The organism is Nocardioides sp. (assembly GCF_030019515.1).
In the GTDB taxonomy this organism is placed as follows: Bacteria; Actinomycetota; Actinomycetes; order Propionibacteriales; family Nocardioidaceae; genus Nocardioides.
Genome location: NZ_JASEEQ010000003.1, coordinates 1 through 57671, shown reverse-complemented (window position 1 = coordinate 57671; position 57671 = coordinate 1). Strand labels below are relative to the sequence as shown.

General features: G+C 73.5%; 51 protein-coding genes and 2 tRNA genes (1 of these 53 running past the window's edge). 42 read left to right on the top strand and 11 right to left on the bottom strand.

The annotated features are described in order from the left end of the window. The 7 genes in view from glmS to QMC84_RS04970 are tightly spaced (at most 33 nt apart) and all read left to right on the top strand, a layout consistent with a single transcriptional unit that may run on beyond the window. Positions 1 to 57, top strand: partial view of a glutamine--fructose-6-phosphate transaminase (isomerizing) gene (glmS, locus tag QMC84_RS05000; protein WP_300372427.1) — the end only. The gene continues 1788 nt to the left of window position 1, outside the view; only the last 57 of its 1845 coding nucleotides appear in the window; its start codon lies beyond the left edge, outside the window; its stop codon occupies positions 55 to 57. A gap of 30 nt (positions 58 to 87) precedes the next feature. After that, on the top strand, positions 88 to 438 hold the full coding sequence (locus QMC84_RS04995) for a holo-ACP synthase (protein ID WP_300372425.1): 351 nt from the start codon (positions 88 to 90) through the stop codon (positions 436 to 438). A 33-nt stretch (positions 439 to 471) separates the two neighbouring features. Further along, entirely contained in the window at positions 472 to 1851 is a 1380-nt protein-coding gene (locus QMC84_RS04990; protein WP_300372423.1) for an NAD(P)H-hydrate dehydratase, read from the top strand. A 16-nt stretch (positions 1852 to 1867) separates the two neighbouring features. Further along, a complete protein-coding gene (alr, locus tag QMC84_RS04985) occupies positions 1868 to 3004 on the top strand; it encodes an alanine racemase (RefSeq protein WP_300372421.1) in 1137 nt (378 codons plus the stop codon). Continuing rightward, positions 3001 to 4092 (top strand): alpha/beta hydrolase, encoded by a 1092-nt coding sequence (locus QMC84_RS04980; RefSeq protein ID WP_300372419.1) that lies wholly within the window; start codon positions 3001 to 3003, stop codon positions 4090 to 4092. Before alr ends, QMC84_RS04980 begins: the two co-directional genes overlap by 4 nt. Continuing rightward, entirely contained in the window at positions 4089 to 5018 is a 930-nt protein-coding gene (gene tsaE, locus QMC84_RS04975) for a tRNA (adenosine(37)-N6)-threonylcarbamoyltransferase complex ATPase subunit type 1 TsaE (RefSeq protein WP_300372417.1), read from the top strand. Before QMC84_RS04980 ends, tsaE begins: the two co-directional genes overlap by 4 nt. 9 nt (positions 5019 to 5027) lie before the next feature. Beyond that, positions 5028 to 6011, top strand: coding sequence for a sulfotransferase family protein (locus QMC84_RS04970; RefSeq protein WP_300372415.1), 984 nt, complete (start codon positions 5028 to 5030; stop codon positions 6009 to 6011). Positions 6012 to 6014: 3 nt separating this feature from the next. Here the strand turns inward: QMC84_RS04970 and QMC84_RS04965 are convergent, their stop codons facing one another. From QMC84_RS04965 to QMC84_RS04950, 4 genes are read right to left on the bottom strand one after another with little or no spacing between them, the layout of a single operon-like run. After that, a complete protein-coding gene (locus tag QMC84_RS04965; RefSeq protein ID WP_300372413.1) occupies positions 6015 to 8681 on the bottom strand; it encodes a stealth conserved region 3 domain-containing protein in 2667 nt (888 codons plus the stop codon). 10 nt (positions 8682 to 8691) lie between these two features. Beyond that, positions 8692 to 9555 carry a hypothetical protein gene (locus tag QMC84_RS04960; protein WP_300372411.1) on the bottom strand — a complete coding sequence of 288 codons (864 nt, stop codon included), beginning with the start codon at positions 9553 to 9555 and terminating at the stop codon, positions 8692 to 8694. A gap of 4 nt (positions 9556 to 9559) precedes the next feature. Beyond that, on the bottom strand, positions 9560 to 10141 hold the full coding sequence (locus QMC84_RS04955) for a hypothetical protein (RefSeq protein WP_300372409.1): 582 nt from the start codon (positions 10139 to 10141) through the stop codon (positions 9560 to 9562). 33 nt (positions 10142 to 10174) lie between these two features. Continuing rightward, positions 10175 to 11290: an ATP-dependent DNA ligase gene (locus QMC84_RS04950; RefSeq protein ID WP_300372407.1), complete on the bottom strand. Its 1116-nt coding sequence runs from the start codon at positions 11288 to 11290 to the stop codon at positions 10175 to 10177. A 171-nt stretch (positions 11291 to 11461) separates the two neighbouring features. Here QMC84_RS04950 and QMC84_RS04945 point away from each other — a divergent pair. The 3 genes from QMC84_RS04945 to QMC84_RS04935 all read left to right on the top strand — a co-directional run bounded on the left by QMC84_RS04945 (position 11462) and on the right by QMC84_RS04935 (position 14039). Continuing rightward, positions 11462 to 11540: transfer RNA gene (locus tag QMC84_RS04945), tRNA-Gln, on the top strand. A gap of 1 nt (position 11541) precedes the next feature. Next, entirely contained in the window at positions 11542 to 13032 is a 1491-nt protein-coding gene (gene glmU / locus QMC84_RS04940) for a bifunctional UDP-N-acetylglucosamine diphosphorylase/glucosamine-1-phosphate N-acetyltransferase GlmU (RefSeq protein ID WP_300372405.1), read from the top strand. Positions 13033 to 13076: 44 nt separating this feature from the next. Continuing rightward, positions 13077 to 14039 carry a ribose-phosphate diphosphokinase gene (locus QMC84_RS04935; RefSeq protein WP_300372403.1) on the top strand — a complete coding sequence of 321 codons (963 nt, stop codon included), beginning with the start codon at positions 13077 to 13079 and terminating at the stop codon, positions 14037 to 14039. Between the two features lie 37 nt (positions 14040 to 14076). Here QMC84_RS04935 and pepN read toward each other — a convergent pair whose 3' ends face one another. Then, positions 14077 to 16500 carry an aminopeptidase N gene (pepN, locus tag QMC84_RS04930; protein ID WP_300372401.1) on the bottom strand — a complete coding sequence of 808 codons (2424 nt, stop codon included), beginning with the start codon at positions 16498 to 16500 and terminating at the stop codon, positions 14077 to 14079. 232 nt (positions 16501 to 16732) lie between these two features. Between pepN and QMC84_RS04925 the strand changes: the two genes are divergently transcribed. From QMC84_RS04925 to QMC84_RS04830, 20 genes are all read left to right on the top strand, one after another. Beyond that, on the top strand, positions 16733 to 17404 hold the full coding sequence (locus tag QMC84_RS04925; protein ID WP_300372399.1) for a 50S ribosomal protein L25/general stress protein Ctc: 672 nt from the start codon (positions 16733 to 16735) through the stop codon (positions 17402 to 17404). 50 nt (positions 17405 to 17454) lie between these two features. After that, positions 17455 to 18054: an aminoacyl-tRNA hydrolase gene (gene pth / locus QMC84_RS04920; RefSeq protein ID WP_300372397.1), complete on the top strand. Its 600-nt coding sequence runs from the start codon at positions 17455 to 17457 to the stop codon at positions 18052 to 18054. A gap of 17 nt (positions 18055 to 18071) precedes the next feature. Then, positions 18072 to 18851: a 3'(2'),5'-bisphosphate nucleotidase CysQ gene (locus QMC84_RS04915; protein ID WP_300372395.1), complete on the top strand. Its 780-nt coding sequence runs from the start codon at positions 18072 to 18074 to the stop codon at positions 18849 to 18851. 54 nt (positions 18852 to 18905) lie between these two features. Then, entirely contained in the window at positions 18906 to 19298 is a 393-nt protein-coding gene (locus QMC84_RS04910; protein ID WP_300372393.1) for a VOC family protein, read from the top strand. Positions 19299 to 19499: 201 nt separating this feature from the next. Continuing rightward, positions 19500 to 23105, top strand: a complete 3606-nt coding sequence (gene mfd / locus QMC84_RS04905) for a transcription-repair coupling factor (protein WP_300372391.1) — start codon at positions 19500 to 19502, stop codon at positions 23103 to 23105. Then, the gene (locus QMC84_RS04900; protein ID WP_300372389.1) at positions 23102 to 23761 is read left to right on the top strand and encodes a hypothetical protein; all 660 of its coding nucleotides are present in this window, start codon (positions 23102 to 23104) and stop codon (positions 23759 to 23761) included. The genes mfd and QMC84_RS04900 overlap by 4 nt, the downstream gene beginning before the upstream one ends. 15 nt (positions 23762 to 23776) lie before the next feature. Then, positions 23777 to 24457: a MazG family protein gene (locus QMC84_RS04895; RefSeq protein WP_300372387.1), complete on the top strand. Its 681-nt coding sequence runs from the start codon at positions 23777 to 23779 to the stop codon at positions 24455 to 24457. Between the two features lie 192 nt (positions 24458 to 24649). Then, positions 24650 to 25927, top strand: a complete 1278-nt coding sequence (gene eno / locus QMC84_RS04890; protein ID WP_300372385.1) for a phosphopyruvate hydratase — start codon at positions 24650 to 24652, stop codon at positions 25925 to 25927. A 93-nt stretch (positions 25928 to 26020) separates the two neighbouring features. Continuing rightward, positions 26021 to 26512, top strand: coding sequence for a septum formation initiator family protein (locus QMC84_RS04885; protein WP_300372383.1), 492 nt, complete (start codon positions 26021 to 26023; stop codon positions 26510 to 26512). A gap of 29 nt (positions 26513 to 26541) precedes the next feature. Continuing rightward, complete coding sequence (locus QMC84_RS04880) at positions 26542 to 27021, top strand: DUF501 domain-containing protein (RefSeq protein ID WP_300372381.1); 480 nt, start codon at positions 26542 to 26544, stop codon at positions 27019 to 27021. After that, positions 27012 to 27953, top strand: a complete 942-nt coding sequence (locus tag QMC84_RS04875; protein ID WP_300372379.1) for a Ppx/GppA phosphatase family protein — start codon at positions 27012 to 27014, stop codon at positions 27951 to 27953. Before QMC84_RS04880 ends, QMC84_RS04875 begins: the two co-directional genes overlap by 10 nt. Before the next feature lie 66 nt (positions 27954 to 28019). Continuing rightward, the gene (locus QMC84_RS04870; protein WP_300372378.1) at positions 28020 to 28421 is read left to right on the top strand and encodes a phage holin family protein; all 402 of its coding nucleotides are present in this window, start codon (positions 28020 to 28022) and stop codon (positions 28419 to 28421) included. Beyond that, on the top strand, positions 28418 to 28666 hold the full coding sequence (locus tag QMC84_RS04865; protein ID WP_300372377.1) for a DUF3618 domain-containing protein: 249 nt from the start codon (positions 28418 to 28420) through the stop codon (positions 28664 to 28666). Before QMC84_RS04870 ends, QMC84_RS04865 begins: the two co-directional genes overlap by 4 nt. 49 nt (positions 28667 to 28715) lie before the next feature. Next, positions 28716 to 28982: a hypothetical protein gene (locus QMC84_RS04860; protein ID WP_300372376.1), complete on the top strand. Its 267-nt coding sequence runs from the start codon at positions 28716 to 28718 to the stop codon at positions 28980 to 28982. Between the two features lie 43 nt (positions 28983 to 29025). Next, positions 29026 to 29880, top strand: coding sequence for a uracil-DNA glycosylase (locus QMC84_RS04855; protein ID WP_300372375.1), 855 nt, complete (start codon positions 29026 to 29028; stop codon positions 29878 to 29880). A gap of 9 nt (positions 29881 to 29889) precedes the next feature. Further along, positions 29890 to 29963 (top strand) — tRNA-Leu (locus QMC84_RS04850). Positions 29964 to 30031: 68 nt separating this feature from the next. Then, positions 30032 to 31405 carry an ATP-binding protein gene (locus tag QMC84_RS04845; RefSeq protein WP_300372374.1) on the top strand — a complete coding sequence of 458 codons (1374 nt, stop codon included), beginning with the start codon at positions 30032 to 30034 and terminating at the stop codon, positions 31403 to 31405. Positions 31406 to 31424: 19 nt separating this feature from the next. Further along, positions 31425 to 32252, top strand: coding sequence for a class I SAM-dependent methyltransferase (locus tag QMC84_RS04840; protein WP_300372373.1), 828 nt, complete (start codon positions 31425 to 31427; stop codon positions 32250 to 32252). 75 nt (positions 32253 to 32327) lie between these two features. Continuing rightward, positions 32328 to 33776, top strand: coding sequence for a cellulase family glycosylhydrolase (locus tag QMC84_RS04835; protein WP_300372372.1), 1449 nt, complete (start codon positions 32328 to 32330; stop codon positions 33774 to 33776). 123 nt (positions 33777 to 33899) lie between these two features. Continuing rightward, positions 33900 to 34787 (top strand): Bax inhibitor-1/YccA family protein, encoded by an 888-nt coding sequence (locus QMC84_RS04830; RefSeq protein WP_300372371.1) that lies wholly within the window; start codon positions 33900 to 33902, stop codon positions 34785 to 34787. A 190-nt stretch (positions 34788 to 34977) separates the two neighbouring features. Here the strand turns inward: QMC84_RS04830 and QMC84_RS04825 are convergent, their stop codons facing one another. After that, a complete protein-coding gene (locus QMC84_RS04825; protein ID WP_300372370.1) occupies positions 34978 to 36036 on the bottom strand; it encodes an SGNH/GDSL hydrolase family protein in 1059 nt (352 codons plus the stop codon). Positions 36037 to 36135: 99 nt separating this feature from the next. Here QMC84_RS04825 and QMC84_RS04820 point away from each other — a divergent pair, with 99 nt between their 5' ends. From QMC84_RS04820 to QMC84_RS04790, 7 genes are all read left to right on the top strand, one after another. Continuing rightward, a complete protein-coding gene (locus QMC84_RS04820) occupies positions 36136 to 37533 on the top strand; it encodes a cystathionine beta-synthase (protein ID WP_300372369.1) in 1398 nt (465 codons plus the stop codon). A 144-nt stretch (positions 37534 to 37677) separates the two neighbouring features. Beyond that, positions 37678 to 38130, top strand: a complete 453-nt coding sequence (locus QMC84_RS04815) for an OB-fold domain-containing protein (protein WP_300372368.1) — start codon at positions 37678 to 37680, stop codon at positions 38128 to 38130. Next, the gene (locus QMC84_RS04810) at positions 38127 to 39323 is read left to right on the top strand and encodes a lipid-transfer protein (RefSeq protein ID WP_300372367.1); all 1197 of its coding nucleotides are present in this window, start codon (positions 38127 to 38129) and stop codon (positions 39321 to 39323) included. Before QMC84_RS04815 ends, QMC84_RS04810 begins: the two co-directional genes overlap by 4 nt. Positions 39324 to 39518: 195 nt before the next feature. After that, positions 39519 to 40973 (top strand): cytochrome ubiquinol oxidase subunit I, encoded by a 1455-nt coding sequence (locus QMC84_RS04805; RefSeq protein ID WP_300372366.1) that lies wholly within the window; start codon positions 39519 to 39521, stop codon positions 40971 to 40973. 15 nt (positions 40974 to 40988) lie between these two features. Then, positions 40989 to 42017: a cytochrome d ubiquinol oxidase subunit II gene (gene cydB, locus QMC84_RS04800; RefSeq protein WP_300372365.1), complete on the top strand. Its 1029-nt coding sequence runs from the start codon at positions 40989 to 40991 to the stop codon at positions 42015 to 42017. 7 nt (positions 42018 to 42024) lie between these two features. After that, positions 42025 to 45270, top strand: coding sequence for a thiol reductant ABC exporter subunit CydD (gene cydD / locus QMC84_RS04795; protein ID WP_300372364.1), 3246 nt, complete (start codon positions 42025 to 42027; stop codon positions 45268 to 45270). Further along, the gene (locus QMC84_RS04790) at positions 45267 to 45917 is read left to right on the top strand and encodes a response regulator transcription factor (protein WP_300372363.1); all 651 of its coding nucleotides are present in this window, start codon (positions 45267 to 45269) and stop codon (positions 45915 to 45917) included. Before cydD ends, QMC84_RS04790 begins: the two co-directional genes overlap by 4 nt. 36 nt (positions 45918 to 45953) lie before the next feature. Here the strand turns inward: QMC84_RS04790 and QMC84_RS04785 are convergent, their stop codons facing one another. Next, positions 45954 to 47528 (bottom strand): GAF domain-containing sensor histidine kinase, encoded by a 1575-nt coding sequence (locus QMC84_RS04785; protein ID WP_300372362.1) that lies wholly within the window; start codon positions 47526 to 47528, stop codon positions 45954 to 45956. A gap of 32 nt (positions 47529 to 47560) precedes the next feature. Then, positions 47561 to 48001, bottom strand: a complete 441-nt coding sequence (locus QMC84_RS04780; protein ID WP_300372361.1) for a pyridoxamine 5'-phosphate oxidase family protein — start codon at positions 47999 to 48001, stop codon at positions 47561 to 47563. Positions 48002 to 48146: 145 nt separating this feature from the next. On the opposite strand from QMC84_RS04780, the gene QMC84_RS04775 reads away from it, so the two are divergent. After that, complete coding sequence (locus QMC84_RS04775) at positions 48147 to 49034, top strand: universal stress protein (RefSeq protein WP_300372360.1); 888 nt, start codon at positions 48147 to 48149, stop codon at positions 49032 to 49034. A gap of 3 nt (positions 49035 to 49037) precedes the next feature. Next, positions 49038 to 49436 (top strand): CBS domain-containing protein, encoded by a 399-nt coding sequence (locus tag QMC84_RS04770; RefSeq protein ID WP_300372358.1) that lies wholly within the window; start codon positions 49038 to 49040, stop codon positions 49434 to 49436. On the opposite strand, the gene QMC84_RS04765 is transcribed toward QMC84_RS04770, so the two are convergent. Beyond that, on the bottom strand, positions 49433 to 49798 hold the full coding sequence (locus QMC84_RS04765) for a YchJ family metal-binding protein (protein WP_300372356.1): 366 nt from the start codon (positions 49796 to 49798) through the stop codon (positions 49433 to 49435). The genes QMC84_RS04770 and QMC84_RS04765 overlap by 4 nt on opposite strands. 151 nt (positions 49799 to 49949) lie before the next feature. On the opposite strand from QMC84_RS04765, the gene QMC84_RS04760 reads away from it, so the two are divergent. The 3 genes from QMC84_RS04760 (at position 49950) to QMC84_RS04750 (ending at position 54523) form a co-directional block, all read left to right on the top strand. Continuing rightward, entirely contained in the window at positions 49950 to 50999 is a 1050-nt protein-coding gene (locus tag QMC84_RS04760) for a universal stress protein (RefSeq protein ID WP_300372354.1), read from the top strand. A 126-nt stretch (positions 51000 to 51125) separates the two neighbouring features. Beyond that, a complete protein-coding gene (locus QMC84_RS04755; RefSeq protein WP_300372352.1) occupies positions 51126 to 52514 on the top strand; it encodes a magnesium chelatase in 1389 nt (462 codons plus the stop codon). Then, the gene (locus QMC84_RS04750; RefSeq protein WP_300372350.1) at positions 52514 to 54523 is read left to right on the top strand and encodes a VWA domain-containing protein; all 2010 of its coding nucleotides are present in this window, start codon (positions 52514 to 52516) and stop codon (positions 54521 to 54523) included. The genes QMC84_RS04755 and QMC84_RS04750 overlap by 1 nt, the downstream gene beginning before the upstream one ends. A 10-nt stretch (positions 54524 to 54533) precedes the next feature. Here the strand turns inward: QMC84_RS04750 and QMC84_RS04745 are convergent, their stop codons facing one another. Together QMC84_RS04745 and QMC84_RS04740 are read right to left on the bottom strand one after the other, a co-directional pair. Beyond that, positions 54534 to 56990 carry a TIM-barrel domain-containing protein gene (locus QMC84_RS04745; RefSeq protein ID WP_300372348.1) on the bottom strand — a complete coding sequence of 819 codons (2457 nt, stop codon included), beginning with the start codon at positions 56988 to 56990 and terminating at the stop codon, positions 54534 to 54536. Positions 56991 to 57042: 52 nt separating this feature from the next. Further along, entirely contained in the window at positions 57043 to 57441 is a 399-nt protein-coding gene (locus QMC84_RS04740; RefSeq protein ID WP_300372346.1) for a DUF2695 domain-containing protein, read from the bottom strand. Between the last annotated feature and the right edge of the window lie 230 nt (positions 57442 to 57671).

Here is a 57671-nt window from a genome sequence, read left to right as displayed (position 1 = left end):
CTCGGCCACGACGTCGACCAGCCGCGCAACCTCGCCAAGTCGGTCACGGTCGAATGACCGGCCCGGTGAGCGCCCGGTGAGCGCCCGGTGATCGTCGGGGTCGGGATCGACGTGGTCGACGTCGAGCGATTCGGCGTCTCGCTCTCGCGCACCCCGAACCTCGCCGACCGGCTCTTCACCCCGGCGGAGGCGGAGCGGCCGGTGGCCTCGCTGGCGGCCCGGTTCGCGGCCAAGGAGGCGCTGGCCAAGGCGCTCGGCGCCCCGGAGGGGATGGCCTGGCACGACGCCGAGATCCGCTCGGAGGAGTCCGGCCGCCCGGTGCTCGAGATGCGCGGCTCGGTCCTGCGCCGGGCCAACGACCTGGGGGTCAGCTCCGTGCACGTCTCGCTCTCCCACGACGCCGGCATCGCCTCCGCAGTGGTCGTCCTCGAGTCGTGACCCGCACCAGCGGGACCCGGATAGCGTGAGGCCATGAGGAGCGCGCACACGGTGGAGCACGTGCGGGCGGCGGAGGCGCGGCTGATGGCCCGGCTGCCCGAGGGGGCGCTGATGCAGCGCGCCGCGGCCGGGCTGGCCTACGCGGTGCTCGACCTCCTGGGCTCGGCGTACGGCCGGCGGGCGCTGCTGCTGGTCGGGTCGGGGGATAACGGCGGCGACGCGCTGTACGCCGGGGCGCTGCTGGCCCGACGCGGCGTGCAGGTGCAGGCGTGGCTGCTCTCGGAGCGGGCGCACCCCGGCGGGGTCGCGGCACTGCGCGCCGCCGGCGGGCACACGATCACGGGCGGGCCGGACCGGCCCGACGTCGTCGTGGACGGGATCGTCGGCATCGGCGGCCGCGGCGGGCTGCGGGCGGACGCGGTCGCCGCGCTCGCGACGGTCCCGGGCGTACCGATCGTCGCCGTCGACACGCCGTCCGGCGTCGGCGTCGACACCGGCGAGCTCGACGGTCCGCACGTGACGGCGACGGTGACGGTCACCTTCGGCACCCACAAGGTCGCCCACCTCGTCGACCCCGCCGCGGCCGCCTGCGGCGTGGTGCACCTGGTCGACATCGGGCTCGACCTGCCGGACGCGCCGGTCGAGTCGCTCCAGCCCGAGGACGTCGCGGCCCTGCTGCCGCGCCCGCACGGGGAGGTCCAGAAGTACCAGCGCGGGGTCGTCGGCGTCCGGGCCGGGTCGGCGCAGTACCCCGGAGCCGCCCTGCTCAGCGTGGCCGGGGCGTCCAGCGGCCTGTGCGGGATGGTGCGGTACGTCGGGGACGCGGCCGTCGCCGACCAGGTCCGGCAGGCGCACCCCGAGGTCGTGGGTCCCGGGCAGGTCCAGGCCTGGGTGGTCGGCTCCGGCGGTGGCGAGCACGCCGGCGACGAGCTGCGCGCGGCCCTGGCCGACGGCGTGCCGACCGTGATCGACGCCGACGCCCTGGGACACGTCGACGGAGCGGTCCCGGCGCCCGCGGTGCTCACCCCGCACGCCGGGGAGCTGGCCCGGATGCTCGGGGCCGAGCGGTCCGAGATCGAGGCCCGGCCGCTCGCACACGCCCGCCACGCGGCCGCGGCGTACGACTGCGTGGTGCTGCTCAAGGGCCGCCACACGCTCGTAGCGAGCCCCGGGGGACGGGTCCGGGCGACGACGACCGGCACCCCCTGGCTGGCGAGCGCCGGGGCCGGCGACGTGCTCGGCGGCCTGGTCGGCGCGCTGCTGGCCGCCGGCCTGACGCCGTACGACGCCGCCTCGGTCGGCTCGTGGCTGCACGGGACCGCCGCCACGCTCGCCGCCCGCCGCGGGCCGCTGGTCGCCGGCGACGTGGCCCGGGCGCTCCCGGCGGCCGTCCGCAGCCTGCCCGGGTGGTGATGGGAGAATCGCAGGCATGAGCCCCCAGCCGGTCGCGCGCGCCGAGATCGTCGTCGATCTCGCGGCGATCCGGAGCAACGTCCGCCGACTGCGCGAGATCACCGGGGTCGCGTCGATGACCGTGGTGAAGGCCGACGGCTACGGGCACGGGATGGTCGAGGCCGCGCGGGCCGCCCGCGAGGCGGGCTCGGACTGGCTCGGGGTGGCCACCCTCGACGAGGCCGCGGGCCTGCGCGCGGCCGGCGACACCGGCCGGGTGCTCACCTGGCTGACCGTGCCCGGGGAGGACTACGCCGCCGCGATCGCCGCGGACGTCGACGTCACCGCCTACAGCCTCGCCGAGCTGGACGAGATCGCCGCCGGCGCACGGGCCGTCGGGCGGCCCGCCCGGGTCCAGCTCAAGGTCGACACCGGCCTGTCCCGCGGCGGTGCCTCCGCCGACCAGTGGCCCGGCCTGGTCGCCGCCGCCCGCGCGGGCGAGGAGGACGGCCGTTGGCGGGTCACCGGCATCTGGTCCCACTTCGCGTGCAGCGACGAGCCCGACCACCCCGCGAACGATGCCCAGGAGACGGCCTTCCGGCACGCCCTCGAGGTCGCCGACCGCGCCGGCCTGCGCCCGGAGGTGCGGCACCTGGCGAACTCCGCGGCCGGGCTGCTGCGGCCCTCGGCCCGCTTCGACCTGGTGCGGTTCGGATTGGCGTCGTACGGCCTCGACCCCGCGCCCGGCCACCTCGCCGACGCCGGCCTCGGCCTGCTCCCGGCGATGACGGTGCGCGCCGTCCTGGTGATGACCAAGCCGCTCCCCGCCGGCGCGGGCGTCTCCTACGGGCACACCTGGGTCGCGGAGACCCCGACCTCCGTCGGCCTGGTGCCGGTGGGGTACGGCGACGGCATCCCGCGCCACGCCGGCAACCGCGCCCAGGTGCTGGTCGACGGCAAGCGCCGCACGGTGCGCGGCCAGGTGTGCATGGACCAGTTCGTGGTCGACCTGGGCGGCGAGCTGCTGGAGCCGGGTCACGGCGTGGTGCTCTTCGGGCCCGGCAGCGCGGGCGAGCCCACCGTCCAGGACTGGGCCGACGCGGCGGGCACCATCTCCTACGAGATCGTGAGCAGGATCGGCGGCCGGATGACACGGAGGTACGTCGACCCGTGAGGCTCCGCACGCACCTGATCGGTGCCACCGCGACCGCGGCCGGCATCGCCGCGGGCGCCGGCGTCGGGATCGCCCGGCAGCGCCGGGCCATCGCCCGCCGCTCCCCGGGTGACACCCCGGCCTTCGGCTCGCTCCGCTCGGAGCCGGTGACCGTGGTGGCCGACGACGGCACGCCGCTGCACGTCGAGGTCGACGAGCCGGACGCGGACGCGGCGACCCGAGCCCCGCGATCGGGTGGCCGGCTGCGCCGCCGGCGCCCGCCGGTGACGGTCGTCTTCTGCCACGGCTACGCGCTGAACCTGGACTGCTGGCACTTCCAGCGCGAGCACTATCGCGGCCGGGTGCGCACCGTGTTCTACGACCAGCGCTCCCACGGCCGGTCCGGCCGCTCGCCGCTGGGCAACGCGACCATCGAGCAGCTCGGCCGGGACCTGCTGACCGTTCTCGACGCCGTCGCGCCGGAGGGGCCCGTGGTGCTGGTCGGCCACTCGATGGGCGGGATGACGATCGTCGCGCTGGCCGAGGAGCACCCCGAGCTGTTCGGCGACCGGGTCGTCGGCACCGCGCTGATCTCCACCACCGCGGGCGGGCTGGACCCCAGCCGGATCCTGTTCCCGATGGTGCCCACCTGGGCCGGCGCCGGGATGGTCCACCGGGGCGTCTCGACGCTCGCACGCGGGCACCGGGCGGTCGACGGCCTGCGCAAGCTGGGCCGCAACGTCGCGCTGGTCGCGACCGACGAGCTGGCGTTCGGCGACGCCGTGCCGGTCAGCTACGTCGAGTTCGTGGACCGGATGCTGTCGGCGACGCCGTTCGAGGTGGTCGCGGAGTTCTTCCCCGGCTTCGGCACCCTCGACAAGTTCCACGCCGTCGGGGTGCTCTCGAAGGTGCCGACCGCGGTCATCTGCGGCACCGCCGACCGGCTCACCTCGATCGGGCACAGCCGCAAGCTGCACGCCTGGGTCGACGGCTCCACCCTGCTCGAGTGCCACGGCGCCGGGCACCTGGTGATCCTCGAGCGGTACGACGAGGTCAACGGCGAGCTCGACCGGATGCTGGAGGCCAGTGGAGCGGTGGAGCCGCGGTGACGGGCCGCCCGCTGCTGAGCATCCACCGGGTCGGCCCCGAGTCCGCCGCGCAGGTGCTCGAGGTCGTGCTCGCCGCGTTCCAGGCGCGCCCGCCGCTGGACCCGCCCGCTGCTGCGCTGAGCGAGACCGAGGGGTCGATCAAGGACCGGCTGGCCGCGCACGGCGGGCTGCTCGCCTGCCTCGACGACGCGCCGGTGGGCGCGCTCGTGCTCGACCCGGTCGGAAGCACGACGTACCTGCGCCGGTTCGGCGTCGTCCCGGCCGCGCAGGGTCACGGCGTCGCGGCCGCGCTGATCGAGGCCGCGGTGGAGGCCGCCGACGGGTCCGAGGACCTCACCGTGGTCGCCCGCGAGGAGCTGCCGAGGACCATCCGCTTCTGGCAGCGGCAGGGGTTCCGCGAGATCCGGCGCGCCTCGCCCAACGTCGAGCTGCGCCGGCCGTTGCGCACCCACGCCTTCCAGGCGCCGGACGCCGACGCGATGCGCGGCCTGGGCCGGTCGCTGGCCGGCCAGCTCGCCGCCGGCGACCTGATCGTGCTGACCGGCGAGCTCGGTGCGGGCAAGACGACGTTCACGCAGGGTCTGGGTGCCGGGCTCGGCGTGCGCGGCGACGTCACCTCCCCGACGTTCGTGATCGCGCGCGTGCACCCGTCCCTGGTCGGGGGCCCCGACCTCGTGCACGTGGACGCCTACCGGCTCGGCGGCCTCGACGAGCTCGACGACCTCGACCTGGACGCCTCCCTCGACGACGCCGTCACGGTGGTCGAGTGGGGCGAGGGACTCGCCGAGGGCCTGGCGGAGTCGCGCCTCGAGGTCGTGATCGTCCGCGGCGAGGAGGAGGGCGCGGAGGGGCTCGACCCGCGGCGCGTCGAGCTGACCCCGGTCGGGCCGCGGTGGCACGCGCTGTCCTTCCGGGCCCTCGGATAGCCTCCTCGGGTGCCCACCAACGCGAAGCTCGTGATCGTCACCGGCTCCGGGCGCAGCGGCACCAGCAGCGTCGCCGGCACGCTCAAGCGCCTGGGCCTGCACGTCCCGCAGCCGGAGGTCGAGGCCGACGAGTCCAACCCGCGCGGCTACTACGAGCCGCTGTGGGTGACCGAGTTCCACAAGGAGCTGCTCAACCCGATCCCGGTGCGCACCATCGACTCCCGCCCGACCGCGACCGACCGGGCCGCTGAGGCGGTGACGCCGGAGGTCGAGCAGCGGCTGCACGACTGGCTGGCGGGCCAGCTAGACCACCCACAGGTCGTGATCAAGGATCCCCGCGAGTTCTGGGTGCACGACCTGTGGCTGCGGGTGGCCGGGGGGCTGGGCGCCGAGGTCACCACGCTCACCATGCTGCGGCACCCCACCGAGGTGGTGCGCAGCCGCGACACGGCGTACCTCACCGAGCAGACGCCGGCCTTCCGCCGCCAGCGGGAGACCACGAACGTCGCCGCCTGGGTGAACGCCGCCTTCGAGACCGAGCGCGCGACCCGCGGCCACCGCCGGGCGTTCGTCCCGTACGCCGACCTGGTCGGCGACTGGCGCGCGGCGATGGCCCGGGCCGGCGAGCAGCTGGCGATCAGCTACGACGGCGACCTGGCCGCGCCGCACCCGGTCGACGACTTCGTCGACCAGCGGCTGAACCGCTCGCAGGTCACCTGGGACGACCTGGAGGTCGCGCCCCGGTTGCGCGACCTCGCCGAGCGGACCTGGACGGCGATGAACACCCTGGTCACCAGCCCCCACGACGAGGCCGCGGTCGCGGAGCTCCAGGCGCTGCGGGCGACGTACGTCGAGCTCTACGAGTTCGCGGCCGCCCTCGCCCTCGACGAGACCACCGCCCAGGTCGGGCGGGTGCGCCGCAACCTCAACCGCAAGCTGGCCAACCGCGACAAGCGGATCGCTCGGCTCGAGGAGCGGCTCCGGGGCCGTTGACGGCTACTTCTCCCAGGGCGCGGCGACCGGGAAGTACGCCGAGAAGAACGCCGCGAGCTCCCGGTCCAGGCGGGCCGTGACCATCGCGTAGTCGTGGTGGTCGCCGAGGCAGAAGAAGTCCTGCTGGCGCCGCATCAGCTGGTTGAGCTGGTGGGCGAGGTCGCTGTTGCTGAGGTTGACGAACTCGAAGGCGGCGTCGGCGACGTGGGCCGTGCCGGTCGCCAGGCCGTAGTGCTGTGCGAGCGAGCTGAGCATCGACACGTCGGTGTCGGAGCGGAACGGCGCCGCCGCGGTCGCCGCGACCGCCTCGGGGAAGCGCCGCTCGACCTCGTCGAGCACCGAGCGTCGGTGGGGGTGCGGCGTGTGCGCGAGGTTGTTGGTGCTGACGACGCCGAACGCGTCCTGCAGCAGGTGCCGGTTGTTCCAGGCGGCCTTGAGGAACGGCGCGGCGCCGGGCACGTCCTCGAGCCCGACCTGGGTGGTTGACATGAACGCCGCGAACAGCCCGGCGGGGCTGAAGAAGATCTCGGGCCGCACCGGGCGGCCGAGGAAGACGTCGTCGTTGAGGTAGACGAAGTGCTCGGTCAGGTCCGGCACGTGGTGCAGTGCCGTCTCGATCGCGTGGGAGTTGAACGTCGGCAGCGCCGCGGCCGGGAGGATCTCGGCGTGGTCGACGACCCGGATCGACGGGTGCGAGGCGTCCAGCCAGTCGGGCACCTGGCCGGCGGTGACGAGGTGGATGCGACGGACCCACGGCGCGAACAGGTGCACGCTGCGCATCGAGTAGCGCAGCTCGTCGCGGGACACGAAGCGGGCCCGCCCGCTGGACTCGCGGGTCAGGGCGGTGCCGCTGAGCCGGGCCAGCCGGTCCTCGCGCGCCGCGTTCCACACCGGGTCGTTGCCGTCGACCCACGTGTAGACGACGTCGATCGGGAAGCCGCACTCGTTGACGGTGCGCTCGGTCATCAGCGGCAGCGTGCGTACGGCGACGCCGCCGATCTCGGCGTCCACCGTGGGGGTGCCGCGCGGGATCCGTCGGGTGTAGCGGTTCGGCCGCGTCGCGACGAGCTCGTCGTCGATGCTGGCCTCCCAGAACTCCAGCCCGACCCCGCACCCCTGCCCGAGGACGCTCGCGTCGTCGCCGTCGTCCGGCCAGGGCTCGAGGAACACCGACCCGGTCCGGCCGCGGCGCAGCTCGGTCGCCATCCGGGCGACCGGGCCGCTCCGCTCCGGCCAGCCCTGGTCGGCCGGCTCGCGCAGCGAGAGGTACGCCGGCAGCTCGGCCTCGGCGAGCGCGGCGAGCACCGCGTCGCGGGCGGTCATCGGCACCACGACGGCCGGCGCCGCCGTCTCGTGCTCGGGGATCACCAGCCACTCCTCGGTCGCGGACCGGGCCGCGGCGACGGCCGCCGCCAGCGCGGCCTGCCGCGCCTGCGCGGGGGTGACGCCGCTGATGTCCGCCGCCGGCTCCGGCGCGACGGCCCGCCTGCGGGGGGCGCCGATCCGGGCCGCCACCCGGCCGAGCGCGCCGCGACGGGCCCGCGCGTCGGCGAAGATCCCGACCCACTGCTCGGCCAGCGCGCGGGCGTCGTACTGCCGTGAGGAGTGCAGGGCGCCGGCGCCGAGCCGCGCCCGCAGGTCGTCGTCGGTGGCGAGCCGCAGCAGGGCGCTCGCCATCCCGGCCACCGACTCGGGGGCGACGAGCAGGCCGTTGACCTCGTGCTCGATGATCTCGCGCGGCCCGGACGGGCAGTCGAAGCTGGCCACGGGGACGCCGGCGGCCATCGCCTCCTGGAGGACGAGCGGGAAGCCCTCGGCCCGCGAGGTGAGCGCGGCGATGCTCGCCTTCGCCCACTCGCCGGCCATGTCGGTCGTGCTGCCCGGCAGCTCGAGCCGGTCGTAGAGTCCGAGCTTGCGGGCCCGCCGGCGCAGCTCGTTGCGCTGGCCGCCGTCGCCGAGGATCCGCAGCCGCCAGCCGGGCAGCCGGTCGGCGACCTCGCCGAAGGCCAGCACCAGCTTGGTGAACTGCTTCTCGGCCGCCAGCCGGCCGGCCGAGACGATCAGGCGACCGTCGAGCCGCGAGCGCGGGGTGAAGCCGAGCGGCAGCGGGTTGGGCATGACGACGACCTCGGGGGTGAGGTCGCCCAGCTGGTCGCGCAGCCAGTCCGCGGTCGCCCCGGTGAGCATCGCGACGACGTCGGCGCGCGGCGCGAACGCCAGCAGCGGCTCCAGCCCCGAGGTGCGGTCGGAGGAGGAGCGGTGCTCCTGGTGGACCAGGATCGCGCGGTCCGGCACCAGCTGGGTCACCGCGGCCAGCAGTGCGGGCGTCACGGTGACGACCACGTCCGCGTCCAGCCCGGGCAGCGCCGCGCTCATCGCGACGTCGGTGAGCGCGGAGAACTGGCCGTCCCAGCGCGCCGGCACCAGCACCGACTCGCGCTCGCTCAGCGCCCGCGCGGCGTCGTCCTCGGCCAGGGTGTCCTCGCGCACGTCCGCGAGGTAGTCGACGGCGACCCTCGGGTCGATGGCGTAGTGCGGCCGGTCCGCGCTGCGGGTGATGCTCACCAGCCGCACGTCGTGGTCGCCGGCCAGGGCGTTGGCCTGGGTGATGGCGGAGCGGGAGGTGCCGCCCATCCCGTCGAGGTTGAAGACGACGTAGGCGATCCTCATCTGGCGTCCACTACTCCTCGCCCTCGTTGCGGTCCACGATCCGCCCGACCAGGTGGCCCTCGGGCGACCAGCGCAGCCGCAGCCGGGCCAGGTCGGGGTCGTCGCCGAACAGCGCCGGCAGCAGCACCGCCTGGTTCGGGTTGACGAGGTCGTTCGCCCGGCGCCGCAGCGGCAGGTCGCCGACGAGCAGCCGGCCGAGCTGGCCGGTGCCCTCCGGGAGCGCCGCCTCGGTCAGCACCGCCACCCGCCGGTCGCCGTCGCGGGCGATCGGGTACGCGGCGAGCACGGCGTCGTCCTCGACCAGCCGCAGCTCGGCGGGGTCGTCCGCGTGGTCGGCGTCGTCGGGGTCGTCCGGATCGCCCGCCGGGAGCGTGATCCGGATGCCGTCCTCGGTCACGGTCAGGTCGACCACGTCGAGGCCGGGGGCCGGGCGGGACCGCCGGACCCGCAGCATCCCCTCGTCGGTGCGGCCCAGGCCGAGCTGCCAGCGGCCGTCGGGGGACGGCGGCACCCGGGTCGGGCCGGCCTGGAACGGCGCGACCCAGACCAGGCGCGGCGCGCGGCCCCCGGTCGGCACCAGCACCACGTCGTACGCCGTCTCGTCCTCGCCGGGCAGCCCGAGCAGGTCGGCGCGGACGTCACGGTAGGCCGGGTCGTGCTCGGCGAGGTCGCTGGGCAGCGGGTGCACCTCGCCGGCGGCGTCGCGCAGCGCGAGGGTGCCCGGGGCCGCCTCGATCGCGAGCCAGAGGGTGTGGCCGTCGAGGATGCCGGCGTACGCCGCCACGGGCGCGCCCCGCGGTGGGCCGGGCGGCGGCGCGGGGGTGCCGGCCGGCGCCTCGTCGGCGGGGCGCCGGAGCCGGGAGGTGAGCTTCACGCGGTCAGAGCCCCGTGACACCCTCGTCGCCGTACCCCTCGGCCTGCTCGTCGAAGTTCTCGTGCTCGAGGAGGTGCAGGATCGGGACGCCCAGCCGGCGCCGGGCCTTCGACGTCCAGTCGAGGTGGAAGAACTCGGCGACCACGTGCGGCCTGGTCAAGATGATGGCCTCGCGTCCGTCGACCGCGGCGACCTTGGCCGCCAGCGCGTCGATCGGCGGGTCGGTCACGATCTCGCCGACGGCGGTGGCGCCGCTCGCGCGCAGCGCCTCGAGGGTCGACTCGAGCTCGGCGGCCGAGCGCTCCTCGCAGTCCTTGCGCACCGCCTCGAGGTCGACCTCGCCCATCGGCATGGTCGGCGAGGCGAGCATGTCGCCGGCGGTCAGCGAGCCCATCGCGGACTCGATGCGCGCCGCGGCGTCCTCCAGGGGAAGCAGCACGTGGTAGGTCACGGGCTCGTCGAGGTCCTCGTGCAGCGAGTGCACCTGGGCCGCGTCGCGGGTGGTCAGCGCCTGCTCGACGAGGAGGACGACGTCGTAGTCCCCGGACGAGCTCTCGGCTGGGCTCGGTGCGGAGTTCTCGGACATGGGGTGCCTCCTCGGCCGGCCGGGTGAGTCGGATCAGTCGACGGTCAAGATCCTAGCGAGGTCGTAGCCGACCGGCTCCTCCAGTTGGTCGTACCCGCACGACTCCGGGTCGCGGTCGGGCCGCCACCGGCGGAACTGGGCGGTGTGGCGGAACCGCCGGCCCTCCATGTGGTCGTAGGCGACCTCCAGGACCCGCTCGGGGCGCAGCGGCGTGAACGAGAGGTCCTTGCCCTGGCTCCACCGGCTCTGGGTGCCGGGCACCCGGTCGGCCCCGCTTGATTGGCGGGGCGCGGTGAGGAACTCCTGCCAGCGACCCCAGGGGTGGTCCTCGATCGGGACCACGAGCGGTTGGAGCTCCTCGATCAGCTCGGCGCGGCGGGCGGCGGTGAAGCTGGCACTCACGCCGACGTGCTGCAGCTCGCCGTCGCCGTACAGCCCCAGCAGCAGGCTGCCGAGCAGCGGCCGCTCCGGGGTGCTGGTCTTGTGCTCGCGGTAGCCGGCGACCACCACGTCGGCGGTGCGCTCGTGCTTGATCTTGAGCATGGTGCGGGCGTTCTGCTGGTACGCCGCCCCCAGCGGCTTGGCGACCACGCCGTCCAGGCCGGCGCCCTCGAACTGGTGGAACCACTCCTCGGCCTCGGCCGGGTCGGTGGTGGTGCGGGTGAGGAAGCAGGGGCCGCCGAGGTCGCCCAGGGCCCGCTCGAGCGCCGCCCGGCGCTCCGCGAACGGCCGCTCGGCGTACGACTCGTCGTCGAGGGCGAGCAGGTCGAACGCGACGTACGACGCGGGCGTCCTCCCGGCCAGCGTCTCGATCCGGGACTGCGCCGGGTGAATCCGCTCCTGGAGCACCTCGAACTCGAGCCGCTCGCCCCCTTCGTCGTTGGGGAGCGCGACGAAGAGCTCGCCGTCCAGCACGCAGCGGTCAGGGAGCTGCTCGCGCATCGCGGCGACCATCTCGGGGAAGTAGCGGGTCAGCGGCTTGGTGTTGCGGCTGGCCAGCTCGACCTCGTCGCCGTCCTTGAACACGATGCACCGGAAGCCGTCCCACTTGGGCTCGAAGCTCAGCCCGCCGTGCTTGGCGGGGTCGGGGATCCCCTTGACCGACTTCGCGAGCATCGGCTGGACGGGCGGCATCACCGGCAGCTGCATGCCCCGAGGCTAGCCCGCGTCTCGCGCGTCGACTTCGTCGCCGCGCAGGCCGCGGATCGCCCTCGGGGTGGGTCGGCAGACGGTGTGGTTGCGGTCGGCGCGTTGGCTGCGGTGGTCTCAGGGAGCCTCGAGCCCCCGAGCCGGGCGGCCTGCCCTAGCCTGGGGGATCTATCCCCGGTTGGTCTGCCGGCAGGGCCCGCCTGACTTTGAATCAGGATTAGCGACGTAGGTTCGACTCCTACCCGGGGAGCGTGAGCGCAGAACAGCCGACAGGGTTGACGGTCATCGTGCTGGCCGCCGGCGGTGGCACCCGCATGAAGTCCAAGACGATGAAGGTGCTGCACCCGATCGCGGGTCGCACCATGATCGGCCACGTGCTGACGGCGGCGCGGGCGATGGAGCCGGACCGGATCGTCGCGGTGGTGGGCCACCAGCGCGAGCAGGTCTCCGAGCACATCCGCTCGCTCGACCCCGACGTGGTGCTGGCGGTCCAGGAGGAGCAGCTCGGCACCGGGCACGCGGTCCGGGTCGCGATGGCGGCGATCGGCGAGGCGACCGGCACCGTGGTGGTGGCGTACGGCGACACCCCGCTGCTGGAGGGCCGCTCGCTGCGGGCGTTCGCGGCCGAGCACGAGGCCGCGCAGCGGGCCGTGAGCGTGCTGAGCGGCGTGGTGGACAACCCGTTCGGCTACGGCCGGGTGCTGCGCAACGACGAGGGCGACGTCGAGGCGATCGTCGAGGAGAAGGACGCGACCCCTGCGCAGCGCGAGGTGTGCGAGATCAACTCGGGGATCCTGGCCTTCGACGCGGAGTTCCTGCTCGGCGCCCTGCCCCGGATCGGCAACGACAACGCCAAGGGCGAGTACTACCTCACCGACCTGATCGGCATCGCCCGCGAGGACGGCCTCACGGTCGGGGCTCACACCATCGACGACGTCCGGCAGACCGAGGGGGTCAACGACCGCGCCCAGCTCGCCCGGATGGGCGCGGAGCTGAACCGGCGGATCGTGACCCGGTGGATGCACGAGGGCGTCACCGTGATGGACCCGGCGACCACCTGGATCGACGCGGACGTCACGCTCGGCCCGGACGTCACCATCCTCCCGGGCACCCAGCTGCTGGGCGCCACCGTCGTCGGCGAGGACGCCGTGATCGGCCCGGACACCACGCTCAAGGACTGCGAGGTCGGGGCGGGCGCCCGGGTGGTGCGCACCCACGGCGAGCTGGCGGTGATCGGCGGCGAGGCCACCGTGGGCCCGTTCTCCTACCTGCGCCCGGGCACCAACCTGGGCGCGGGCGGCAAGATCGGGGCGTTCGTCGAGACCAAGAACGCCACGATCGGCGACGGCGCGAAGGTGCCGCACCTGTCCTACGTCGGCGATGCGGAGATCGGCGAGGGCACCAACATCGGTGCCGGCACGATCTTCGCGAACTACGACGGGGTCGCGAAGCACCGCACCAAGGTCGGCCGGCACGCCCGCACCGCCTCCAACAACACCTTCGTCGCGCCCATCGAGATCGGCGACGGCGCGGCCACCGGCGCCGGCACCGTCGTACGCCATGACGTCCCGCCGGGCGCCCTCGCCGTGTCGAGCGGCCCCCAGCGCAACATCGAGGGCTGGACCGCGGCCAAGCGGGCCGGGACCGCGCAGGCGCAGGCCGCCCAGCAGGCAGCGGAGCAAGCCGCGGGGGGAGCCCTGGACGCGGGTCGGGACGGTGACCAGGACGTGGCAGAATCCTGACCATCCCCCCTCCGGCGACCGAGGAGCAGCACACCGTGACCGGAATGAAGAGGACCACCGAGAAGAACCTCATGGTCTTCAGCGGCCGGGCCCACCCCGTCCTCGCGGAGGAGGTCGCGACCCTGCTGGGCACCCCGCTGGTGCCCCAGTCGGCGTACGAGTTCGCGAACTCCGAGATCTACGTGCGCTACGAGGAGTCCGTGCGCGGCTGCGACGCGTTCGTGCTCCAGAGCCACACCGCTCCGATCAACGAGTGGATCATGGAGCACCTGATCATGGTCGACGCGCTCAAGCGCGCCTCGGCGAAGCGGATCACCGTGGTGATGCCGTTCTACGGCTACGCCCGCCAGGACAAGAAGCACCGGGGCCGCGAGCCGATCTCGGCGCGGCTGATGGCCGACCTGTTCAAGACCGCCGGCGCCAACCGGCTGATCACCGTCGACCTGCACGCTGACCAGATCCAGGGCTTCTTCGACGGCCCGGTCGACCACCTGATGGCGCTGCCGATCCTCGCCGACCACGTCCGTGACAAGTACGGCCACCTGCCGCTCGCGGTGGTCTCGCCGGACGCCGGCCGGATCAAGGTCGCCGAGCGCTGGTCCGCTCGTCTCGGTGGTGCGCCGCTGGTGTTCATCCACAAGAGTCGGCGCACCGACCGGCCCAACGAGGTCGTCGCCAACCGGGTCGTCGGTGACGTGCGGGGGCGGATGTGCGTGCTGGTCGACGACATGATCGACACCGGCGGCACCATCGTGAAGGCGGCCGAGGCGCTGATGGCCGACGGCGCCGCGGGCGTGATCATCGCCGCCACCCACGCGATCCTCTCCGACCCCGCCGTCGACCGCCTCAAGAACTGCCCGGCCGTCGAGGTCGTGGTCACGAACACGCTGCCGCTCGCGCCCGGGTGCGAGTTCGACAAGCTCACCACGCTCTCGATCGCACCGCTGGTCTCACGTGCGATCCGCGAGGTCTTCGAGGACGGCTCCGTGACCTCGATGTTCGAGTAGCCGGCGGCGTCTCCAGGCTGAGTCCAGGCCCCGACCGCTACCCGAGGTCGTCGCGCCAGTCCGCCCACTGCCGGCGCAGCACGGTCGGCAGGTCACCGGCGAGCGCCCGATCCAGGGCGCTGACCTGGACCGCGTCCAGGGCCAGGGCCGGACGGTGCCGGCCGACCACCTGCGCGAAGGCCTGGCCGCGGCGGGCCCAGCTGGGCGCCTCGCGCAGGTAGCGGTCGACGTACGGCGCCAGCAGGCCGGCCTGCTCGGTCGACCAGAGCCCGGTGAGGAGCGCCCCGAACCGACGGTTGTCCACGCCTGGGTCGGCGGCCGCGGCCCACGCCTCGTCCTTCGCCTCGACGGTGGGCCGGGCCGCGAGCGCCGCGGCCGCGCCGTGCTCCGCCTCCAGGCCGGGCTCGCGCCGGCGCTGCTCCTCGACGAACGCGGCGTCGACCGCACCGGTCTCGGCCAGCCGGCGCACCGCCCGCCACCGCAGGGTGGGCGGGACCGGCAGGTCGCCGACCGCACCGGCCTCGAGCCAGCCGCGCAGCGTCGCGGCCTCGCGGGAGGTCGCCGCGAACCCGGACGCGAAGGCCAGCGCCAGGGCGGGCGTCCGTGCGTGCAGCAGCCCGGTCTCGCACGCGCTGGCGAGGGCGTCGTGGGCGGCAGCGGCCGCGTCCGCCGGGGTGCGCAGCGGCAGCACCCGATCCAGGGTGCGGGACAGCACGGCGCTGACCAGCACCGCGCTGCGCTCCCCGGCCAGGTGCTGCTGGACCAGGTCGACGAACTCGGACGCGGGCACGGCCCGCGCCTGGACCTCGTCGAAGAGCATCGTCCACAGCACCGCCCGGACCAGGTCGTCGTCGATCCGGCACAGGCCGCTCGTCAGCTTGTCCCGGGACCGGCGGTCGAGCACGATCCGCGCGAACGTCTCGCCGTGGCTGTTCGGCACCACGACCCGGCCCGCGAACCTCGGCAGCAGCACCGGCTCGTCGCCGACGTCCACGAGCTCGCTGCCGACCTCGGTCCAGGAGTCGTCGTACGCCGTGACCCGGATCCGGTGCGGCCGGACGCCGAGGCGGCGCACGGCGGGGACCGCGCCGTCGGGGCCGACGTGCTCGACGCGCAGCGTGTCGAACCCGGTGCTGCGCAGCCACAGCCGCACCCAGTCCCGCACGTCGCGGTCGGAGGCCTCGTCGAGGGCGGTCACGAAGTCGTCGAGGGTGGCGTTCGTGAACCGGTGCCGGGTCAGGTAGGTGTTCACCCCGCGCAGGAACGTCTCGTCGCCCAGCCAGGTGACCAGCTGGCGCAGCACGGAGTTGCCCTTGGCGTAGGAGATCGAGTCGAAGATCGTCGCGGCGGCGTCGACGTCCGGCACGTCCTCCGCGTCCGGAGCCACGGGGTGGGTCGAGCGGCGCCGGTCGGCGTCGTACGCCGCCGGCTTGCGCACCGCCTCGTGGCCGAGCAGGGCGCCGTCGAAGCCGGCGCCGTCGGCGGCCACCCGGTAGCCCATGTAGTCCGCGAAGGACTCCTGGAGCCAGGTGTCCTCCCACCAGGTCATCGTCACCAGGTCGCCGAACCACATGTGCGACATCTCGTGCGCGATCACCGCGGCCCGGAACAGCCGCAGGTCCTCCGGCACCGCGCCCCGGGGCAGGTACTCGTCGCGGTAGGTCACGCACCCGGGCATCTCCTGGGCGCCCCAGTTGAGGCCGGGGACGAAGACCTGGTCGAAGGAGTCGAACGGGTAGGGCTCCTCGAAGATCTCCGCGTAGTGGTCGAAGCAGCCCTCGGTGATCGCGCGCAGCTCTGACAGGTCGCGGTCGAGCTCGTCCGCGAGCGAGGCGCGGGCGTGCCATCCGAACGGCAGGCCGGCGTGCTCCCAGCGGCGGGAGACCCAGGGCCCGGCGGCGACCACGAACAGCGCCGGCGGGACGGGCGGCGTCGGGGCGAATGCCCAGGAACCGTCGGCATCGGCCCCGGGTGGAGGACTCAGCGTGCGGCCGTTGGCGAGCACGGTCCAGGCCGGGTCGGCGCGCACGCTCAGCGCGATCGGCGCCTTGAGGTCGTTCTGGTCGAAGCAGCAGAAGACCTTCTGGGCGATGTCCATGCCGAGGTAGGCGCCGACGTAGGTCTCGCCGTCCGCCGGGTCCACCGTCCGGTGCATGCCGTCGCCGTCGGTGACGTAGGGGAGCCGGGCCGCCACCACCACCTCGTGCGGGCCGCCGAGGCCGGAGAGCCACAGCCGGCGGCCGTCGTACGCCGGCTCCGTCGGTGCGCCGTCCACCGTGACGTGGAGGTCGCTGGCCGTGGCCAGCTCGAGGAAGGTCTCGGGGCCCGACGCGGTGAACCGGATGCTGGTGCGGCAGCCGAAGGTCCCCGACCCGGGATCGGTCAGGTCGAGCGCGATCGCGTAGGAGACGTCGCTGACGGCGGCGGCGCGCTCGCGCGCCTCGCGGAGGGTGAGGGCCACGGGATCGACCTTACGGTTTTCGCTCTGGGGGGCCACCGCCGCTAGACTTCTCGGGTTGCCTCGGCGAGGGAGCACCCGGACGGGCGTTCCGTGATCGACAGGGCTGGTGGATCCCTCCGGATGCGCCTGCACGATCTGCGCCGACACCGAGCGCCGTGCCGAGGCCCCGAGACCACGAAGCAGCACGACCCAGCCGGCAGCACCGCCAGCGCCACCGAGGAGAGAGCTCACCATGTCCGAGAAGATCAAGGCCGAGGTCCGCACCGAGTTCGGCAAGGGCGCCGCCCGCCGGATCCGTCGCGCCGACAAGGTCCCGGCCGTCGTGTACGGCCACGGGAACGACCCGATCCACCTGACCCTGCCGGGCCACGAGACGATGATGGCCCTCAAGCACGGCGGCGCGAACGCCCTGCTCGACCTCGAGATCGACGGCAAGACCCAGCTGGCGCTGACCAAGCAGGTCCAGATCGACCCGATCAAGCGACACCTCGAGCACATCGACTTCGTCGCGGTGAAGCGCGGTGAGAAGGTCACCGTCGAGGTGCCGGTGCACCTGGTCGGCGACGCCGCCCGCGAGACCCTGGTCGTCACCGAGACCTCGACGATCCAGCTCGAGGCCGAGGCCACGCACATCCCCGAGCACATCAAGGTGAACATCGAGGGCGCCGAGGCCGGCACCCAGATCCACGCCTCCGACCTCACCCTCCCCTCGGGCAGTACACTGCTGCTCGACCCGGAGACCCTGATCGTCAACGTCACCCAGCAGCAGTCCGCCGAGGCCCTCGAGGCCGAGCTGGGCGAGGCCGAGGCCGAGGCCGGCATCGAGCGCGACGAGACGGACAAGGACGTCGACGAGGTCGGCGCCGAGGAGACCGAGAGCACCGAGGCCGCGACCGAGGAGTGACCCTCCGTCACCTGTTCCGAAGGTCGGTTCGTAGGAAGGGCCGGGATCGCGTGGCCGACTCCGCTGCACCCGTGTGGCTGGTGGTCGGGCTGGGCAATCCCGGCCCGACCTACGCCGGGCACCGTCACAACGTGGGCTACCTCGTCGCCGACGAGCTCGCCTCGCGGCTCGGCGCGCCGTTCCGCGCCCACAAGTCCGGCCGGGCGGACGTGGTCGAGGGCCGCCTCGGCCTGCCCGGGCAGGAAGGGCCGCGGGTCGTGCTGATGCGGGCCCGGTGCTACATGAACGAGACCGGCGGCCCGGTCAAGCAGCTCGCGGGTTTCTACAAGGTCCCGCCGGAGCGGATCGTCGCCGTCCACGACGAGCTCGACATCGCGTTCGACACGATGCGGGTCAAGCTCGGTGGCGGCGACAACGGCCACAACGGGCTGCGCTCGATGCGCGGCTCCCTCGGCACCGGCGACTTCTACCGGGTGCGGGTCGGCATCGGCCGCCCCCCGGGCCGCCAGGACCCGGCCGACTTCGTGCTGTCCAACTACTCCACGGCCGAGCGCAAGATCCTGCCGTTCCAGGTGGACCGGGCCGCAGACGCCGTGGAGTCGCTGGTCACCGAGGGCCTCGAGCGCACCCAGCAGCGCTTCAACTCCTGATCGATAGGGTTCCCCGCATGAGCTTCGACCCCGGTACGCCGCCCGACGCCGCCACCACCGACGACCACGCGCTCGCCGCCTGGCTGGCCACCGTCGCCGGCGAACGGCTCCTCGAGGTCCGGCAGGAAGGCCTGGAGGGGCGCGAGCTCAAGGACGCCGGGGACCGCGCGGCCCACGAGCTGCTGATGGCGCTGCTCGCCGAGCACCGCCCCGGTGACGCGGTGCTGTCCGAGGAGGGCAAGGACGACAAGGTCCGCCTGTCGAGCGACCGGGTGTGGATCGTCGACCCCCTCGACGGCACCCGCGAGTTCTCCGAGGTCCCGCGCGACGACTGGGCCGTGCACGTCGCCCTGTGGGCCAGCGGCGACCTGGTGGCCGGCGCGGTGGCCCAGCCGGCGCTCGGGGAGACGTTCCACACCGGTGCGCCCCCCGTCGTACACCCGAGCTCCGCGCCGCGGCCGCGGATCGCGGTCTCGCGCAGCCGGCCGCCGGCGTTCGTGCACGCGCTCGCCGAGGACCTCGGCGCCGAGCTGGTCGCGATGGGCTCGGCGGGGGTGAAGGTGATCTCGGTGGCGCGCGACCTCACCGACGCGTACGTGCACGCCGGTGGCCAGTACGAGTGGGACTCCGCCGCCCCCGTCGCCGTCGCCCGCGCCGCCGGCCTGTTCACCTCGCGCATCGACGGGACCCCGCTGCTCTACAACCAGGAGGACGTCTACCTCCCGGACCTGATCGTGTGCCGCCCCGAGCTCGCCGAGCGGATCGTCGCGTTCGTCAAGGAGCACGGCTACGAGTGAGCCGGCCCGACAATCCGGTTGAGCCCGGCCGCCGGGTGGCGTGAGAGTGAGGGCATGACCGCCTTCGTCGCGCACACCACGATCGACTGCCGCAACGCCTACGAGCTCTCGGAGTGGTGGAAGCCCGTGCTCGGGTACGTCGACCTCGACGGCGACCCGAACCTGCCGGGGCACGAGGAGTGCCTGATCCACGACCCCGAGACCGGCCACCGGCTGCTGTTCATCGAGGTCCCCGACGACAAGGTGGTCAAGAACCGCCTGCACCTCGACCTGCGACCGCGCGCCGCGACCCGCGACGAGGAGGTCGAGACCGTGCTTGCGCACGGCGCCACCCTCGTCGCCGACCTGCGTGGCAAGTACGGACCCGGCACCGGTTGGGCCGTCCTCGCCGACCCCGAGGGCAACGAGTTCTGCATGCTGCGCTCCGAGGCCGAGCTCGCGACCTGACCAGGACGCCCCCGCGCACCTGACCCATCTGTCGTCGATCCGCCCGATCCGGGGCAGATACGTCAGGTGCGTCGGCGTGCGGGCGGGAGCGATCGCAGTCGGAGGGGCGCCGTAGAATCGGGGCCCACCCCCTGTCAGCTGGTTGACCGGGGGCTCTCGTGCTGTCCCCGTACCGTCCCCACCCGTTGCGAAAGGCCCCCCGTGCACCTCTCCGGCCTCGCCGATGCTGTCATCGCCGACCCGATCCTCACCGACGCGATGGCCGACGCGCACGGGGGCGGGGTGCCCGCTCTGGACCTGACCGGTCCCGAGGCGCTGCGCCCGTTCGTGGTCGCCGGCCTGGTCCGTGCGGGCCGCTCCGTGCTCGCGGTGACCGCGACGGCGCGCGAGGCCGAGGACCTCGTGGAGGCGCTCGGCGACCTGCTCGACCCGGCGCGGGTCGCCTACTACCCGAGCTGGGAGACGCTGCCGCACGAGCGACTGAGCCCGCGCAGCGACACGGTGGGTCGCCGGCTCGCGGTGCTGCGCCGCCTGCGCCACCCGGGGGAGTCGACGGACTCGACGACCGGCACGCCCAACGGGCCGCTGGACGTCGTCGTGGCGCCGGTGCGCTCGGTGCTCCAGCCCCAGGTGAAGGGCCTCGGCGACCTCGAGCCCGTCGAGCTGGCGCCGGGTGACACCGCCCCTCTCGACGACGTCGTACGCCGGCTCTCGGCCGCGGCGTACTCGCGCGTCGACCTGGTCGAGAAGCGCGGCGAGTTCGCCGTCCGCGGCGGCATCGTCGACGTGTTCCCGCCGACCGAGGAGCACCCGCTGCGGGTGGAGCTCTGGGGCGACGACGTCGAGGAGATCCGGTCGTTCTCGGTCGCCGACCAGCGCACGCTGGAGAAGGCCGACCGGCTGTGGGCGCCGCCGTGCCGCGAGCTGCTGCTCACCGACGAGGTGCGCGCCCGGGCGGCCGAGCTCGGCCGCGAGCACCCCCAGCTGCTCGAGCTGACCGACAAGATCGCGGCCGGCATCGCCGTCGAGGGCATGGAGTCCCTGGCGCCGGTGCTCGTCGACGAGATGGAGCTGCTCGTCGACCTGATGCCCGAGAACACCCACGTGCTCGTGCTCGACCCGGAGCGGGCGCGCAGCCGCGCGCACGACCTGGTCGCGACGAGCGAGGAGTTCCTGGGCGCGAGCTGGGCGGCGGCCGCCGGCGGCGGCACCGCGCCGATCGACCTGGGCGCCGCGTCGTACCGCACCATCGCCGACGTGCGCGAGCACAGCCTCCAGCAGCACAAGCCCTGGTGGACGGTCAGCCCGTTCGGCATCGAGGTCGAGGGTGGGCTCGCGGTCGACGCCGACGTCATCGCGGGCGCCGTCCCGAGCCGCACCCTGCCGGTCCGGCCCGTCGACGCCTATCGCGGCGAGATCGACCGCGCCATCGGCGACATCGAGCGCTGGCGCCAGGACGGCTACCGCGTCGTCGTCCTGCACGCCGGGCACGGGCCGGCCGAGCGGATGCGCGAGGTGCTCGCCGAGCACGACGTCGCGGCGCGGGTCGTGGAGGACCTCCAGGAGGCCGCCGACCTGACCCGGGACGTCGTGACGATCACCTGCGGCGCGATCGACCACGGGTTCGTCGACGAGGCCAACCGGCTGGTGCTGCTCACCGGGGAGGACCTCTCCGGCCAGAAGGCGTCGACGCGGGACATGCGCAGGATGCCGGCCCGCCGCAAGCGGCAGATCGACCCGCTCGAGCTGGGCGCCGGCGACTACGTCGTCCACGAGCAGCACGGCGTCGGCCGCTTCGTGGAGATGAAGCAGCGCGAGGTCGGGGGAGCGGTGCGCGAGTACCTCGTGCTCGAGTACGGCGCCAGCAAGCGCGGCGGTCCGCCGGACCGGCTCTATGTCCCGGCGGACGCCCTCGACCAGGTGACCCGCTACGTCGGTGGCGAACAGCCCTCGCTCGACCGGCTCGGCGGCGGCGACTGGACCAAGCGCAAGAACCGTGCCCGCAAGGCGGTCCGTGAGATCGCCGCCGAGCTGATCAAGCTCTACGCCGCCCGGCAGGCGACCAAGGGCTACGCGTTCGGGCCGGACTCGCCCTGGCAGCGCGAGCTCGAGGACGCCTTCCCGTTCCAGGAGACGCCCGACCAGCTGAGCACCGTCGACGAGGTCAAGGGCGACATGATGCGCACCGTCCCGATGGACCGCCTGGTCTGCGGAGACGTCGGCTACGGCAAGACCGAGATCGCGGTCCGCGCCGCGTTCAAGGCGGTCCAGGACGGCAAGCAGGTGGCGGTGCTGGTGCCGACCACCCTGCTGGTCACCCAGCACCTCAGCACGTTCGCCGAGCGGATGAGCGGCTTCCCCGTGATCCTCAAGGCGCTGTCCCGGTTCCAGACCGACGCGGAGGCGCGCGAGGTGATCGCCGCGATGGCCGACGGGTCGGTCGACATCGTGGTCGGCACGCACCGGCTGCTCAACCCGGACATCCGCTTCAAGGACCTCGGCCTGATCGTCGTCGACGAGGAGCAGCGGTTCGGGGTCGAGCACAAGGAGCAGATGAAGCGGCTGCGCACGTCGGTCGACGTGCTGTCGATGTCGGCCACCCCGATCCCGCGCACCCTGGAGATGGCGATCACCGGCATCCGGGAGATGTCGACGATCACGACGCCGCCCGAGGAGCGGCACCCGGTGCTGACCTACGTCGGCGCCTACGAGGACCGGCAGATCGTGGCCGCCGTACGCCGCGAGCTGCTCCGCGAGGGCCAGGTCTTCTACATCCACAACCGGGTGAGCTCGATCGAGAAGGCCGCGGCGCGGATCAAGGAGCTGGTGCCCGAGGCGCGGGTCGCCACGGCGCACGGCCAGATGGGGGAGCACCAGCTCGAGCAGGTGATGCTGGACTTCTGGGAGAAGCGGTTCGACGTGCTCGTCTGCACCACGATCGTCGAGTCCGGCCTGGACGTCTCCAACGCGAACACGATGATCATCGAGCGGGCCGACACCCTCGGCCTCTCCCAGCTGCACCAGCTCCGCGGCCGCGTCGGGCGCAGCCGGGAGCGGGCCTACGCCTACTTCCTCTACCCACCTGAGAAGCCGCTCACCGAGACCGCCCACGAGCGGCTCGCGACCCTCGCGCAGCACTCCGACCTCGGCGGCGGGATGGCGATCGCCATGAAGGACCTCGAGATCCGCGGCGCGGGCAACCTGCTCGGCGGCGAGCAGTCCGGGCATATCGCCGACGTCGGCTTCGACCTCTACGTCCGGCTCGTGGGGGAGGCCGTGAACGAGTTCAAGGGCGAGGCCGAGGCCGAGCTCAACGAGGTGCGCATCGAGCTGCCGGTCGACGCCCACCTGCCGCACGACTACATCCCCAGCGAGCGCCTCCGCCTGGAGATGTACAAGCGGCTGGCCGAGGTCCGCTCCGACGAGGACGTCGACCTGGTCAACGAAGAGCTCCTCGACCGGTACGGCGAGCCACCGCAGGAGGTCGCCTCGCTGCTGATCGTCGCTCGGTTCCGGGCGCGGGCCCGCCGCGCCGGCGTCGGCGAGGTCACGATCGCGGGCCGCAACGTCCGGTTCGCGCCCGTCGACCTGCCCGAGTCGCGCGTCGTCCGCCTCAACCGGCTCTACCCCAAGTCGATCGTCAAGGCGCCGGTCAGCACGATCCTGGTGCCGCGCCCGCAGACCGCGGTGGTCGGGGGGCGTCCGATCACGGGGATCGCCCTGCTTGAATGGGCACGGCAAGTGATCGACGCTGTCATCGATCCGGACGGCATCGATCCCGCGAACGCACCTCAGGAGAGCAAGTGACCCGCACCCGCCTGATCGCCCTGGCGTCGGCCTCGATCTTCCTGCTCACCGGCTGCGGCACGGTCCCCGGCTTCAACCCCGGCGTCGCGGCCCGCGTGGGGGACGACACGGTGACGATGAACCGCGTCGATGACGTCACCGCGGCGTACTGCCGCGCCGCCGAGGCCCAGCTCCAGGAGGGCCAGGTCCTGCCGCAGCACTACCTGCGCGGCCAGGTCGCCGGCGCGCTGGCGCTGCGGGTCGCCGTCGACCAGTTCGCCGCCGAGCAGGGCGTGAGCGCGGCCGATGACTACGACCAGGCCGTCGCCCAGGCCCGCGAGCAGCTCGGCTCGCTGCCCGACGACCAGGTCCAGGCGCTGATCGACGTCCAGGGCGTGCCGATCTACGTCCAGGCGGTCGAGAAGTCGGTGGGCGAGCAGCAGGGCGACAGCGGCAACGCCGCCACCAAGGCGGGCGAGCAGGCGTTCCTCACCTGGCTCGACGAGCAGGACATCGACCTCGACCCGCGCTTCGGCGTCTCGATCGAGAAGGGCGTCACGGCACCGGCCGACACCAGCCTCTCCTACGGGCTCTCCGACACCTCGACCAAGGCGAACGCCGACCAGCCGGACACCGACTACGCCGCGGCCCTGCCGGATACCCAGCGCTGCGGCTGACCCACGGTGGTTGAGGTGCGAGCCCGGCGAGCCTCGGAACCACCGGACGAGCCACTCCTCGAGTTCCTCGAGGTGATGCGCCGGCTGCGCGCGGAGTGCGCGTGGAAGGCGGGCCAGACCCACCGGTCGCTCTCGCGCTACCTGCTCGAGGAGACCCACGAGACCCTCGAGGCCATCGACGACGGGGACCGCACCGGCGACTGGAGCCACCTGCGCGAGGAGCTCGGCGACCTGCTGCTCCAGGTGTACTTCCACGCGGTCATCGCCGAGGAGACCGGGGAGTTCACCCTCGACGACGTCGCCCGCGACATCACCGCGAAGATGCACCGCCGCAACCCGCACGTCTTCGCCCCGACCCCGGACTCGCCGGTCGAGCCTGCGGACATCGACGAGGTGTGGCAGCAGATCAAGGCGACCGAGAAGCAGCGGACCTCGATCACCGACGGGCTGCCTCCCGGACTGCCCGCGCTGCTGTACGCCGACAAGGTCCTGGGCCGCCTCGCCCGCGAGCCCGCGGTCGAGCCCACGCCACCGGTGGCCGAGCCTGTTGAGACCGCACCGGCCCACGACCCGGACCCGGCCGAGGACCTGGGCGACCGCCTGCTCGCCCTGGTCGCCGAGGCCCGCGAGGCCGGGCTCGACCCCGAGCAGGCCCTCCGCGACGCCGTACGCCGGCTGCTGGCGCCACGCACCTGACACAACTGCTCCCGATCCGCCGGAACGGCGACAGATCCGTCAGGTGCGTGGGCCACCCGACCCCACTTCGCCGGGCACTTCGTCCCGCGGACCGTCCACGGGCTCCGAGGGTCCACCGGCACCGTCTAGGCTGAACGACGGTCCGCCGAGACCCGGCCCGGGCCCTCCCTCAGAAGACCCAGGAGCACTGACGTGGCATCCATCGAAGCTGTCGGCGCCCGCGAGATCCTCGACTCGCGCGGCAACCCCACCGTCGAGGTCGAGGTCCTCCTCGACGACAACTCGTTCGCCCGGGCTGCGGTGCCCAGCGGCGCCTCCACGGGCGCCTTCGAGGCGGTCGAGCTGCGCGACGGCGGCGACCGCTACCTCGGCAAGGGCGTGGCCAAGGCGGTCGAGGCCGTGATCCAGACCATCGCCCCGGCGATCGAGGGCCTGGCCGCGGACGACCAGCGTCTGGTCGACCAGACGATGCTCGAGCTGGACGGCACCCCCAACAAGGGCAAGCTCGGCGCCAACGCGATCCTCGGCGTCTCGCTGGCGGTCGCCCGTGCCGCCGCGGACTCCGCGGAGCTGCCGCTCTACCGCTACGTCGGCGGCCCGAACGCCCACCTGCTGCCGGTCCCGATGATGAACATCCTCAACGGCGGCTCGCACGCCGACTCGAACGTCGACGTCCAGGAGTTCATGATCGCGCCGATCGGCGCGCCCACCTTCCGCGAGGCGCTGCGCTCCGGCGCGGAGGTCTACCACGCACTGAAGTCGGTGCTGAAGAAGAAGGGCCTCGCGACCGGCCTGGGTGACGAGGGCGGGTTCGCCCCCAACCTGGACAGCAACCGTGCCGCGCTCGACCTCATCGCCGAGGCGGTCTCCGCCGCCGGCCTGACCCTCGGCAAGGACATCGCGCTGGCGATGGACGTCGCCGCCTCCGAGTTCTTCAAGGACGGTTCCTACGCCTTCGAGGGTGGCACCAAGACCGCCGAGCAGATGACGGCGTACTACGCCGACCTGGTCGCGTCGTACCCCATCGTCTCGATCGAGGACCCGCTCGACGAGGAGGACTGGGCCGGCTGGAAGGCGCTGACCGACGAGCTCGGCGGCAAGATCCAGATCGTCGGCGACGACCTGTTCGTCACCAACGTCGAGCGCCTCCAGCGCGGCATCACCGGCGGCCAGGCCAACGCGCTGCTGGTGAAGGTCAACCAGATCGGGTCGCTGACCGAGACCCTCGACTCCGTCGAGCTGGCCCACCGCAACGGCTACCGCTGCATGATGAGCCACCGCTCGGGCGAGACCGAGGACACCACGATCGCCGACCTCGCCGTCGCCACCAACTGCGGCCAGATCAAGACCGGCGCCCCGGCCCGGTCCGAGCGGGTCGCGAAGTACAACCAGCTGCTCCGGATCGAGGACGAGCTCGGAGATGCCGCGCGCTACTCCGGCGCGTCGGCGTTCCCCCGGTACGCCGGCTGAGCGAACCTAGGACGTATGCCGTCCGAGAGTCGTCGTACGCCGCCGCGCGCCCCCCGTCCGCGAGGACGGTCGGGGCCGCGGCGGTCGTCGTCGGTGGCCCGTCCGGCGCGACCGGCGCTGCCCACCGCGCCGACAGCCACCGCCCCGGCGCGGCGCCGCCCGCGGCTGACCGGCCGGGCCGCGATCCTGGTGCTGGTGCTCGCGGTGCTGACGGTGTCCTACGCCTCGTCGCTGCGCGCCTACCTGCAGCAGCGTGACCAGATCGGTGACCTGAAGAGCCAGATCGCACTGCGCCAGGCGAGCATCGAGGACCTGGAGCGGGAGAAGGGTCGCTGGGAGGACCCGGCCTACGTGCGGCAGCAGGCGCGCGAGCTCAACTTCGTGATGCCGGGCGAGACCTCCTACGTGGTGCTGGACGAGAACGGCGACCCGCTGGAGAGCGACACCTCCCTCACCGACCCCGCCACGGTCGCCCCGAAGCCGCCCCGGGCCTGGTGGTCCACGGCCTGGGAGTCGGTCGAGGCCGCCGGCGACCCGCCTGCGGCCGAGCCCGAGCCCTCGACGAGGATCAACGGCACCGACTGACCGCCGATGGTGGCTGGCATGATCGGGGCGTGATCGACCCCCAGGACGTCGCCGCCGTCGAGGCCCAGCTGGGTCGCGAGCCCCGCGCCATCCACGAGGTCGGCCACCGCTGCCCGTGCGGCAACCCGGACGTGGTCACCACCCAGCCCCGGCTGCCGAACGGCACTCCGTTCCCGACGACCTTCTACCTGACCTGCCCGCGGGCGGCGTCGCGGATCGGGACGCTCGAGGGCTCCGGGCTGATGAAGCAGATGCAGGACCGGCTCGCGGACGATCCGGACCTGGCGGCGGCGTACCGCCGGGCGCACGAGCGCTACCTGGAGGCCAGGACGGCGCTGGGCTCGGTGCCTGAGATCGAGGGCATCTCCGCCGGCGGCATGCCGGACCGGGTCAAGTGCCTGCACGTGCTGGCCGGCCAGGCCCTCGCGCAGGGCCGCGGCGTGAACCCGCTGGGCGACGAGGTCCTCGACCTCCTCGGCGACTGGTGGGAGCCCGGGCCGTGCGTGTAGGTCCCGTCGCCGCCATCGACTGCGGCACCAACACGATCAAGCTCCTGGTGGGCACCGAGCCCGAGGAGGGGGGCCTCGAGGTCGACGAACGGGAGATGCGGATCGTGCGCCTCGGCCAGGACCTCGACCGCACCGGCCGGATCGCCGAGGAGGCGCTGGCGCGGGCGTTCGCGGCGATCGAGGAGTACGCCGCCCTGATCCGTGACCACGGCGTGCCACCCGAGCGGATCCGCTTCGTCGCGACCTCGGCCACGCGGGACGCGGCGAACGCCGCGGACTTCGTCGCCGGCGTCCGCGACCGCCTCGGAGTCGAGCCCGAGGTGGTGAGCGGGGCCGAGGAGGCGGCGCTCGCCTTCGACGGGGCGGTCCGCAACCTGCGGACCCCGCCGACGGCGCCGGTGCTGGTCGTCGACATCGGAGGTGGCTCCACCGAGCTGGTCCTCGGCAGCCCTGGACCGGAGGGGGCCGGGTCGGTGCGCGCGGACTCGATGAACGTCGGCTCGGTGCGGCTGTACGAGCGACACCTGGCCGGCGACCCGCCGACCCCCGAGCAGGTGGCGGCCTGCGTCGCCGACGTCGACGCCCACCTCGACGCCAGCCCCGTGGACCCCGCCGTCGCCGCGACCGTCGTCGGCGTGGCCGGGACGATCACGACAGTGGCCGCCGCCGTGCTGGACCTCCCGGCGTACGACCGCGACGCCCTCGACCAGGCGGTCCTCGCGGTCGACGACGTGCACGCCGCGGTCGACCGGCTGGTCGCGATGACCCACGAGCAGCGCCGCGCGCTGGGCTTCATGCACCCCGGCCGCGCGGACGTCATCGGTGCCGGTGCGCTGATCCTCTCCGCGGTGCTGCGCCGCACCCGGGTGGACCACCTGGTCGTGTCCGAGTCCGACATCCTCGACGGGATCGCCTGGTCGATCGGTCGGTGAGACGCGGCTGGGACCCGGCTGAGACAGGGGCGTTTCCGGACGGCACCGGGTGGGCACCGGGCCCCCATGAGCGATCCACGAACGACGACGGACGAGCCCGTCGGCGCCCTCGTGCACCGACTGTCCGAGCAGATCCCCGAGCTGGTGCGCAGCGAGCTGCGCCTGGCCCAGGCCGAGCTCACGCAGAAGGGCAAGCGCGCCGGGCTCGGGATCGGCATGTTCAGCCTGGCCGGGCTGCTGGCGTTCTTCGCGAGCGCCACCCTCATCGCCACCGCGGTGATCGCGCTCGACCTGGTGCTGCCACTGTGGGCGGCCGGCCTGATCGTCGCCGCCGTGCTGCTGATCGGCGCGGTGGGCGCGGCACTCGGCGGCCGCAGCGAGATCCAGCAGGCGACCCCGCCCACGCCGGAGGCCACGGTCGCGACCCTCAAGGAGGACGTCGCCGCGCTGAAGGGGGAGCACCGATGAGCAGCAACGGCACCTCTCCCGAGCAGCTCGAGGCCGACCTCGCCCGGCAGCGCGAGGACCTCGCGGTGACGGTCGACCAGCTCCACGCGAAGCTCGATGTGAAGGCGCGCGCCCAGGACAAGGCCCACGAGCTCAAGGACCGGGCCACCACCGCGAACGGCCGACCGCGCCCCGACCTCACCGCTGCGGCCGTCGCCGCCGTCGTCCTCGTCGCCGGCCTGCTGGTCTGGCGGCGCCGCCGCTGAAGCCGGCTGTCGGCACCCCGATGAACCGGCCCCCGATGAAGGAGTCCCCATGAAGAAGCTGACCCTGCTCGCCGGCGTCGCCGTCGGCTACGTCCTCGGCACCCGCGCCGGCCGCGAGAGGTACGAGCAGATCAAGTCCGGCGCCAGCCGCATCGCCCACAACCCCAAGGTGCAGGCCGCGGCGGGCAAGGCCCAGGACACCGTCGCGCAGCAGGCGGCGACGGCCGCCGACCTCGCCAAGGAGAAGGCCGGCGACATGGCGTCGACCGCGGCCGACAAGGTACGGCGCGAGTCGTCGATCCAGCCAGCGCCCTGACCGGCCCCGCCCGGACCGGTCCCGGGTGCGCGAGGATGGCCGGGTGACCGACCTGCTCCCGCACCCGGCGACGGGCGAGCTCTTCTCGTCGCCGGTGGCTCCGGGCACCGGCTGGCCCGGCGATCCCGCGACCGAGCAGACGCCGGTCGCGACGACTGCGGCACAGGTGCGCCGCCTGGCCCGGGCCGGCGAGCAGGACGGCGGGTTGGCCGAACTCGACGCACGGGTCTCCGTCTGCCGGGCCTGCCCGCGCCTGGTGCGCTGGCGCGAGGACGTGGCCCGGGACAAGCGTGCGTCCTTCGCCACCGAGCCCTACTGGGGTCGGCCGGTGCCCGGCTGGGGTGCCAGCGAGCCACGGATCCTGGTGGTCGGGCTGGCGCCGGCCGCGAACGGCGCCAACCGGACCGGGCGGATCTTCACCGGCGACCGCAGCGGGGACTGGCTGTTCGCGGGCCTGCACCGCGTCGGGCTGGCCCGCACCGCCACCAGCAGGCACGCCGACGACGGCCAGGAGCTGATCGGCACCCGGATGATCGCGACCGTGCGCTGCGCGCCGCCGCAGAACAAGCCGAGCGTCGTCGAGCGGGACACCTGCGCTCCCTGGCTCCTCGCCGAGCTGGGTCTGGTGCTGGCGACGGTCGAGGTCGTGGTCGCCCTCGGCACGTTCGGGTGGGACGCGACCCTGCGCTCCTTCGCGGGGCTCGGCTGGCCGGTCGTCCGCCCCCGGCCCCGGTTCGGCCACGGCGCCGAGGCCCGGCTGGCCGGGCCGGACCGCGAGGTGACGCTGCTGGGCTGCTACCACCCGAGCCAGCAGAACACCTTCACCGGCCGGCTCACCGAGGTGATGCTCGACGACGTCCTGCGCCGCGCCGCCGTCCTTGGCAGGATCACGGGGTAGTCCGCTCCGGCCCCCGTATCCCAACCGGCAGAGGAAGCCGCCTTAAAAGCGGCGCAGTCTGGGTTCGAGTCCCAGCGGGGGCACCGCTCGCCGGCGGCGACACGGCGCCGCCTCGGGTTTCCGACGGATGGTCCCGGGTACGGTCGCGGGCATGACCGGCCGGTCGCGGAGGCCGAGGCGCAGCGCACGCCTGGTCGACCTCGCGCTCATCGCGCTCCTGGCGCTCGCCGCGTTCGCGGTCGCGGCGTGGCTGGACCTCTTCGAGAGCTACTACCGGTGGAGCCGCGGCCACGAGTCGCTCAACGCCGACGAGCTGGTGATGGCCGGCCTGGCCGCCGTGCTGGGGCTGACGGCGTACGCCTGGCGTCGGCAGCGTGAGACCGGCGGCGGGGCCGACGCGCTCCGGTCGGCGGAGCGGGAGCTGGCCGAGACCGGCGAGCGCTACCGGTCGCTGTTCGACTACCACCCGCACCCGGTGTTCTCCCTGGACCTCAGTGGCCGGTTCGTCGCCGCCAACCCCGCCTCGGAGCGGCTCGCCGGCTACAGCGCACGGGAGCTCAGCCAGATGGGCTTCCCGGAGGTCCTGGTGCCCGAGGACGTTGATCGGGCCGGTCTAGCGTTCCTCGCTGCGCTCGACCGGGAGCCCCAGGTGATCGACCTCGCGATCTCCCACCGCGACGGGCACCTGATCGAGGTGACGGTCACCGCGGTACCGATCGTGGTGGGTGACGAGGTGGTGGGCGTCTACGGCATCGCCGAGGACGTCACCGAGCGCAACCGGCTGCAGCGCGACCTCGAGAGCGCGCGTCTCGCCGCCGACCAGGCGAACCAGGCGAAGTCGGTGTTCCTCGCCAACATGAGCCACGAGATCCGGACCCCGCTGACCAGCGTGCTGGCGTCCTGTGAGCTGCTGGCCGACAGCGGCCTGGACCGGCAGCAGCAGCGGCTCACCGAGATCATGGACCGATCCGGGGCCCGGCTGCTGCGGCTGGTCGACGAGGTCCTCGACTTCTCCCGGGTCGAGGCCGGCATCGCGACCGTGGACCGCGCCGACTTCGACCCGCGCACGCTGATCGAGGACGTGATCGCCCCGGCCCGGGACGCGGCGCGCCGCAAGGGCCTCTCGTTCGAAGGTCCGGTGGACGGCTCCTTGCCGGCACGCGTGCACGGCGACGGCGGCCGCATCGCCCAGGTGCTCGCCAACCTGCTCGACAACGCGGTCAAGTTCACCGAGCACGGCTTCATCCGGGTCTCGACCCGCGCCGAGCGGGCCGGCGCCGACCGGCTGGACCTGCACCTGGAGGTGGCCGACTCCGGCATCGGGATGAGCGCCGAGGACATCGGCCGGGTCTTCGAGACCTTCCGTCAGGCGGACGCCTCGATCACTCGCAAGTACGGCGGCACCGGGCTCGGGCTCGCCATCGTCAGGCAGCTCGTCGAGCTGATGGACGGCACGATCGCGGTCACCAGCGCGCCGGGCGAGGGGACGACGTTCCGCGTGCGCCTCCCGCTGGCGGTCGCGTAGCGGCGCCTACGATCACCAGATGCCTCCCCTCTGGTCCCGCGCCGGCGACCGAGCCGCCGCCGCTCAGCCGGCCGGGCAGTCGGTGCCCGAGCGGCCCGCCGGCCCGCCGAGCGAGGCGCCGGTCGGCTCGCGCCGGGTGGCGGCCGGCTTCTTCGACCGGTTCCCCGAGTTCTACGACACCAGTGAGACCTCGTCGTTCCCGTGGCGCCTGAACCTGCGGCACGACGCGATCTTCGCGGAGCACGCCGACCTGTTCTCCGGCGCGCGGGTCCTCGACATCGCCAGCCACGACGGGCGCTGGTCGATGGCCGCCCTGGACGCCGGCGCCGCCTTCGTCCTCGGCGTCGAGGCGCGGCCCGAGCTCGTCGACCGGGCGGACGCCACGCTGCGCCGCTACGGCGTCGACGAGGCCCGCTTCCGGTTCGTCGCCGGCGACGTGTTCGAGGTGCTCGCCCACGAGGAGCCCCAGGTCGACGTGGTGCTCTGCCTCGGCTTCCTCTACCACACGCTGCGCCACAACGAGCTGTTCACCCGGATCCGTCGGACCGGGGCGACGCACCTGCTGCTCGACACCGAGATCCACCGTGGCGCGGAGCCGGTGGTGCGGCTCGCGGACGAGCACGTGGCCCGCCAGGGCAACGCGGTCGCCGACGCGTTCTCATACGGCGACACCGTGCTCACCGGCCGTCCCACGCTCGCCGCGCTCGACCTGCTGGCGCGGACCCAGGGCTTCGACGTGGAGCGCCTCTCGGACTGGGACGGGCTGCTGCGCGACAACCCCGAGGCCGACCAGGTCCGCGACTACCGGATCGGCCGGCGCGCCACGCTGCGGCTGCGGCGGGCCTGACCGACTCGGCCCGCCCCCGGGGCGTGTGCAGTCACCTCCGCAGTCACTTCCCCTGGCCCGGGTCGTTGGTCGGTCGTGCGCAGACCCCTGCTGGCGGCCCTGGTCGCGGTCGTCCTGGTGCTGACGACCGCCCCCTTCGCGAGCGCTGATCCGCCGCAGCTGCGGCGGGACGGCCGCTGGCTGGTCGACCCGCAGGGCCGGGTCGTGATCGTGCACGGGTTCAACCTCGTCTACAAGCGCGACCCGTACGCGCCGCCCGCGACGGCCGCCGGGTTCACCGCGCGCGACGCCAGGTGGCTGGCCCGCCACGGCTTCAACGGGGCGCGGGTCGGCACCCTGTGGGCGGGGCTCACCCCGGACGCGCCCGGTCGGGAGGACCCGGCGTACGTCGCGCGCGTGCAGCGGGTGCTCGACCTGCTGGCCGCCCGGAGGATCTGGATGCAGCTCGACATGCACCAGGACCAGTGGCACGAGACGTACGGCGGTGAAGGCGTCCCGGACTGGGCCGTGCACCGGCCCGCCCCGTACTCCGCGGCGCCGCCGGTGGTCGCGCCGTTCCCGACTGGCTACTGGACGCCGGAGGTGTCGACCGTCTTCGACAACTTCTGGGCCGGCGCCGACGGCCTGCTCGACGCGTGGGCCGACGCGTGGCGGGTCGCCGCCCGGGCCTGGAGCGGCCAGCCGTACCTGATGGGCTACGACCTGCTCAACGAGCCGTGGATGGGCCTGGAGTGGCCGACCTGCCTCACGACCGGCTGTCCCGACTCCTACACCGCCGAGCTCCAGCCGGCGATGGAGCAGGGCCTCGCCGCGATCCGCGGGATCGACCGCGACAACGTCGTGTGGTGGGAGCCGCAGCAGTTCGCCGGCGGGCAGCCGCTGGACACGTTCTTCACCCCGGTCGCGGGGGAGCGGCAGCTCGGGTTCTCCTGGCACAGCTACTGCCCCGACGTGTTCTTGGAGTCGCAGGGCATCCCCGGCGGCGACGTCGAGAACTGCTGGGACTTCGACCGCGGTCGCCAGCAGCACGCGCTCGAGCAGTCGCGGACCATGCACGCCGTTCCGCTGATGTCGGAGTGGGGCGCCACCGACAACGTCCGCGCGATCGAGATCGACGCCGCGGCGGCCGACGAGCGCCTGATGGGCTGGACGCACTGGGCGTACAAGCGTTGGGACGACCCGACGACCGCCGACACGGCGCAGGGCATGTTCCGCGACGACGCGGACCTGTCCTCGGTCAAGCGGGCCAAGCTGCGGATGCTGGTGCGCACCTACGCGCAGGCGACCGCCGGCATCCCGCTGGCGATGTCCTTCGACCCCCACGACGGCGCGTTCGGGTTCCGCTACCGGCCCGACGCCGCGATCGCCGCGCCGACCCGGATCTTCGTCAGCCCGCTGCACTACCCCGACGGCTACCGGGTCCGGGTCGACGCCGGCCGGGTCGTGTCGAGGACGGCGCGGCAGGTGCTGGTCGAGGCGGACCGCGACGCCGACGTCGTCACCGTCCGGATCGTCCGCTCCTGACGACGGCCGGGGAGCGGCGGGAACCAAACGGGGTGCGGAAGCGTTCAACCCGGTGAGCCGCCTAGACTGGGCCCTTCAGGTGACCCGTCAGAGCGACGCCACCCACGGCCTCGAGGAGAGACCATGCAGAGCAACAACCCTGTGTTCCGCCGGTCGGAGGAGTTCCACGCCTCCGGCGCCAACGCCTACGGCAACCAGACGTACGCCGGCAACGGCTCGGCGTACCAGGGCTACGGGCAGACCGGCTACTCCGACCCCGCGACCTGGGGCACCGGCACGCCCGGCCAGCCCGGCCAGCCGGGCGCGGGCGTCCCCGCCGTCGACCGCGGCCCGATGACGATCGACTCGGTCGTGCAGAAGACGGCTGTCTCGCTCGGCCTGGTGATCGTCGCCGCGCTCGCCACCTGGGTGCTCACCCCCGACATCGAGAACGGCGAGATCAGCGGCGGGCTCGTCGCGGCGGTCACCCTCGGGTCCCTGGGCGCCTTCGTGCTGTCGATGGTCAACTCGTTCAAGCGGGTGATCAGCCCGGCGCTCGTCATGGCCTTCGCCGTCCTGGAGGGCATCGCCCTCGGCGCGCTGAGCAAGCTCTTCGACGTGCAGTTCGGTGACGGCGTCGTCTCCGGCGCGGTGATCGGCACGTTCGCCGCCTTCGCGGGCACGCTCGCGGCGTACAAGGTCTTCAACATCAAGGTCGGCAACAAGTTCCGCATGTTCGTGATGGCGGCCGTCTTCGGCATGATCGGGCTCAGCCTGATGGAGATGGTGCTGAGCATGTTCGGGGCGAGCATCGGCCTGTTCGGCTTCGGCACGCTCGGCATGCTGACCGCGATCGCCGGCCTCGTGCTCGGCGTGTTCATGCTGGTCCTCGACTTCGACTTCGTCGAGCAGGGCATCGCCAACGGGCTCCCCGAGCGGGAGTCCTGGCGCGCCGCCTTCGCGATGACCGTCAGCCTGGTCTGGATCTACACTAACCTGCTGCGCCTGCTCGCGATGTTCAGCGACAACTGAGCGACCGCGAAGGGCCCCGGGGTGCTCCCGGGGCCCTTCGGCGTGTTTGCGGGGTTCCGGCTGCCAAGCGTGACTTCAAGGACGCGTGGGACTCACCCTCGCCGTCGAGCCAGGCGGGCACCGCCAGCACCCGGCGGTGTCGCCCGGCGGCGGGCGGCAGGTCCAGCTCGGTGAGGATCGCAGTGGTGTGCTAGCCCTGCCCGGACGCCTCACCGGCGCCCTCCGGCTCCTCGGCGACGGTCATGTCCTCGCCGTCGTGCTGGGGTGCCTCCGCGGCCGTGCCCGGGTGACGGCGCCGGTGCCGAAGCTCGACCCACAGGCCGCGGACGCCGCGGCGGGAGCCGCCGACCTCGGTGCCGCCCAGCTCGGTGCCGGGCTGGTTGACGGCCTGGAGCGCGGCCGCGGTGATCGGCAGTACGCCCTCGCCACGGTAGGCCTCCGGCTCCGCCTCGTCCTCGGGGATCAGGCCGAGCGCGGCCAGGGCGGAGGGCAGCAGCACCGTGACCAGCGAGCGGTAGCCGTCGGCCGACGGGTGGAACTGGTCGGGCCCGAAGAGGATCGCGGGTGCGGCCGCGAACTCGGGTCCGAGGATCGAGCCGAGGGAGACGGTGCGCCCGCCCGCCTCGACCACCGCGATCGTCTGGGCGGCCGCGAGCCGGCGTGACCACGCGCGCGCCACCTGCTTGAGCGGCGGGGCGATCGGCTTGATGGTGCCGAGGTCGGGACAGGTCCCGACCAGCACCGCCACGCCGGCCTCGCGGAGCCGGCGTACCGCCTCGGAGAGGTGGCGCACGGACGCCGACGGCAGCACGCTGTGGGTGACGTCGTTCGCGCCGATCAGCACCACCGCGACGTGCGGCTCGGTCGGGAGCGCCCGGTCGATCTGGCTGGACAGGTCGGAGGACATCGCGCCGACGACCGCGAAGTCGCGCAGGTAGACCCTGCGGTCGGCCCGCTCCGCCAGTCCGCTGGCGAGCAGCGCGCCGGGGGTCTCCTCGACCCGCTCCACGCCGTACCCGGCGGCGCTGGAGTCCCCGAGCAGCGCCACCTTGATCGCCGGGCCGGGCCGGCCGCGGCCGTACCAGCCGGTCGGGTCGGGCGGGTCGTCGTCGAGGCGGCCGATGGTCTTGCGCGCCACCCGGGCCTCGACCCGGAGCAGGCCGTAGAGGGCTCCGCCGAGCACCGAGACGCCGCCCCCGCCGTACGCAGCGGCGGAGGCCAGCTTGCGAGCAGCGGCGGCTTTCCCCACGGCCTCACTCTACGGACGGGGGCCAGCCCCGGCCGGCGGGGTCGGCCGGCGTCGTGGCGGGGTTTACGCGATGGTGCGGACCGCCTCTAGATTGGCGGGGTGCAGTACGTGAACTCACTCCTCGACCTCATCGGCAACACGCCGCTGCTGAGGCTCTCGACGTCCATGGGCTCCCTGAACGGCGCGAAGGGACCGATCGTCCTCGCCAAGGTGGAGTACCTCAACCCCGGCGGCTCCGTGAAGGACCGCATCGCCACCCGGATGATCGAGGCGGCCGAGGCGGACGGCCTGCTGCAGCCCGGCGGCACGATCGTCGAGCCGACGTCCGGGAACACCGGCGTCGGGCTGGCGATGGTCGCGCAGGCGAAGGGCTACAAGTGCGTCTTCGTGTGCCCCGACAAGGTCAGCGAGGACAAGCGCAACGTGCTCAAGGCGTACGGCGCGGAGGTGGTCGTCTGCCCGACCGCCGTCGAGCCCGAGCACCCGGACTCCTACTACAACGTCTCCGACCGGCTGGCCTCCCAGCCGGGTGCGTGGAAGCCGGACCAGTACTCCAACCCGCACAACCCGCGGTCGCACTACGAGACCACCGGCCCCGAGATCTGGGCGCAGACCGAGGGCCGGGTCACCCACTTCGTCGCCGGTGTCGGCACGGGCGGCACCATCAGCGGCACCGGGCGCTACCTCAAGGAGCAGAACTCGTCGATCCAGGTGGTCGGCGCCGACCCCGCCGGCTCGGTGTACTCCGGCGGCAGCGGCCGCCCGTACCTGGTCGAGGGCGTGGGCGAGGACTTCTGGCCGGAGGCCTACGACCGTGACGTCGCCGACCGGATCATCGAGGTCTCCGACGCGGACTCCTTCGCGATGACCCGCCGGCTGGCCCGCGAGGAGGCGCTGCTGGTCGGCGGCTCCTCCGGCATGGCCGTGCACGCGGCGGTCCAGCTCGCCCACGAGCTCGCCGGCACCCCGGAGGGCGAGGACGCGGTGATCGTCGTACTCCTCCCGGACTCCGGCCGCGGCTACCTGACCAAGGTGTTCAACGACGACTGGCTCGCGCAGTACGGCTTCCCGATCGACGGCGCCGAGCGGTCCGTGCAGTCGGTCGGGGAGGTGCTGCGCGGCAAGAGCGGCCGGCTGCCCGACCTCGTGCACACGCACCCGAACGAGACCATCGCCGAGGCCGTGGCGATCCTCCAGGAGTACAACGTCTCCCAGATGCCGGTCGTGCGCGCGGAGCCGCCGGTGGTGGCCGCCGAGGTGGTCGGGTCGGTCTCCGAGCGGACCCTGCTCGACCTGCTGTTCACCGGCGCGGCGCGGCTCACCGACAGCGTCGGCGAGCACATGGCGCCGCCGCTGCCGACGATCGGCTCGATCGAGCCCGCCTCCGACGCCGTCGCCGCGCTCGAGGGCGCCGACGCCCTCCTGGTCCACGAGGACGGCAAGCCGGTCGGCGTCGTCACCCGCCACGACCTGCTGGCGTACCTGGCGCGGGGCTAGCCGCGTCTCGCGTGTCGGCTTCGCCGCCACGCGGGCCGCGGGATCGATCCCGGGCCAGTCGGTCCTCGTCGTGGTGGCGGTGGGCGCGTGAGTGTGGACCGCAACCTCTATAGTGAGAACACGTTCTAGTTCTCAGGAGGGCTGATGGCGGCGACGGGCACCCCGGCGGTCGACGGCTGGTTCACGACCGGACCGCAGCCGGCGCTGCTCGGCTCCCGCTGCACGACGTGCGGGACCGTCTTCTTCCCCAGGGCCGCCGGCTTCTGTCGCAACCCGGCCTGTGCCGGCGAGGAGTTCGAGGAGACCGAGCTCTCCCGCCGGGGCACGGTCTGGTCCTACACCGACGCGCAGTACCAGCCGCCGCCGCCGTACGTCCCGCGCACCGACCCCTACGAGCCGTTCGCGCTCGCGGCCGTCGAGCTGCCCGAGGGGCTCGTCGTGCTCGGCCAGGTGGCCGACGGGTACGGCGTGGCCGACCTGCGGGTCGGCGCCGAGGTCGAGCTGGTCGTGGAGACGCTCTACGCCGACGAGGCCGGCGAGCGCACCACCTGGCGCTGGAAGCCGGTGGCGGAGATGGGCGAGGAGGCCGACCAGTGAGCGGGAGCAAGGACGTCGCCGTCCTCGGGGTCGGCATGCACCCGTGGGGCAAGTGGGGCCGCCCCTTCGTCGAGTACGGCGTGCACGCGGCGCGGGCCGCCCTCGCCGACTCCGGCGTCGACTGGCGCGACGTCGACCTGGTGGTCGGCGGCGAGACCGTGCGCAACGGCTACGGCGGCTACGTCGCCGGTGCGACGTTCGCCCAGGCGCTCGGCTGGAACGGCGCTCGGGTGGCCACGTCGTACGCCGCCTGCGCCACCGGCGCCCAGGCCCTCGACACCGCCCGCGCCCGGATCCTGGCCGGGATGTGCGAGGTGGCGCTGGTGGTCGGGGCCGACACGACCCCCCAGGGGTTCCTCGCGCCCAACGCGGGGGAGCGGTGGGACGACCCCGACTGGCTGCGCTTCCGGCTGCTGGGCATGACCAACCCGGCGTACTTCGCCCTCTACGCCCGCCGCCGGATGGACCTGTACGGCGCCACCCCGGAGGACTTCGCCCGGGTCAAGGTGAAGAACGCGCGGCACGGGCTGGAGAACCCGCACGCCCGCTACCGCAAGGAGGTCACCGTCGAGGACGTGCTGACCAGCGCGGTCGTCTCGGACCCGCTGCACCTGCTCGACATCTGCGCCACCTCGGACGGTGCGGCGGCGGTCGTGCTCACGTCCACGGACTACGCACGACGGCGCGGCGTCTCGAGCCCGGTGCGGATCAACGCGATCTCGACGGTCACCCCAACCTTCCCGAACACGGTGCTGGACATGCCGAACCTGTCCACCGACTCCAGCCTGGTCGCCGGGGCGCCGGAGCGGACGTTCAAGGAGTCGATCGGCCAGGCGGCCTACGAGGAGGCCGGCATCGACCCCGCCGACGTGGACCTGGCCGAGGTCTACGACCTCTCGACCGCCCTCGAGCTGGACTGGATGGAGGACCTCCAGCTCTGCAAGCGCGGCGAGGCCGAGGCACTGCTGCGCGCGGGGGAGACCGCGATCGGCGGCCGGATCCCGGTCAACCCGTCCGGCGGCCTGGCCTGCTTCGGCGAGGCCGTCCCCGCGCAGGCGCTCGCCCAGGTGTGCGAGGTGGCCTGGCAGCTGCGTGGTCAGGCAGGCGGCCGCCAGGTCGAGAGCGCCCGGGTCGGCATCACCGCCAACCAGGGCCTGTTCGGCCACGGCTCGTCGGTGCTCCTGAGCATCTGAGCCGGAGGTCGAGGGACAGGTCGTCGTCGCGGGCTTATCGGACGGATCTTGTCACTTTCTAGAGCGTTCTTCGGCAGGTCTTGTGGACCGGCGTGACGGAGATCTCGCGACCCGTGACAAACCCGGGACCTTGGTCCCGAGCCTCGGGCCCAGAGACCATGCCGAGGGGCCAAGGGTCTGTCCGAAGGTCGTCTCGTGGACATCCTCGACGTCGCACGGTGGCAGTTCGGAATCACCACCGTCTACCACTTCCTGTTCGTCCCCCTGACCATCGGCCTGACGCTGCTGGTCGCCGTGATGGAGACCAACTGGCTGCGTACGGCGCGGCCGGAGTGGCTGCGGCTGGCGAAGTTCTTCGGGAAGCTCCTGCTGATCAACTTCGCGCTCGGCCTGGTGACCGGCATCGTGCAGGAGTTCCAGTTCGGGATGAACTGGTCGGACTACTCCCGGTTCGTCGGTGACATCTTCGGCGCACCGCTGGCCGTCGAGGCGCTGCTCGCGTTCTTCCTCGAGTCCACGTTCCTCGGGCTGTGGATCTTCGGGTGGGACAAGCTCCCGCGCAAGCTGCACGTCGGCTGCATGTGGCTGGTCCACCTCGGCACGCTCGCGTCGGCCTGGTTCATCCTGGCGGCCAACTCGTGGATGCAGCACCCGGTCGGCTACGAGTACAACCCCGACACCGGCCGCGCGGAGCTCACCGACTTCTGGGCCGTGATGACCAACAAGGTCCAGCTCATCACGTTCCCGCACGTGATCCTGGCGGCGTACATGACCTCCGCGGCCTTCATCCTCGGCATCAGCGCCTGGCTCTACGCCAACAAGCGCTTCGAGCGGGACCGCTCGATGTACCGCATGGGCATCCGGCTGGGTGCCTGGGTGGCGCTGGTCGCCGGCCTCGGCGTCGCCGTCAGCGGCGACATCCAGGGCAAGATCATGACCGATGTCCAGCCGATGAAGATGGCGGCGGCCGAGGCGCTCTACCAGACCGACTCCGACGGCTGCGCGCCGTTCTCGATCTTCACGATCGGCACTCCCGACGGCAAGACCGAGAAGTGGTCGCTGACCGTCCCGTGCGTCCTGTCCTTCCTCGCCGAGGGCGACACCGGTGCCACCGTCGAGGGGATCAACGACCTGCGTGCCGAGTACGAGCAGACCTACGGCCAGGACCCCGGCGCGGCGTACTACTCGCCGGGCGACTACACGCCGTACATCCCCGTCACCTACTGGAGCTTCCGCCTGATGATCGGACTCGGCCTGCTGATGGCCGCCGGCGCCGCCCTGGTGCTGTGGCTGACCCGCAAGGGCCGCGCGCCGACCGCGCGCTGGTTCGCGCCGATGGTGCTCAGCCTCCCGGTCCTCACCGTGCTCGCCAACTCCTTCGGCTGGATCTTCACCGAGATGGGCCGTCAGCCCTGGGCGGTGTTCGGCCTGATGACCACCGCGCACGGCGTCTCGCCCGGGGTGAGCCAGCTCGAGGCCTGGATCTCGATCGTCGTGCTGACCCTCCTGTACGCCGTGCTGGCGGTGATCGAGGTCGGCCTGCTGGTCAAGTACGTGAGGAAGGGCGCCGACCCGTTCGAGGAGCCTCCGGACCCGACGCTGCGCGGCAGCGACGAGGACGAGGACCGACCCCTGGCGTTCGCCTACTAAGCGAGAGACGGATCGATGGAGCTCACCACAGTCTGGTTCATTCTGATCGCCGTTCTCTGGATCGGCTACTTCACCCTCGAGGGCTTCGACTTCGGGGTCGGCATGCTGCTGCCGGTGCTCGCCCGCAACGACCGCCAGCGACGGCTGCTGATCAACACCATCGGCCCGCACTGGGACGGCAACGAGGTGTGGGTGCTGACCGCGGGCGGTGCGACGTTCGCGGCGTTCCCCGAGTGGTACGCGACGCTGTTCAGCGGGTTCTACCTGCCGCTGCTGCTGATCCTGGTCGCGCTGATCGTGCGCAACCTGGCCTTCGAGTACCGCCACCAGCGCCCCGAGCAGTCCTGGCGGAACCGCTGGGACCTGGCGATCATCGTCGGGTCGCTCCTGCCCGCGATCCTGTGGGGCGTGGCGTTCGCGAACATCGTGCGCGGCGTGCCGATCGACGAGACCAAGGACTTCACCGGCAGCCTGTTCACGCTGCTGAACCCCTTCGGCCTGCTCGGCGGCGTCGTGACGCTGCTGCTCTTCCTCACCCACGGCGCGATGTTCATCGCGCTGAAGACCGACGGCGAGATCCGGCTGCGGGCCCGCCGGCTGAGCGTCCGGCTCGGTCTGGGTGCGGCCGTGGCGGCCGTGGTGTTCCTGCTCTGGACGCAGGCCGACACCGGCAACACCGGCTCGGCGGTGCTCTTCGTCCTGGCCGCAGCGGCCCTGGTCGGCGGCGTCCTCATGGCCCGAGCCGGGCGTGAGGGCTGGGGATTCCTCGGCACGTTCGTCACGATCGCCCTCGCGGTGGCCGGGCTGTTCGTCGCGCTGTTCCCCGACGTGATGCCGTCGACCACCGACGCGGCGTTCTCGCTCACCGCCACGAACGCGGCCGCCACGGACTACACGCTCAAGGTGATGACGATCGTGGCCGCGATCTTCACCCCGCTCGTGGTCGCCTACCAGGCGTGGACGTACTGGGTCTTCCGCAGGCGGATCTCGGAGCACCACATCCCCGAGGCCGAGCTGGAGTCCACGCCGGAGAACGTGGCGTGAGAGCGCCGTGAGGCCGGGCGACCCCCGGATCAGGCGTCAGCTCGCCCCGGCCCGGCGTCAGCTCGCTGTCGTCCTGGCCGCGGGGGTCGTGGGCAGCGTGCTGCTGGTCGGCCAGGCCTGGGTGGTCACCGAGCTCGTCCTCGCCGCGCTGCACGACGGCCCGGTCGGCCGCTGGGGGGTCCTCGTGGTCGCGGTGTTCGTGGCCCGGTCGCTGACCGGGTGGACCACCGACACGATGGCCGCCCGGGCTGCCGCCGTCGTCGGCACCGACGTACGCCGCCGGGTCGTCGCCGCGATCCTGCGCTCCGACGGTGCGCGGTCCTCCGGTGAGCTGGCCACCCTCGCGACCCGGGGCGCGAGCGCGGCGGAGCCCTACCTCACCCGCTACGTGCCGGCGCTGGTGCTCGCCGGCGTGCTGCCCTGCGTGACGCTGGTGGCGATCGCGACGCAGGACCCGATGAGCGCGCTGATCGTGGTCTGCACGCTGCCGCTGATCCCCGTCTTCGGCATCCTGGTCGGCCTGGCGACCCAGGACCGGGCGCGGTCGCAGTGGCGCGCGCTGGCCTCGCTGTCGGGCCACTTCCTCGACGTGATGCGCGGGTTGCCGACGCTGGTCGCGTTCCGCCGGGCCGGAGCGCAGGCCGCGACGATCCGCGCCGTCACCGACCGCTACCGGCGCCGGACCATGGACACGCTGCGCATCGCGTTCGTCTCCTCGGCGATCCTCGAGCTGGTGGCGACCCTGTCGGTCGCGCTGGTCGCGGTCACCGTCGGCCTGCGGCTCGCGCAGGGCAGCCTCGACCTGGAGACCTCGCTGGTCGTCCTGCTGCTCGCCCCCGAGGCCTACTGGCCGCTGCGGCGGGTCGGCGCCGAGTTCCACGCCGCCGCGGAGGGGGTCGCGACCTTCGAGGCGGCCAGCGAGCTCGTCGCGGAGCCGGACCGGGCCGACGGCGTACGCCGGGCCGGGCCGATGTCGCTGGAGGGCGTGACCGTGCTGCGCCCTGGTCGGGCCGTCCCCGCCCTCGAGGAGGTGACCCTGACCGTGCCCGACCGTGGCGTGACCGCCCTGACCGGACCGTCCGGGTGCGGCAAGTCCACGCTGCTCGCGGTCCTCGCGGGTCTGCTGGAGCCGACCTCGGGGGTGGTCCGCGGCCCGGACCGCCGCCGGATCGCGTGGCTGCCGCAGCGCCCGGTGTTCGTCGCGGGCACCGTGGCCGACAACCTCCGGCTCGCCGTGCCCGACGCCGATGAGCACCGGCTCTGGGACGCGCTGCGCCGGGTCGCCCTGGAGGAGCGGGTCCGCGACCTGCCCGCGGGCCTCGACACCGTGCTCGGCGAGGACGGGGCCACCCTCTCCGCCGGCGAGCGGGCCCGGCTCGCGCTGGCCCGGGTCGTCCTCGCCGACCGGCCGTGGGTGCTGCTCGACGAGCCGACCGCGCACCTGGACCCGCTGACCGAGCAGGTGGTCGCCGACACGGTCCAGGAGCTCGGCCGCACCCGCGCCGTGGTCGTGGTCGCCCACCGTCCGGCGCTGGTCGCGCTGGCCGACCGGGTCGTCGCGCTCACCCCGCCCGAGGTGCCCGAGACCGTGCCCACCGTCGGCGCGGCGGCCGCGCGGCCCGCCCCACCCGAGCCCGCCGTCGAGCCGCGGCGGCGCGGCCTGCTGCTGCCGACCCTGGTCGGTGGCCTGGCCTCCGCGTCCGGGGTCGCGCTCACCGCGACCGCCGGCTGGCTGATCGTGCAGGCCTCGCACCGGCCGGCCGTGCTGACCCTGATGGTCGCCATCGTCGGCGTGCGGACCTTCGGCCTCGCGCGGCCGGTGCTGCGGTACGTCGAGCGGCTCCGGTCCCACGACGTCGTGCTCCGGGTGCTCGCCGAGCGCCGGGTCCGGGTCTACGAGGCCGTCGTACCGCTCACGCCCGGCGCGCTGGGCCGGCGCCGCGGCGACGTGCTGGCCGCGATCGTCGACGACGTGGACTCCGTGCTCGACCGGGAGCTGCGGGTCCGGATGCCGGTGCGCGGCGCCCTCACCGTCGCGGCGATCGCGCTCGCGGTGGCCGCGATCATCGAGCCGCTGTCGGTCCCCGTCGTCGCGGGCACCTGCCTGGCCGCCGGCGGACTGGGCTACCTGCTGGCCCGGGCGGGCGCCACGCGCGCCGAACGGCGTGCGGTCGAGAGCCGGGCGCGGCTCTCGGAGGTCGTCGTCGAGGTCACCCAGACCGCGAGCGAGCTGGCGATGTGGCAGGCCGAGGGGCGCGCGCTCGCCTCGGTGTCCGCGGTCAGCGACGAGCTCGGTCGCGCCGGCGTCGCCGCGGCGACCTGGCTGGCCTGGGCCCGGGCCGTCGTGCTGGCCGTCTCCGGGGCCGGGGTCGCGGTGATGGCCTGGCTGTTGACGCCCCTCGTGGCCGAGGGCGCGCTGTCCGGGCCGATGCTCGCGCTGCTGGTGCTGCTGCCGCTGGCCCTCGCCGAGGTGGCCTCGTCGGTCGCCGACGCCGGCGCCCTCTCCGCCCGCACCCGGGCGGCGGAGGCGCGGCTGGCCCGGATCGCGGCGACCCCGCCGGCGGTGGCCGATCCCGAGGATCCGGTGCCCGCCGACGGTGGCGACCGGGTGGGAGTCGAACGGGTGTCGGCCGCCTGGGCGGACCGGGTCGTGCTCGAGGACCTCTCGCTCGACCTGCGTCCCGGCGACCGGGTGGCGGTGGTCGGCCCGACCGGTTCCGGGAAGAGCACGCTGGCCTCGCTGCTGCTCCGGTTCGTCGACCCGGTGCGCGGCCGGGTCGTGCTGGGGCGCCGCTCGCTGCGGGAGATCGCGCTCGACGACGTACGCCGCAGCGTCGGGCTGGTCGACGACGACCCGCACGTGTTCGCCACGACCCTCGCCGAGAACGTGCGGCTGGCGCGTCCCGAGGCCAGCGACGCCGAGGTCGAGGACGCGCTGCGGCGCGCGCGGCTCGGCGACTGGCTGGACTCCCTGCCGGCCGGGCTCGGCAGCTGGCTCGGCGACGGCCATGCCGGCGTCTCCGGAGGCGAACGGGCCCGGATCGCGATCGCTCGCTCGCTGCTCGCCGACCAGCCGGTGCTCGTGCTCGACGAGCCGGCGGCGCATCTCGACGGGGCGACCGCGGAGGCGCTCGCCGCCGAGGTCCTGGACGGCCAGGAGGGCCGCACGGTCCTCTGGATCACGCACGCGGACGCCGGTCTCGACCGGGTGGACCGCGTCCTCGACCTGGGGACTGATAGAACAGGGGCATGACCGAGGGCCCGGAGAAGATCCGCGTCTACCTCCTCGACGACCACGAGGTCGTTCGACAGGGGCTGCGCGCGCTGTTGGAGAGCTCTGGTGACATCGAGGTCGTCGGCGAGTCCGGCTCCGCGGTGGACGCCAGCAACCGGATCCCGGCGCTCCGGCCGGACGTCGCCGTCCTGGACGCGCGGCTGCCCGACGGATCGGGGATCGAGGTGTGCCGCACCGTGCGCGCGGTCGACCCGACCATCTCCGCGCTGATCCTGACCTCCTACGACGACGACGAGGCGCTGTTCGCGGCGATCATGGCCGGCGCCGCCGGCTACGTGCTCAAGGAGATCAAGGGCTCGGACCTGGTCTCGGCGATCCGCCAGGTCGCGGCCGGCAACTCGCTGATCGACCCGACGCTGACCGCGCGGGTGCTCGAGCGGGTGCGGCACCCACCGACGACCGCTCCGGAGCTGGCCGAGCTGACGGAGCAGGAGCTGAAGCTGCTCGGCTACATCGCCGAGGGCCTGACGAACCGGCAGATCGGCGAGCGGATGTATCTCGCCGAGAAGACCGTGAAGAACTACGTCTCCAGCATCCTTGCCAAGCTGGGCCTCGAGCGCCGCACCCAGGCCGCGGTGCTCGCCAGCAAGCTGCTCGGCAGCTGACCTCCGGCGACGACCCGGCCGAGGCTCTGGGGCGGGTCAACGCAGCGGCACGCGCCATACGAACGAGGTGCCGCGCGGCTGGCGCGGGCCGAGCTCGAAGGAGCCGCCGAGGGCGGTCGCGCGGCGGCGGGCGTTGCGCAGCCCGCTCTCGGCGTGGAGCGCATCGAGGCCGACGCCGTTGTCCAGCACGGTGAGCCGCACCTCGCGCTCGTCGGCGGCCAGCTCGATCTCGGCGCGATCCGCGGCGGCGTGCCGGGCCAGGTTCGAGAGCGCCTCGCGCAGCACCGGCAGCAGCTGCTCGCGGACCTCGGGCGGGACGGCGGTGTCGACCGGACCGACGGTCGTCACGGTGGGGTCGAACTTCAGCAGCGGCGCGTACTCCCGCGCGAGCTGACGCAGGTCGGCGCGCAGCGACGGCGCGTGCCCGCGGTGCTGGAGCTCGAAGATCGTGCCGCGGATGTCCTTGATGGTCATGTCGAGCGCGACCACCGCCTCGTCGATGCGCGCGGCCAGCTCCGGGCTGGTGGCCATCGATACCGTGCCCTGGAGCTGCAGCCCGGTGGCGAAGAGCCGCTGGATCACCAGGTCGTGCAGGTCCCGGGCGATCCGCTCCCGATCGGAGGTGACGGCCAGCTCGGCGCGGTCCTCGATGGCCTGGGCCCGGTCCAGCGCGAGCGCGGCCTGGTCGGCGAAGGACGTGAGCAGGGCGCGCTCGTCGATGGCCGGGGGCGGGGTGCCGCCCTCGAACAGCAGCACCAGCAGCCCACTGCCGACCAGGTGGGTGCGCAACGGCACCAGGAGCGCCTCCAGGTCACCGATGGCCCGGCCGACCGGGGAGTCGTCGCCCCGCGGCCAGACCTCGTCCCCCAGCAGCTCCAGCTTGCCGGCGACCCGGTCGGCGTCGGCGGGGTCGACCGACGTGGTGTGCACGGGGGTGCCGTTGTCCAGGCGGAGGACCGACGCGGCGATCGCACCGCTCATCGAGCGCGCCGAGCGGGCGACCTGGCTCAGCGCCCGGCCGAGCTCGATCGGCGGCTGCAGCGTCTCGGTGAGCTCGGCGGACGCCTCGAGCCACTGGCGCCGGCGCTCGCTGAGGCCGTAGGCGCGGGCGTTGTCGATCACGAACCCGGCCGTGCTCGCGAGCGACTCGACCAGCAGCTGGTCCTCGGGGGTGAACGCCCCGCCGCCGGACTTCTCGGTGAGGTAGAGGTTGCCGAAGACGGTGCCCCGGATCCGGACCGGCACCCCGAGGAAGGAGCGCATCGTCGGGTGGTGCGGCGGGAACCCGGCCGACTGCGGGTGCTCGGTGAGGTCGTCGAGCCGGAGCGGCTCCGGTTCGCGGATCAGCAGCCCGAGGATCCCCTGCCCGTGGGGCGGGTCGCCGATCAGGGCGCGCTCGGCGTCGTCGACACCGGTCGTCACGAACTCGACGAGCAGCGACCCGCTGCCGACCACGCCGAGAGCGCCGTACCGCGCGTCGGTGAGCCGGGTCGCGGCCTCGACGATGCGGGCCAGCACCGAGCGCAGGTCCAGGTCGGAGGAGATCGCGGCGACCGCGTCCAGCAGCGCTCGCGTCGAGGCGGACAGCACCCCGTCGTGCTCGGACGTCACGCCTCTAGTCTGCCGCGCCGTCCCAGGTTCGATCACACCGAGCGCCGCACGGGCAGCGCCGCCTCCACGTCCCACCCGGACCCGATCCGCCGGCCGGAGATCTCGGTCCACCGCAGCCGCAGGTGCAGGCTCCGGGCCCCGGACGCCCACGGCCGCGGCTCCCAGACGGTGCGGATGTGGTCGAGCTCCTCGGCGTCCGACACCACCTCGCCGCGGCCGCGGCTCACGACGCTCCAGCCGCGCTGCCGGTCGTGGTCGAACTGGTCGACCTCGAACGCGAGCATGCTGTCGCGGCCGTAGGTGCCGAGCACGCTGTACGGCGAGGTGCGCACCACGATCGCGTCGTCGACCACGGAGTAGTTGACGGGCACGATGTGCGGCCCGTTGGGGGAGGAGAGCGCGATCCTGCCGCCGACGCCGGCGCGCAGCAACCGCTCGCACTCCTCGCGGCTCAGGTCGATCGCTTCCGGCACGGCGGTGGCCCCCTCGGGTGGAACTCGGGTGGAATCTGTTCTCCCCATGCTGACGACGGGCCGTTGGGGTCAGCAGGGTCGATGGTCCTGACATGCGGGGCCTTCGGCGCTACTCGCTCCGGACCCCCCGGCCCACGGTGGATCCATGGAGACCACCGCGATTCCCTCGGGGAGCGTCGTCGTCGGCCTGGACGGCTCGCCGTCGGCCGAGCGGGCCCTCGAGTGGGCGATCGACCAGGCGCAGCTGGAGTCCCGCCAGCTGACCCTGGCGCACGGCGTGGACCCCTCCGGTTCTGTCTGGGTCGACCCGGTCGGCCTCGACCACCGCGTGGTGCTCGAGGCCCTCCAGGCCGACGCCGAGGTGATGCTCGACCAGGCCCGCGAGCAGGTCGCGCGGCGTGCCCCCGACCTCGTGGTGCACCAGGTCCTCCGGACGTCCGACGCCCGGGTCACCTTGCTCGAGCTCTCCGAGCAGGCCGCCATGGTGGTGGTCGGCTCCCGGGGGCGCGGGCCGATCAAGACCCTGCTCCTGGGCTCGGTGAGCCTCGCGGTGTCGCGGGAGGCCAGGTGCCCGGTCGTCGTGGTCCGGCCCGGCAACCCGGGCACGGTCCGCAACGGCGTCCTGGTCGGCGCCGACGGCACCGACCGCTCGCTGGCGACCCTCGAGTTCGCCTACCGGCAGGCCGCGCTGCACCGGCTGCCGCTGACGATCATGCACTGCTTCTGGGACGCCCGGCCGGCCACCGAGGAGGAGCCCGTGGCCAGCGACGTCCGGCTGGTGCTCGCCGAGTCGCTCGCCGGCCTGGGCGAGAGGTTCCCCGAGGTCCAGGCACGCACCGAGCTGGTCCGGGGGATGGCCGACGAGCGCCTGGTCCGGGCCTCGCAGCGGATGGACCTGGTCGTGGTCGGCGCCCACCACGGCGGCACGCTGACGACCCTGCTCTACGGCTCGATCGCCAACGCGGTGCTCGAGCACGCCACGTGCCCGGTCGCGATCGTCCCGGAGTCGGCTGTCCCGGAGTCGGGGGACTGACCGATGGACGCGGTGTCGACCGTGATGTCGCGCCGTGTGGTCGCGATCCGGTCCGACTGCGACCTCTCGATCGCCGTCGACACCTTCCTCGCCTCGGCGGTCCGCCACCTGGTGGTCGTCGAGCCCGATCGCACGGTGCGCGGCCTGCTGTCCATCGAGCAGGTGCTGGCCGCGCTCGGGCTGCCCGGCTGGCCGGGTCGCGTCGGCGACCAGGTGCTCCTGGAGCCGTCGCGGGTGAGCCCCGACGACGACCTCCAGCGCGCGGCGGAGGTGATGCTGGACGCGCTCGTCGACGCGGTCGTGGTCGCCGACGGGACCGGGAAGGTCGTGGGGCTGCTCACCTGGGCCGACCTGGTGACGCACGTCGCGGGGCGCCACCTCGCCGGTGGCGGCGCGACCTAGCCCACGTCGCCGTCGACGTACACCCACCGGCCGCCGCGTTGCTCGAACCGGCTGCGCTCGCGCAGCACGCCGGGCACCCCGCCGTGCGCGTACGACGCCACGAACTCGACCCAGTCCTCGCCGGCGTCCTCGATGCGGAGGCCGGTCCAGGTGAGCGCCGGGTCGGGGGCGAGGTCGTCGGGTCGGGTGCGTGGGTGCCAGGTGCGGAACACGTAGTCGGTCTCACCGACCGCGTAGGCGGCGTACCGCGAGCGCATCAGCTCCTCGGCGGTCGCGGCCTGCGCGGCACCGCGGTGCAGCCGGCCGCAGCAGGCGTCGTACGCCGTGTCGGAGCCGCAGGGGCACGTCCGCTGGAGATCCATGCGGACCAGGCTAGGCCGCCACGTCGGGACCAAGGTCCCGCCCATCGGGGTCGATGGCGACCTGCGTGCCGCCCGGTGTGCGAGCGCACACTGAAGACGAAGGTGTGGCGCTCGACGGACGGGCCGAGCAGGCGCGCAGGAGGTGCCTGACATGGAGGAGCAGAACGTTCCCAGGCGTTCGATCGCCGTCGGCGTGGACGCATCCGCGGAGGCGGAGAACGCGCTGGCCTGGGCGGCCGCGGAGGCCCGTCGCCGTGACCTGCCGCTGACTCTCGTGCACGGCGTGGGGCCGTCGGTGACGACCTGGATGGAGATCGGCTCGCCCAACCTCCGCGAGGTGCTGGACACGATGATCGCCGCGGGGCGGGACCTCCTCGATCGCGCGCAGGCCCGAGTGCTCGAGCTCGCTCCCGGGGTCGACACCTACCAGATCCTCCGCCTCGCGGGACCGCACGAGGCGCTGATGGCGCTCGCGCCGGAGGCCGAGATGATCGTCGTCGGCACCCGGTCGGCCGCGTCGCGCGGGGTGCCCCTGCCCGACGTCGCGGAGAGGCTGGTCGCCGAGCAGCCGCCGTGCCCGGTGATCGTGCCGCGGGCCGGCGGGCCCGATCCCAAGCTCGGCATGGTCGTTCTCTGCGACGGCTCTCCGGAGTCGCGGGTGACGCTGGTGCGCGCCTGGCGACGGGCGCGGGAGAACGGCCAGCCGTTGACCGTGCTGCTCTGCCTGCCGGACCCTCCGGCGGACGGTCCGGCCACGGACCTCGGGCTGATGGACGCGATGGCGCGCATGGAGTCCGAGCTCGGGCCGTCGCTGTTGGGATTCGAGCGGGCGCTCGTGGCGGACATGGTGGCCGAGCTGCGCAGCGCGCTCCCGGGGGTCGACGCGCAGCTGTTCGTCGATGACGCCGCCATCGACGAGTGCCTGAAGAGGGTGCCGCTCGACGCGGACATGCTCGTGGCCGGGGCTCCCCACGCGCGACGGGTCGCGGAGGTCGTCGGTGCCTCCGAGACCGACGAAGCGTGCGCGACGGCGATCCTGCCCCCGCTGCTGCCCGAGGAGCGCGACGCTGCCGGAGCGGCCGCTGGCGCATCGGATCCGGGCACGTCGGTCGCAGGTGACGGCCCGTCCGACGAGCCCACGTCGGCCGACCGGGTGCGGGCTCGCCGGTGGACCCGCCTCGGCGCCCGACGGGGCAACTAATGGGCGGCTAGCGGCGACTCGCGGGCGACTCGCGGGCGACTCGTGGGCGAGCGGTCGCGTCACGCGACCGATCGAGCGGAAACGGAGACCTGTCCCGTTTGTTGGAGCCGTGGGTAGCGTGGTGACGTGACCTCGGCTCCTTCTCCGAAGACGGTCGGTGAGCTCCGCGCCTCCGGCCACGTCCAGAAGCACCTGCGCCAGGAGATCCGCGACAACCTGCTCGCGGCGCTGCGTGAGGGCCGCGATCCGTGGCCGGGCCTGCACGGCTTCGACGACACCGTGATCCCGCAGCTCGAGCGTGCGCTGATCGCCGGCCACGACGTGGTGCTGCTCGGCGAGCGCGGGCAGGGCAAGACCCGGCTGCTGCGCACCCTGGTCGGGATGCTCGACGAGTGGACCCCGGTGATCGAGGGCTCCGAGCTCGGTGAGCACCCCTACGACCCGATCACCCACGCATCGCGACGGAGGGCCGCCGAGCTGGGCGACGACCTGCCGGTCGCCTGGCGGCACCGCGACGATCGCTACTCCGAGAAGCTCGCCACCCCGGACACCTCGGTCGCCGACCTGATCGGCGACGTCGACCCGATGAAGGTCGCGGAGGGTCGTTCGCTCGGTGACCCGGAGACGATCCACTTCGGGCTGATCCCGCGCAGCCACCGGGGGATCGTCGCGATCAACGAGCTGCCCGACCTCGCCGAGCGGATCCAGGTCGCGATGCTCAACGTGATGGAGGAGCGCGACATCCAGATCCGCGGCTACGTGCTGCGACTGCCCCTCGACGTGCTCGTCGTCGCCAGCGCGAACCCGGAGGACTACACGAACCGCGGCCGGATCATCACCCCGCTCAAGGACCGCTTCGGCGCCGAGATCCGCACCCACTACCCGGCCGAGCTGGACGACGAGGTGGCCGTGATCCGCCAGGAGGCGGACCTGGTCGCCGAGGTCCCCGATCAGCTCGTCGAGATCCTGGCGCGCTTCACCCGGGCCCTGCGCGGGTCCAGTGCCGTCGACCAGCGCTCGGGCGTCTCGGCGCGGTTCGCGATCGCCGGAGCGGAGACGATCGCCGCCGCCGCGCTGCACCGGGCCACCTCCCAGGGCGAGGACCGGGCCGTGGCCCGGGTCGTCGACCTCGAGACCGCGGTCGACGTGCTCGGCGGGAAGATCGAGTTCGAGAGCGGCGAGGAGGGCCGCGAGGCCGAGATCCTCACCCACCTGCTGCGCACCGCGACCGCCGAGGCCGTGCGCGCGCACTTCCGCGGCCTGGACTTCGCACTGCTCGTCGCGGCGATCGAGAACGGCGCCATGGTCACCACCGGCGAGCAGGTCACCGCCCGGGACTTCCTCACCGGCCTGCCGGTGCTCGGCGAGTCCGAGCTGTACGACGAGATCTGCGAGCGGTTCCAGGCGGGCGACGACGGCGAGCGGGCGTGCGCGATCGAGCTCGCCCTGGAGGGGCTCTACCTGGCCCGCAAGATCGGCAAGGACGCCGACGGCGCCGAGACCGTCTACGGCTGATGAAGGACCGGACCCGCTTCAAGCGGTACGACGGCGGCGACCCGCTCGCCCCGCCGGTCGACCTCGCGGAGGCGCTCGACGCGATCGGCGAGGACGTGATGGCGGGCTACTCGCCCGAGCGCGCGATGCGCGAGTTCCTCCGTCGCGGCGGCCGGGACCAGAGCGGCCTCGACGACCTCGCCCGCCAGGTGGCGGAGCGGCGTCGCGACCTGCTCCAGCGGCACCACCTCGACGGCACCCTCGAGGAGGTGCGCGAGCTGCTCGACCACGCGCTGCTCGAGGAGCGCAAGCAGCTGGCCCGCGACGCGATGATGGACGACGGCGACCGGGCGCTCCGCGAGATGCAGCTGGAGAGTCTGCCGCCGAACACCGCCGCCGCGGTCAGCGAGCTGTCGTCGTACGACTGGCAGAGCCGCGGGGCCCGCGAGGACTACGAGAAGATCAAGGACCTGCTCGGCCGCGAGCTGCTGGACCAGCGCTTCGCCGGCATGAAGCAGGCGCTGGAGAACGCCACCGACGAGGACCGCGCGGCCGTCGACGAGATGCTCCAGGACCTCAACGGGCTGCTCGAGAAGCACCGGCTCGGCGAGGACACGCAGGCGGACTTCGACGAGTTCATGGCCAAGCACGGCGACTTCTTCCCCGAGAACCCCCAGAACATCGACGAGCTCCTCGACTCCCTCGCCCAGCGCTCGGCCGCGGCCCAGCGGATGCTGAACTCGATGTCACCCGAGCAGCGCCAGGAGCTGATGGAGCTCTCGGCGCAGGCCTTCGGGTCACCGCAGCTGATGGACTCGCTGAACCGGCTCGACGCCAACCTCCAGGCTCTGCGACCCGGCGAGGACTGGGGTGGCTCGGAGAGCTTCGGCGGCCAGGAAGGGCTCGGGCTCGGCGACGGCACCGGCGTGCTGCAGGACCTCGCCGACCTCGACACCCTCGGCGAGCAGCTCGCGCAGTCGTACGGCGGCGCCCGGATGGACGACGTCGATCTGGACAAGCTCGCGCGGCAGCTGGGCGACGAGGCAGCCGTCGACGCGCGCGCCCTCCAGCGGCTCGAGCAGGCACTGCGGGACTCGGGCTACATGAAGCGCGGCACCGACGGTCAGTACCGGCTCTCGCCGAAGGCGATGCGCCAGCTCGGCAGGGCGCTGTTGCGCGACGTGGCCGAGCGGCTGTCGGGCCGGCAGGGCAACCGGGAGCTCCAGCGGGCCGGTGCCGCGGGCGACCTGTCGGGCGCGACCCGGCAGTGGACGTTCGGCGACACCGAGCCCTGGCACGTCTCGCGCACGATGCTCAACGGCGTGCTGCGCCGGGCTGGCGACCCGACCGGGCCGCGGCTCAGCATCGACGACGTCGAGGTGCAGGAGACCGAGGCCCGCACCCAGGCCGCCGTCGCGCTGCTCGTCGACACCTCGTTCTCGATGGCGATGGATGGCCGCTGGGTGCCGATGAAGCGCACCGCGCTCGCGCTCCACACGCTGATCCGCTCGCGCTTCCGCGGTGACGACCTGCAGCTGATCGGCTTCGGCCGGCACGCCGAGGTGATGGAGATCGAGCAGCTCACGGGGCTCGACGCCCGCTGGGACAAGGGCACCAACCTGCACCACGCCCTGCTGCTCGCCAACCGGCACTTCCGCAAGCACCCCAGCGCGCAGCCGGTGCTGCTGATCGTCACCGACGGCGAGCCGACGTCCCACCTCGAGCCCGACGGCGAGGTCTACTTCTCCTACCCGCCGCACCCGCTCACCGTCGCGTACGCCGTCCGCGAGCTGGACACCGCCGGCCGGCTCGGCGCGCAGACGACGTTCTTCCGCCTCGGCGACGACCCGGGCCTGGGCCGGTTCATCGACCAGATGGCTCGTCGCGTCGACGGCCGGGTGGTCGCCCCCGAGCTCGACGACCTCGGCGCCGCCGTCGTCGGGTCCTACCTGGGCTCCCGTCGACCGAACGCGGGCCACGGCGGGTACGGCGACTGGTTCGGCGGTCGCGGCTTCTGGGTCGGCGACTAGCGCCGCCCCACTAGCGGCAGGCGGTCACCTCGATCTCGCCGGCGGCGGAGACCCCGGCGGTGAACCGCAGCACCCGCCGGCTGGGGGCGTACTCGAACGGCACCCGGTCGCCGTCGGCCCGCACCCCGCACGGTCGCCAGGCCGGGTCCAGCCCCGCCAGCGTGGCCCGCACGGCGTACGTCCGCGCATCCGTCGCGTCGAGGCGCAGCGTCCAGGAGCCGCCGGTGACCTCCGAGCGCAGCGTCTCGCCCGGCCCGAGGGTCCCGCGCGAGGCCCCGACCCGCGGCGCGGCGAGGAGGGTACGCCGAGCGGCCCGGTCGGCCAGCCGGACGATGCCGTCGCCGTAGTCGCTGAGGGTGTCGACGCCCCGCGGCAGCAGCGGCACGACCGCGCCGGCGCGCAGGAACAGCGGGATGGTGCCGAGCGGCGCCCGGGCGGTCACGGTGCGGTGGCCGCGCACCGCCTCGGCGCGCCGCAGGTGGAAGCGGCCGTCGTCTCGCAGCCGCCAGGCGCGGGCGAGCTCGATCCAGTGACCGCCGGGGAGGTACACCTGCCGCGTGCTGGTGCCCGGGCTGGTCACCGGAGCGACGAGCAGGTCCCGGCCGAAGAGGTACTCGTCGTCGGTGCGCACGGCCCGCCGGTCGCCGGGGTGGGCCAGGACGAGGTGCCGCATCAGCGGGAGACCGCGCTGCAGGTACGCGTCCTGGCTGCCGGCGATGTAGGGATAGAGCATCGTGCGCAGGCGGGTGTAGCGCTTCCACACCGGCGCCACGCCCGGGTCGGTGACGTTCGGCCGCGCGCCGGAGACCCCGATCGAGATGCCGCCGGACTGCAGCCGCATCACGCCGGTGAACGCGCCGTACTCGATCCACCGGGCCAGCAGCTCCGGCGTCAGCTTCGGGTCGCCGATCAGGGTGAAGAACCCACCGATGTCCGGTCCCCAGAAGGACAGCCCCGAGGTGCCGCTGGTCAGGCCCTGGCGGACCGAGGACGTCAGGCCGTCGAAGTCCCACGAGGTGGTGGGGTCACCGCCCCACACGATCGAGGACTCCTTGATGGCGTCGGTCCAACCGGAGCGGTTGAACCGCAGCAGCGGTCGCGGCGCCCGGGTCTCGAAGTCGCGGGCCGTCGCGTGGTACTGCTCGACGTAGCGGTTGTGCATCGTCGGCCCCGGCGTCCCGTCGGCCGATACCGCGGTCCCGGGGGTGTACTCGCCGAAGTCCTCCATCCACCCGTCGTAGCCGTCCGCGACGGCCTCGTCGAGCAGTCGGTGGAACAGGTCGCGGCCGGCCGCGGCGGAGAAGTCGAACTGGGAGACCCGGAAGTTCGACGCGGTCGAGTAGCGGTAGACCAGCGGGGAGCCGTCGGGGTTGCGGGTGAACGCGCCCGCGGCGACGCCCTCGTCGTAGACCGGCTGGTAGCTCGTGCAGACCATCGGGTTGAAGTACGTCGTCACGCCGACGCCCCGGTCGTGCAGCGACTGGGTGAGGGTGCGCTCGCGCGAGGAGTCCTGGGCGCCGCACGGTAGGTAGTGGGCGTAGGTCTGGGCGACCGAGATCGCGACGTCGCGGTCTCGCTGCTCCGCGAGCTCGGCCGCGGCGTCACCGATCGGCTGCCACCAGGCGCCGTAGGCCATCGGGCTGGCCGGGGCGGGCTGCCGGCCGACGGCTCCGGTCATCCGCGTCAGGGCCCGCGCCGGCGTCGGCCCCGGGAACACGCGCAGGTCGAGTCGGTCGGACTGCACCACCAGGCGGTTCACGTCCGGGTGCTGCGGCGTCGCCAGCTCGAACGAGCTGTCCTCGTCGTTGTCGACGAGCACGCCGTACCCGGCTGTCGAGAGCATCCACGGCACCGGGAAGTACGTCGCGTCCGCGCGACTACTGAAGCCCGGCTGCGGCACGAACCCGGCGACGAGCGCCGCCTGGTTGGTCGTGTAGGGACCGTCGAGCACCCGGTTCTGCACCGTCCGGCCGCGATGGTCCACCGCGTCCGAGCGCTCGCCCAGGCCCAGGTAGCGCTCGCCGCGGGGCGCACGGAGATCGATCGACACCGCGGTGATCCCGCTGCCCTGCCCGGTCACCGCCACGGCGTAGGCGCCGTCGCCCGCGGGGCTGACCCGCACGTTCGCGGTGAGGGCCGGGTCGGCGGTGCCGAGCTCGACGACGTCGTCGTGCACGGCCAGCACGTGGTCGGCGGGCACCCTCCCGGTCGCCGTCACCAGCGCGATCGCGTCCCGCGCGACCGTGGCCAGCACCGTGCCGTCGTCATCGACGAAGCGCAGCGCCCAGTCGCCGCCGACGGGGGCGGTCACGACGGCGTGCATCCCGCCGGACCCGTCCGGCGCCGGGCCACCCGACGCCCGGCCGTCCGGACCGTCCTCGGCCGAGGTGGCCGGCGCACCGGTCACCAGCAGGCCGGTGACGAGCGCGAGTCCGGCGAGGGGCGAGAGCATGGAGTGGGCGGGCATGGCGGCATGCTCGCACGAGGCCCACGGTGCCGCGGTGCTTCGCCGCACCGGCCTACCAGGTGTCGTGGCGGCTCCGCCGCTCCCAGTTGACGCAGGGTCGCGTCGAGGTGCGCCCCACGCCGGCGCAGGTCGGCGGCTCGGCGGGTGCCTCGAGCTCGTCGGTGGCGAGGTCGCGCACCAGCAGGTGGCGGGCCAGCCGGTAGCCGTTGAGGAGGATCTCGCAGTCGCAGTAGCCCCCGACACTGCCGAGCCGTCGCTCCAGCCCGGTCGCCGTGGGCGAGCGCACGTCGCGGAAGCGCTGGGCCCAGCGCAGCGTTGTGTCACACCCGAAGTCGGGGAGCATCCGGGCGACGAAGCAGGCCAGGCACTCGCGCGGTGCCGGCCGGCACCGCGGGTCGGCCAGGACCTGCAGGTAGCGCTCGGCCTCGTCGGCCACCGACATCTCGCTCATGGGTCCTTCCTAGTCGCGGCCACCGACAGCGCCCCGGGGTCGGCTCGTCCGGCCCTGGGTGCGCGTGAGGCTCTGCGCGGGGGCGCGGTGTCCGGCCGGCTGCCGGGTGGGTGGTCGTGGGGCTGTGGTGACGGGCCGGGAGAGCGTCGGGCCCGGCTGCTCACGTCCTCCGGGTGAAGGCGACCTTCCCGCCGGGGAGTTGGGTCATCTTGTAGTGGGGGTCGTGGGCT

What these genes read in the sequence shown, in the direction of transcription:
- QMC84_RS04925 (WP_300372399.1), top strand. Translation starts at nt 16,733, where the DNA reads ATGTCCGAGAAGATCAAGGCCGAGGTCCGCACCGAGTTCGGCAAGGGC.
- QMC84_RS04955 (WP_300372409.1), bottom strand. Translation starts at nt 10,141, where the DNA reads ATGTCCGAGAACTCCGCACCGAGCCCAGCCGAGAGCTCGTCCGGGGAC.
- QMC84_RS04935 (WP_300372403.1), top strand. Translation starts at nt 13,077, where the DNA reads ATGAAGAGGACCACCGAGAAGAACCTCATGGTCTTCAGCGGCCGGGCC.
- QMC84_RS04770 (WP_300372358.1), top strand. Translation starts at nt 49,038, where the DNA reads ATGGACGCGGTGTCGACCGTGATGTCGCGCCGTGTGGTCGCGATCCGG.
- QMC84_RS04865 (WP_300372377.1), top strand. Translation starts at nt 28,418, where the DNA reads ATGAGCAGCAACGGCACCTCTCCCGAGCAGCTCGAGGCCGACCTCGCC.
- QMC84_RS04950 (WP_300372407.1), bottom strand. Translation starts at nt 11,290, where the DNA reads ATGCAGCTGCCGGTGATGCCGCCCGTCCAGCCGATGCTCGCGAAGTCG.
- QMC84_RS04790 (WP_300372363.1), top strand. Translation starts at nt 45,267, where the DNA reads ATGACCGAGGGCCCGGAGAAGATCCGCGTCTACCTCCTCGACGACCAC.
- QMC84_RS04870 (WP_300372378.1), top strand. Translation starts at nt 28,020, where the DNA reads ATGAGCGATCCACGAACGACGACGGACGAGCCCGTCGGCGCCCTCGTG.
- QMC84_RS04765 (WP_300372356.1), bottom strand. Translation starts at nt 49,798, where the DNA reads ATGGATCTCCAGCGGACGTGCCCCTGCGGCTCCGACACGGCGTACGAC.
- QMC84_RS04990 (WP_300372423.1), top strand. Translation starts at nt 472, where the DNA reads ATGAGGAGCGCGCACACGGTGGAGCACGTGCGGGCGGCGGAGGCGCGG.
- QMC84_RS04760 (WP_300372354.1), top strand. Translation starts at nt 49,950, where the DNA reads ATGGAGGAGCAGAACGTTCCCAGGCGTTCGATCGCCGTCGGCGTGGAC.
- QMC84_RS04830 (WP_300372371.1), top strand. Translation starts at nt 33,900, where the DNA reads ATGCAGAGCAACAACCCTGTGTTCCGCCGGTCGGAGGAGTTCCACGCC.
- QMC84_RS04965 (WP_300372413.1), bottom strand. Translation starts at nt 8,681, where the DNA reads ATGAGGATCGCCTACGTCGTCTTCAACCTCGACGGGATGGGCGGCACC.
- alr (WP_300372421.1), top strand. Translation starts at nt 1,868, where the DNA reads ATGAGCCCCCAGCCGGTCGCGCGCGCCGAGATCGTCGTCGATCTCGCG.
- QMC84_RS04740 (WP_300372346.1), bottom strand. Translation starts at nt 57,441, where the DNA reads ATGAGCGAGATGTCGGTGGCCGACGAGGCCGAGCGCTACCTGCAGGTC.
- QMC84_RS04860 (WP_300372376.1), top strand. Translation starts at nt 28,716, where the DNA reads ATGAAGAAGCTGACCCTGCTCGCCGGCGTCGCCGTCGGCTACGTCCTC.
- QMC84_RS04840 (WP_300372373.1), top strand. Translation starts at nt 31,425, where the DNA reads ATGCCTCCCCTCTGGTCCCGCGCCGGCGACCGAGCCGCCGCCGCTCAG.
- QMC84_RS04775 (WP_300372360.1), top strand. Translation starts at nt 48,147, where the DNA reads ATGGAGACCACCGCGATTCCCTCGGGGAGCGTCGTCGTCGGCCTGGAC.
- QMC84_RS04915 (WP_300372395.1), top strand. Translation starts at nt 18,072, where the DNA reads ATGAGCTTCGACCCCGGTACGCCGCCCGACGCCGCCACCACCGACGAC.
- QMC84_RS04745 (WP_300372348.1), bottom strand. Translation starts at nt 56,990, where the DNA reads ATGCCCGCCCACTCCATGCTCTCGCCCCTCGCCGGACTCGCGCTCGTC.
- cydB (WP_300372365.1), top strand. Translation starts at nt 40,989, where the DNA reads ATGGAGCTCACCACAGTCTGGTTCATTCTGATCGCCGTTCTCTGGATC.
- QMC84_RS04845 (WP_300372374.1), top strand. Translation starts at nt 30,032, where the DNA reads ATGACCGGCCGGTCGCGGAGGCCGAGGCGCAGCGCACGCCTGGTCGAC.
- QMC84_RS04815 (WP_300372368.1), top strand. Translation starts at nt 37,678, where the DNA reads ATGGCGGCGACGGGCACCCCGGCGGTCGACGGCTGGTTCACGACCGGA.
- QMC84_RS04910 (WP_300372393.1), top strand. Translation starts at nt 18,906, where the DNA reads ATGACCGCCTTCGTCGCGCACACCACGATCGACTGCCGCAACGCCTAC.
- QMC84_RS04750 (WP_300372350.1), top strand. Translation starts at nt 52,514, where the DNA reads ATGAAGGACCGGACCCGCTTCAAGCGGTACGACGGCGGCGACCCGCTC.